Annotated in this window: 48 protein-coding genes and 4 pseudogenes (1 of these 52 running past the window's edge); 20 read left to right on the top strand and 32 right to left on the bottom strand. The window is 61.7% G+C overall.

Annotation, left to right across the window (positions count from 1 at the left end):
• On the top strand, window positions 1–388 hold the 3' portion of the coding sequence (locus I6F35_RS23420) for an HD domain-containing protein (protein ID WP_225120018.1). The gene continues 251 nt to the left of window position 1, outside the view; only the last 388 of its 639 coding nucleotides appear in the window; the start codon falls outside the window, past its left edge; its stop codon occupies window positions 386–388.
• A gap of 80 nt (window positions 389–468) precedes the next feature.
• Window positions 469–1,173 (top strand): glutathione S-transferase N-terminal domain-containing protein, encoded by a 705-nt coding sequence (locus I6F35_RS23415; protein WP_225120017.1) that lies wholly within the window; start codon window positions 469–471, stop codon window positions 1,171–1,173.
• Window positions 1,174–1,304: 131 nt separating this feature from the next.
• Here the strand turns inward: I6F35_RS23415 and I6F35_RS23410 are convergent, their stop codons facing one another.
• Window positions 1,305–2,498, bottom strand: a complete 1,194-nt coding sequence (locus tag I6F35_RS23410; RefSeq protein WP_225120016.1) for a serine hydrolase domain-containing protein — start codon at window positions 2,496–2,498, stop codon at window positions 1,305–1,307.
• Between the two features lie 296 nt (window positions 2,499–2,794).
• Here I6F35_RS23410 and I6F35_RS23405 point away from each other — a divergent pair.
• Window positions 2,795–3,114: pseudogene (locus I6F35_RS23405) on the top strand (hypothetical protein).
• Between the two features lie 215 nt (window positions 3,115–3,329).
• Window positions 3,330–4,826, top strand: a complete 1,497-nt coding sequence (locus tag I6F35_RS23400; protein ID WP_225120015.1) for an NAD-dependent succinate-semialdehyde dehydrogenase — start codon at window positions 3,330–3,332, stop codon at window positions 4,824–4,826.
• Window positions 4,827–4,909: 83 nt separating this feature from the next.
• On the opposite strand, the gene I6F35_RS23395 is transcribed toward I6F35_RS23400, so the two are convergent.
• Together I6F35_RS23395 and I6F35_RS23390 are read right to left on the bottom strand one after the other, a co-directional pair.
• Entirely contained in the window at window positions 4,910–5,824 is a 915-nt protein-coding gene (locus I6F35_RS23395; protein ID WP_225120014.1) for a phosphoribosylaminoimidazolesuccinocarboxamide synthase, read from the bottom strand.
• A gap of 57 nt (window positions 5,825–5,881) precedes the next feature.
• Window positions 5,882–6,799 (bottom strand): pirin family protein, encoded by a 918-nt coding sequence (locus tag I6F35_RS23390; RefSeq protein WP_225120013.1) that lies wholly within the window; start codon window positions 6,797–6,799, stop codon window positions 5,882–5,884.
• A 160-nt stretch (window positions 6,800–6,959) separates the two neighbouring features.
• Between I6F35_RS23390 and I6F35_RS23385 the strand changes: the two genes are divergently transcribed.
• The 3 genes from I6F35_RS23385 to I6F35_RS23375 are packed head-to-tail and all read left to right on the top strand — an operon-like array spanning window position 6,960 to window position 9,819.
• Window positions 6,960–8,321 (top strand): MBOAT family O-acyltransferase, encoded by a 1,362-nt coding sequence (locus tag I6F35_RS23385; protein WP_225120012.1) that lies wholly within the window; start codon window positions 6,960–6,962, stop codon window positions 8,319–8,321.
• Between the two features lie 4 nt (window positions 8,322–8,325).
• Complete coding sequence (locus I6F35_RS23380; RefSeq protein WP_225120011.1) at window positions 8,326–9,219, top strand: hypothetical protein; 894 nt, start codon at window positions 8,326–8,328, stop codon at window positions 9,217–9,219.
• 33 nt (window positions 9,220–9,252) lie between these two features.
• Window positions 9,253–9,819 (top strand): GNAT family N-acetyltransferase, encoded by a 567-nt coding sequence (locus tag I6F35_RS23375; protein ID WP_225120010.1) that lies wholly within the window; start codon window positions 9,253–9,255, stop codon window positions 9,817–9,819.
• Window positions 9,820–9,822: 3 nt separating this feature from the next.
• On the opposite strand, the gene I6F35_RS23370 is transcribed toward I6F35_RS23375, so the two are convergent.
• A complete protein-coding gene (locus I6F35_RS23370; protein WP_225120009.1) occupies window positions 9,823–11,193 on the bottom strand; it encodes an MmgE/PrpD family protein in 1,371 nt (456 codons plus the stop codon).
• Window positions 11,194–11,322: 129 nt separating this feature from the next.
• Here I6F35_RS23370 and I6F35_RS23365 point away from each other — a divergent pair, with 129 nt between their 5' ends.
• On the top strand, window positions 11,323–12,441 hold the full coding sequence (locus tag I6F35_RS23365; RefSeq protein WP_225120008.1) for an FUSC family protein: 1,119 nt from the start codon (window positions 11,323–11,325) through the stop codon (window positions 12,439–12,441).
• Window positions 12,442–12,719: 278 nt separating this feature from the next.
• Entirely contained in the window at window positions 12,720–14,114 is a 1,395-nt protein-coding gene (locus I6F35_RS23360) for an FAD/NAD(P)-binding protein (protein WP_225120007.1), read from the top strand.
• Window positions 14,115–14,499: 385 nt separating this feature from the next.
• On the opposite strand, the gene I6F35_RS23355 is transcribed toward I6F35_RS23360, so the two are convergent.
• The 6 genes and pseudogenes from I6F35_RS23355 to I6F35_RS23330 form a co-directional block, all read right to left on the bottom strand.
• Window positions 14,500–14,898, bottom strand: a complete 399-nt coding sequence (locus I6F35_RS23355; RefSeq protein ID WP_225120084.1) for an AraC family transcriptional regulator — start codon at window positions 14,896–14,898, stop codon at window positions 14,500–14,502.
• 114 nt (window positions 14,899–15,012) lie between these two features.
• Window positions 15,013–15,228 (bottom strand): annotated as a pseudogene (locus tag I6F35_RS40560) (AraC family ligand binding domain-containing protein); the annotation flags it as partial.
• A 214-nt stretch (window positions 15,229–15,442) separates the two neighbouring features.
• The gene (locus tag I6F35_RS23345; RefSeq protein WP_225120006.1) at window positions 15,443–15,901 is read right to left on the bottom strand and encodes a hypothetical protein; all 459 of its coding nucleotides are present in this window, start codon (window positions 15,899–15,901) and stop codon (window positions 15,443–15,445) included.
• Window positions 15,902–15,974: 73 nt separating this feature from the next.
• Window positions 15,975–16,658: a Fe2+-dependent dioxygenase gene (locus I6F35_RS23340; RefSeq protein ID WP_225120005.1), complete on the bottom strand. Its 684-nt coding sequence runs from the start codon at window positions 16,656–16,658 to the stop codon at window positions 15,975–15,977.
• A gap of 6 nt (window positions 16,659–16,664) precedes the next feature.
• On the bottom strand, window positions 16,665–19,061 hold the full coding sequence (locus I6F35_RS23335) for a TonB-dependent siderophore receptor (RefSeq protein WP_225120004.1): 2,397 nt from the start codon (window positions 19,059–19,061) through the stop codon (window positions 16,665–16,667).
• The gene (locus I6F35_RS23330; protein WP_225120003.1) at window positions 19,058–20,032 is read right to left on the bottom strand and encodes a tetratricopeptide repeat protein; all 975 of its coding nucleotides are present in this window, start codon (window positions 20,030–20,032) and stop codon (window positions 19,058–19,060) included. The genes I6F35_RS23335 and I6F35_RS23330 overlap by 4 nt, the downstream gene beginning before the upstream one ends.
• 409 nt (window positions 20,033–20,441) lie before the next feature.
• Here I6F35_RS23330 and I6F35_RS23325 point away from each other — a divergent pair, with 409 nt between their 5' ends.
• Window positions 20,442–20,867 (top strand): hypothetical protein, encoded by a 426-nt coding sequence (locus I6F35_RS23325; RefSeq protein ID WP_225120002.1) that lies wholly within the window; start codon window positions 20,442–20,444, stop codon window positions 20,865–20,867.
• Between the two features lie 159 nt (window positions 20,868–21,026).
• Here I6F35_RS23325 and I6F35_RS23320 read toward each other — a convergent pair whose 3' ends face one another.
• From I6F35_RS23320 to I6F35_RS23290, 7 genes are all read right to left on the bottom strand, one after another.
• A complete protein-coding gene (locus I6F35_RS23320) occupies window positions 21,027–22,526 on the bottom strand; it encodes an ATP-binding protein (protein WP_225120001.1) in 1,500 nt (499 codons plus the stop codon).
• Between the two features lie 143 nt (window positions 22,527–22,669).
• A complete protein-coding gene (locus I6F35_RS23315) occupies window positions 22,670–23,143 on the bottom strand; it encodes a DUF2867 domain-containing protein (RefSeq protein WP_225120000.1) in 474 nt (157 codons plus the stop codon).
• Complete coding sequence (locus I6F35_RS23310) at window positions 23,143–24,558, bottom strand: MATE family efflux transporter (RefSeq protein ID WP_225119999.1); 1,416 nt, start codon at window positions 24,556–24,558, stop codon at window positions 23,143–23,145. Before I6F35_RS23310 ends, I6F35_RS23315 begins: the two co-directional genes overlap by 1 nt.
• Before the next feature lie 171 nt (window positions 24,559–24,729).
• Window positions 24,730–25,080: a hypothetical protein gene (locus I6F35_RS23305; RefSeq protein ID WP_225119998.1), complete on the bottom strand. Its 351-nt coding sequence runs from the start codon at window positions 25,078–25,080 to the stop codon at window positions 24,730–24,732.
• Between the two features lie 60 nt (window positions 25,081–25,140).
• The gene (gene murA, locus I6F35_RS23300; RefSeq protein ID WP_225119997.1) at window positions 25,141–26,436 is read right to left on the bottom strand and encodes a UDP-N-acetylglucosamine 1-carboxyvinyltransferase; all 1,296 of its coding nucleotides are present in this window, start codon (window positions 26,434–26,436) and stop codon (window positions 25,141–25,143) included.
• Between the two features lie 136 nt (window positions 26,437–26,572).
• Entirely contained in the window at window positions 26,573–27,091 is a 519-nt protein-coding gene (locus I6F35_RS23295; RefSeq protein ID WP_225119996.1) for a cytochrome b/b6 domain-containing protein, read from the bottom strand.
• 126 nt (window positions 27,092–27,217) lie between these two features.
• Window positions 27,218–28,237: an aldo/keto reductase gene (locus I6F35_RS23290; protein ID WP_225119995.1), complete on the bottom strand. Its 1,020-nt coding sequence runs from the start codon at window positions 28,235–28,237 to the stop codon at window positions 27,218–27,220.
• Between the two features lie 273 nt (window positions 28,238–28,510).
• Here I6F35_RS23290 and I6F35_RS23285 point away from each other — a divergent pair, with 273 nt between their 5' ends.
• Window positions 28,511–29,443 carry a LysR family transcriptional regulator gene (locus I6F35_RS23285; protein ID WP_225119994.1) on the top strand — a complete coding sequence of 311 codons (933 nt, stop codon included), beginning with the start codon at window positions 28,511–28,513 and terminating at the stop codon, window positions 29,441–29,443.
• 351 nt (window positions 29,444–29,794) lie between these two features.
• Window positions 29,795–32,257: a YfhO family protein gene (locus tag I6F35_RS23280; protein ID WP_225119993.1), complete on the top strand. Its 2,463-nt coding sequence runs from the start codon at window positions 29,795–29,797 to the stop codon at window positions 32,255–32,257.
• 27 nt (window positions 32,258–32,284) lie between these two features.
• On the opposite strand, the gene I6F35_RS23275 is transcribed toward I6F35_RS23280, so the two are convergent.
• From I6F35_RS23275 to I6F35_RS23265, 3 genes are all read right to left on the bottom strand, one after another.
• Window positions 32,285–33,046: a slipin family protein gene (locus I6F35_RS23275; protein WP_225119992.1), complete on the bottom strand. Its 762-nt coding sequence runs from the start codon at window positions 33,044–33,046 to the stop codon at window positions 32,285–32,287.
• Complete coding sequence (locus I6F35_RS23270; protein WP_225119991.1) at window positions 33,043–34,434, bottom strand: nodulation protein NfeD; 1,392 nt, start codon at window positions 34,432–34,434, stop codon at window positions 33,043–33,045. The genes I6F35_RS23275 and I6F35_RS23270 overlap by 4 nt, the downstream gene beginning before the upstream one ends.
• Window positions 34,435–35,019: 585 nt before the next feature.
• Entirely contained in the window at window positions 35,020–37,305 is a 2,286-nt protein-coding gene (locus I6F35_RS23265) for a heavy metal translocating P-type ATPase (protein WP_225119990.1), read from the bottom strand.
• 399 nt (window positions 37,306–37,704) lie between these two features.
• Here I6F35_RS23265 and I6F35_RS23260 point away from each other — a divergent pair, with 399 nt between their 5' ends.
• The 3 genes from I6F35_RS23260 (at window position 37,705) to I6F35_RS23250 (ending at window position 41,112) form a co-directional block, all read left to right on the top strand.
• On the top strand, window positions 37,705–38,154 hold the full coding sequence (locus I6F35_RS23260; RefSeq protein WP_225119989.1) for a c-type cytochrome: 450 nt from the start codon (window positions 37,705–37,707) through the stop codon (window positions 38,152–38,154).
• Between the two features lie 500 nt (window positions 38,155–38,654).
• A complete protein-coding gene (locus I6F35_RS23255; protein ID WP_225119988.1) occupies window positions 38,655–39,476 on the top strand; it encodes a universal stress protein in 822 nt (273 codons plus the stop codon).
• Window positions 39,477–39,774: 298 nt separating this feature from the next.
• The gene (locus I6F35_RS23250; protein WP_225119987.1) at window positions 39,775–41,112 is read left to right on the top strand and encodes an OpgC domain-containing protein; all 1,338 of its coding nucleotides are present in this window, start codon (window positions 39,775–39,777) and stop codon (window positions 41,110–41,112) included.
• Window positions 41,113–41,390: 278 nt separating this feature from the next.
• Here the strand turns inward: I6F35_RS23250 and I6F35_RS23245 are convergent, their stop codons facing one another.
• Window positions 41,391–42,227: a universal stress protein gene (locus tag I6F35_RS23245; RefSeq protein WP_225119986.1), complete on the bottom strand. Its 837-nt coding sequence runs from the start codon at window positions 42,225–42,227 to the stop codon at window positions 41,391–41,393.
• 418 nt (window positions 42,228–42,645) lie between these two features.
• Here I6F35_RS23245 and I6F35_RS23240 point away from each other — a divergent pair, with 418 nt between their 5' ends.
• The gene (locus I6F35_RS23240; protein WP_225119985.1) at window positions 42,646–42,969 is read left to right on the top strand and encodes a c-type cytochrome; all 324 of its coding nucleotides are present in this window, start codon (window positions 42,646–42,648) and stop codon (window positions 42,967–42,969) included.
• Here I6F35_RS23240 and I6F35_RS23235 read toward each other — a convergent pair.
• The 3 genes and pseudogenes from I6F35_RS23235 to I6F35_RS23225 form a co-directional block, all read right to left on the bottom strand.
• Complete coding sequence (locus I6F35_RS23235; RefSeq protein ID WP_225119984.1) at window positions 42,966–43,289, bottom strand: cytochrome c; 324 nt, start codon at window positions 43,287–43,289, stop codon at window positions 42,966–42,968. The genes I6F35_RS23240 and I6F35_RS23235 overlap by 4 nt on opposite strands.
• Before the next feature lie 434 nt (window positions 43,290–43,723).
• A pseudogene (locus I6F35_RS23230) lies at window positions 43,724–44,308 on the bottom strand (TCP-1/cpn60 chaperonin family protein); the annotation flags it as partial.
• Window positions 44,309–44,351: 43 nt separating this feature from the next.
• The gene (locus tag I6F35_RS23225; protein ID WP_225119983.1) at window positions 44,352–44,507 is read right to left on the bottom strand and encodes a hypothetical protein; all 156 of its coding nucleotides are present in this window, start codon (window positions 44,505–44,507) and stop codon (window positions 44,352–44,354) included.
• A 158-nt stretch (window positions 44,508–44,665) separates the two neighbouring features.
• Here I6F35_RS23225 and I6F35_RS23220 point away from each other — a divergent pair, with 158 nt between their 5' ends.
• The gene (locus I6F35_RS23220) at window positions 44,666–45,118 is read left to right on the top strand and encodes a pyridoxamine 5'-phosphate oxidase family protein (RefSeq protein WP_225119982.1); all 453 of its coding nucleotides are present in this window, start codon (window positions 44,666–44,668) and stop codon (window positions 45,116–45,118) included.
• Between the two features lie 353 nt (window positions 45,119–45,471).
• Here I6F35_RS23220 and I6F35_RS23215 read toward each other — a convergent pair whose 3' ends face one another.
• The 3 genes from I6F35_RS23215 to I6F35_RS23205 all read right to left on the bottom strand — a co-directional run bounded on the left by I6F35_RS23215 (window position 45,472) and on the right by I6F35_RS23205 (window position 48,019).
• Window positions 45,472–46,161 carry a helix-turn-helix domain-containing protein gene (locus tag I6F35_RS23215; protein WP_225119981.1) on the bottom strand — a complete coding sequence of 230 codons (690 nt, stop codon included), beginning with the start codon at window positions 46,159–46,161 and terminating at the stop codon, window positions 45,472–45,474.
• A gap of 288 nt (window positions 46,162–46,449) precedes the next feature.
• A complete protein-coding gene (gene fixJ / locus I6F35_RS23210) occupies window positions 46,450–47,067 on the bottom strand; it encodes a response regulator FixJ (protein WP_225119980.1) in 618 nt (205 codons plus the stop codon).
• On the bottom strand, window positions 47,057–48,019 hold the full coding sequence (locus tag I6F35_RS23205) for a PAS domain S-box protein (protein WP_225119979.1): 963 nt from the start codon (window positions 48,017–48,019) through the stop codon (window positions 47,057–47,059). The genes fixJ and I6F35_RS23205 overlap by 11 nt, the downstream gene beginning before the upstream one ends.
• Before the next feature lie 194 nt (window positions 48,020–48,213).
• On the opposite strand from I6F35_RS23205, the gene I6F35_RS23200 reads away from it, so the two are divergent.
• Entirely contained in the window at window positions 48,214–48,645 is a 432-nt protein-coding gene (locus I6F35_RS23200; protein ID WP_225119978.1) for a CBS domain-containing protein, read from the top strand.
• 65 nt (window positions 48,646–48,710) lie between these two features.
• Entirely contained in the window at window positions 48,711–49,076 is a 366-nt protein-coding gene (locus tag I6F35_RS23195) for a hypothetical protein (RefSeq protein WP_225119977.1), read from the top strand.
• 209 nt (window positions 49,077–49,285) lie between these two features.
• Here the strand turns inward: I6F35_RS23195 and I6F35_RS23190 are convergent, their stop codons facing one another.
• Genes I6F35_RS23190 through I6F35_RS23175 form a run of 4 tightly spaced genes read right to left on the bottom strand, consistent with a single transcriptional unit; the run spans window position 49,286 to window position 53,815 of the window.
• On the bottom strand, window positions 49,286–49,957 hold the full coding sequence (locus tag I6F35_RS23190) for a 3'-5' exonuclease (protein ID WP_225119976.1): 672 nt from the start codon (window positions 49,955–49,957) through the stop codon (window positions 49,286–49,288).
• A 1-nt stretch (window position 49,958) separates the two neighbouring features.
• Entirely contained in the window at window positions 49,959–51,761 is a 1,803-nt protein-coding gene (locus I6F35_RS23185) for a putative nucleotidyltransferase substrate binding domain-containing protein (protein WP_225119975.1), read from the bottom strand.
• A gap of 60 nt (window positions 51,762–51,821) precedes the next feature.
• Window positions 51,822–53,513, bottom strand: coding sequence for a cation acetate symporter (locus I6F35_RS23180; protein WP_225119974.1), 1,692 nt, complete (start codon window positions 53,511–53,513; stop codon window positions 51,822–51,824).
• Window positions 53,510–53,815 (bottom strand): DUF485 domain-containing protein, encoded by a 306-nt coding sequence (locus I6F35_RS23175; RefSeq protein ID WP_346283194.1) that lies wholly within the window; start codon window positions 53,813–53,815, stop codon window positions 53,510–53,512. The genes I6F35_RS23180 and I6F35_RS23175 overlap by 4 nt, the downstream gene beginning before the upstream one ends.
• Window positions 53,816–54,478: 663 nt before the next feature.
• Here I6F35_RS23175 and acs point away from each other — a divergent pair.
• Complete coding sequence (acs, locus tag I6F35_RS23170) at window positions 54,479–56,458, top strand: acetate--CoA ligase (RefSeq protein ID WP_225119973.1); 1,980 nt, start codon at window positions 54,479–54,481, stop codon at window positions 56,456–56,458.
• Between the two features lie 388 nt (window positions 56,459–56,846).
• Here the strand turns inward: acs and I6F35_RS23165 are convergent.
• Window positions 56,847–56,978: pseudogene (locus tag I6F35_RS23165) on the bottom strand (YeeE/YedE family protein); the annotation flags it as partial.
• Window positions 56,979–57,395 lie beyond the last annotated feature (417 nt).

The raw sequence follows: 57,395 nt of genomic DNA, 5'->3' as shown, positions 1-57,395 counted from the left end.
GGCCGACGCAGCCCGCGAATTCCTCAAGAGCCATGGCATCCCTGATCCGAAAGCGGATCTGGTGTGGGAAGCAATCGCCTTACATACCACGCCAGGTATCCCTCAATACATGCGGCCAGAAATAGCGCTCACGAACGCGGGCGTTCTGGTGGACGTCGTCGGCATTGGATATGACGACTATACGCGAGAGCAGCGCGACCAGGTCATTGCCGCGTTTCCTCGTGGTGATTTCAAGAATGAGTTCATTCAGGTTCAGACGTGTTCGGCCTTGAAGAAGCCCCAGACCACGTTCGGCACAGTCAATGTCGATTACATCGAAGATCACGACCCCACATTTCGCAAGCCAAACGCGTGCGTTCGGATACGCAATACTCCGTGGCTCAGCTGAACCGTCATGCCCTGAATTCACTCCGCTGTGATGCTTACCACCTCTAAACATGTAATCGACCCGTAAGAGCGAGTTCAGAGATGCCAAAATTTGCTGATTTCCCGATCACACAGCGCTGGCCTGCGAAATACCCGGATCGCCTGCAACTCTATTCGCTGCCGACACCCAACGGCGTGAAGGTGTCGATTATGCTGGAGGAGATCGGACTATCTTACGAAGTGCATCTGGTCGACTTCAACAAGGGCGACCAGCACACGCCCGAATTTCTTTCGCTCAATCCCAACGGCAAGATTCCCGCGATTCTCGATCCAAACGGTCCGGATGGTCAGCCGCTGCCTTTGTTCGAATCCGGCGCCATCCTGCAATATTTGGCGGAGAAGACCGGCAAGCTTTTGCCGAGCAACGCAGCTCGCCGCTACACGACTATCCAGTGGGTGCATTTCCAGATTGGTGGGATCGGACCGATGTTTGGCCAGCTCGGCTTCTTCAACAAATTCGCAGGCCGTGAATACGAGGACAAGCGTCCACTTCAGCGGTACGTCGACGAATCCAAACGCCTGCTGGGCGTCATGGAAACGCATCTCGCCGGGCGCGAGTGGATCATGGACGATGAATATACCATCGCCGACATTTCGATGCTTGGCTGGGTGCGCAACCTGATCGGGTTCTATGAGGCGCGCGAACTCGTCGAGTTCGACAGTCTTCAAGAAGTGCCAGCCTGGCTCGAGCGCGGCCTCGCGCGGCACGCAGTGCAGCGTGGATTGAACATCCCGCAGAGGCCGTGAAAGGGCTGGTGGTCTTCTTAATCCGCCAGATCCGTGGTTCGGTTCAAGGCAGGGCAGATGTGGCGAGCGGGCGGATTACGCGTTTCGCCCTCGCGATCGGCGAAGGCGAAAAGCTAATCCGCCCTACGTCATCAGGCCGCCTTCTGGCCGCTGCCGACATCCAGCCCGGCATAGACGCCGCGCTCGAAGCCGGCGAAGGCCTCCAGGCATTTGCCGTCGCCGAACGGCAAGAGCTGCATCAGGATCACGCCGGTGACGTCGCGGGTCGGATCGATCCAGTAATAGGTGTTGGCGAGGCCCGCCCAGGCGAGGCTGTTCGCGCTGCGTCCCTCCGGCGTCTTCAAGGTGTTGATGAGGAAGCTCAGGCCCCACTTCTTGTCCATGTCGGGATAGAGATCGACGTCGTTGGACAACGTGAGATCGGCCGAAACCATCTTGGTGACGTTGAGATCGCCCATGTGGTTCTGGCCCATCAGCGCCACGGTCTCCGGCTTCAGCACCTGGTTGCCGTTGCCGCGGCCCTTGTTGAGGATCATCCGCGTGAACTTGATGTAGTCGCCCGCGGTCGAGTAGAGGCCGCCGCCGCCCATGTGGAATTCCGGCTCCTGTTCCAGTTCGAACGGGATCGGCGCGAGCGTGCCGTCGGGAGTCCGGGCATGCATGCCGACCAGGCGGCGGCGCATGGCATCGGTGATCTTGAAGCCGGTGTCACTCATGCCGAGCGGCGCGAACAGATGGTCGCGCAAATAGGCGTCGAGCCGTTTGCCGCTCGCCGCTTCAACGGCCTTGCCGATGAAATCGATGTTGATGCCATATTCCCAGCGTGTGCCGGGATCCGACATCAGCGGCGCCTTCAACGCGTCGTTCTTGCAGGTGGTGATGGCGGGCAGCCCGTGCTTCTCCAGGTATTTCACGGCATCGCTGTTCCATATGCCGTAGCAGAAGCCCGCGGTATGGGTCATCAGGTGGCGCAGCGTGATCGGCGTCCTCGCCGGCCGCAGCCTGGGCTCGCCAACGGCGTCGAAACCTTCGAGCACCTGCGGCGAAGCGAGATCAGGCAGCACCTTGCCGATCGGCTCATCCAGCGAGAGCTTGCCCTGCTCGACGAGCTGCATCGCGCCCGCGCTCGTCACCGCCTTGGTCATCGAGGCGATCCAGAACACGCTGTCCGTCGTCATGGCATCGTCTTTGCCGAGGTCGCGTTTGCCGAACGCGTTCTCGTAGATGACTTCGTTGCCGGTCGCGGCAATCGCGACCACGCCGGGAATTTCCTTCGCCTCGCATTTCTGACGCAGAATCTGATCGATCTGAGCTTTGCTCTGCATGGGGTCGCCTCCGTTTTATCGTTGGGGACCGCGATCTTCTTACCGCGCAGCGCGTCCTGCAAGCCGGTGGTTCGGGGATTTTGATTTCAAAATGCAGCAGCGGCGGCCTCGTAAATCTCGCGGCGGCTGGGGAGCGGTCTCGACGACGACCAGGAACCGTCCACGACAACGTGACTTGGTATTGATACCCGTCAATGATTTTGTGAATAACGCATTCAGATTCCAGCGCAAAAGTGCTTCTGGACTGAATGTTTTGAAGCAAATGGTTGCTTTCGGAGTGACTTAAGGGTGTGGCGATGATCTCGACCTGGAGTGAGTGGAAACGGTATCCCCGGCCCGGCCGCGGCGAGAACATCGAAGCGCCAATCAGCCCCGGCCTCTACGAGGTCCGCTACGCCGGCACCGGCGCGCTGCATTCCTTCGAAGCGGTCGACAATGTCGCACAGGCGCTGGCGCTGCTGCAGGTCGCGCCCAGGTCGTGGTTCGGTCGCCCTGACCCGGCCAAGTTGCCGGAGCTCGAATACCGCACCTGCGCAACGTCTTCGAAGGCCGATGCCAAGGGGCGGCGGAGCGCATGATCGGGCGTCGCGAAACCTATCTGCACGGCGCGGCCTAGAGCTTCGGTCTGATTAATCAGAACCGAAGCTCTAGATCCATGTTTGGACGCGTTTTCTTCACGCGAAACGGGGTCCACTTCGCTTGAAAACGCTCTAGCTGCTCCCGCACCCCCCACAAAATCGCTTGACGCGTCCGCTGTCAGGAGACGATGCATTGCGCCCGGTTTCGACCTATGTTTGGGCGATACGCCCAGAAAATTGCAGGAGTAACGCCATGAATCCGCCCGCTGCCGCACGCGCTTCAGAGCCCTCAGCGACGTCGCTTCGCGATCGCCTGAAAGACCCCTCGCTGCTGCGCGACCGCTGCTACATTGATGGCGCCTGGGTCGGTACCCCGGTTTTCTCGGTCAATAATCCGGCCACCGGCGCCGAACTGGTGAAGATCCCGCAGATGAGCGCCGATGACGCCACCAGGGCGGTCGAGGCTGCGGAACGCGCGTTCCCGGCCTGGGCCAAGCTGACGGCCAAGCAGCGTTCCAACATCCTGCGCAAATGGTTCGAGCTGATCATCGCCAACCGCGAGGATCTGGCGCTGATCCTGACCTCGGAACAGGGCAAGCCGCTGGCCGAGGCGCTCGGCGAGGTCGATATCGGCGGCGCCTATGTCGAGTTCTTTGCCGAGGAGGCCCGCCGGGTCTATGGCGAGACCATCCCGACCCAGCGGCCGGATGCGCGGCTGCTCGCGATCAAGCAGCCGATCGGTGTCTGCGGTGCGATCACGCCGTGGAACTTCCCGAACTCGATGATCACCCGCAAGGTTTCGCCGGCGCTCGCCGCGGGCTGCACCGTGGTGCTGAAGCCCGCCAACGAAACGCCGCTGTCGGCGCTGGCGCTGGCGGCGCTCGCCGAGAAGGCCGGCGTGCCGAAGGGCGTGTTCAACATCATCACCGGCGATGCGCCGCCGATCGGCAAGGTGCTGTGCGAGCACCCTGCGGTGCGCTTCGTCGGCTTCACCGGCTCGACCGAGGTCGGCAAGATCCTGTACCGGCAGGCGTCGGTCGGCGTGAAGAAGCTCGGGCTGGAACTCGGCGGCAACGCGCCCTTCGTCGTGTTCGACGATGCCGACATCGATGCCGCGGTCGAGGGCGCGATCGTCTCGAAATACCGCAACATGGGCCAGACCTGCGTCTGCGCCAACCGCCTCTATGCCCAGGACAAGATCTACGACGAGTTCGTGCAGAAGCTCTCCAAGAAGGTTGCGGCGATGAAGATCGGCGACGGCACCGAGCAGGGCGTGGTGCAGGGGCCGCTGATCAACATGGAAGCGATCGAGAAGGTCGAGCGGCACATCGCCGACGCGGTGAAGGGCGGCGCCAAGATCGTCACCGGCGGCAAGCGCTCTTCGCTCGGCCGCACCTTCTTCGAGCCGACGGTGCTGTCCGACGTCAAGGCGGATGCGCTTGTCTCGCAGGAGGAGACGTTCGGTCCGCTCGCGCCGGTGATCCGCTTCAAGGATGAAGCCGACGTGATCGCGATGTGCAACAAATCGCCGTTCGGCCTCGCGTCGTACTTCTATTCGCGCGACCTCGGGCGGGTGTGGCGAGTCGCGGAGGCGCTGGAATCAGGCATGGTCGGTGTCAACACCGGCCTGATCACGACCGAAGTCGCGCCGTTCGGCGGCGTCAAGGAGAGCGGCTTGGGGCGCGAAGGTTCGCATCACGGCATGGAAGAATATGTCGAGATCAAATACGTGATGATGGCGGGGGTGTAGTCCCTCATCACGGCCTGTGGTCGCGGATGGTGGGCAAAGCGTAGCGTGCCCACCACCGGCACTCCGCTCGAAATGACGGGAGGTTAGATCTTCAATTCGCTGCCGGTCACGCGCCGATAGGCCTCCAGGTAGCGCTTGCTGGTCGCCTCCACCACGCTTGCCGGCAATGGCGGCGCTGGAGCATCACCGTTCCAGCGGCCGGCGCGGCGCTCCGTTTCGAGATAATCGCGCAAGGGCTGCTTGTCGAAGCTCGGCTGCGGCTGGCCGGTCTTGTAGACATCGACCGCCCAGAAGCGCGACGAGTCCGGCGTCATCACCTCGTCGATCAGGATGATCCGTCCGTCCCGGTCGCGGCCGAATTCGAACTTGGTGTCGGCGATGATGATGCCGCGCTCGCGGCTCACCTCTTCGCCATAGGCATAGACCGCGCGCGCCATCCGTTCCAGCGTGTCGGCGACGTCGTGGCCGACGATCTCGCGCACGCGGGCCACCGTGATGTTCTCGTCATGCCCGGTCTCGGCCTTGGTCGCCGGGCTGAAGATCGCAGGCTCGAGCTTGGCGCTTTCGACCAGGCCGGCCGGCAGCTTTTCGCCGGCGAGCGTGCCGTGGGCGGCATATTCCTTCCAGGCCGAGCCCGAGATGTAGCCGCGGATCACGCATTCGATCGGGAACACGGTGGTGCGCCGGCACAGCATCGCGCGGCCTGCGATCTCGTCGCGATGGTCCTTCAGCGCGGGCACCTCGCGGATGATCTCGTCGGCATCGGCACTGATCATGTGATGCGGCACGGTGCTCTCGAGCTGGCGAAACCACCATGCGCTGATCTGGGTCAGCACCGCGCCCTTCATCGGGATGGTCTCGGCCATCACCACGTCGAACGCCGAGATGCGATCGGTGGTGAGGAGAAGCACGCGGTCGTCGCCGACGGCATAGACATCGCGGACCTTGCCGCGGCCGATCCGTGGCAAGGGCAGGTCGCTGGCGCGCATCGCATTCATCGGTCAGACCTTCAACTCAGTCGCCCGCGAGATTGCGAGCGGCGAAGGGGAGATAGCTCACTCCGGCAGCGGAATGAACTCATGTTCCTGTGGGACGGCTGCGAAACGTCCGGTTTTCCAGTCCTGTTTGGCCTGCTCGATCCGCTCCTTGCTGGAGGAGACGAAATTCCACCAGATGTGCCGCGGGCCTTCCAGCGCGTCGCCGCCCAGGAACATCATCCGCGTCGGCTGCAGCGCCTTCACGGTGATGCGGTCACCGGGCCGGAAGATCAGCAGGCGCGGGCCTTCATAGCGTTCGTTGGCGATCTCGACTTCGCCATCAACGAGATAGATCGCGCGCTCCTCGTGATCGGGGTCGAGCGGCACGCTGGTGCCGGCCTCCGCCGTGACCTCGGTGTAGAACCAGGGCGAGACCATCTCGACCGGCGAGGAGATGCCGAATGATGAGCCCGCGATGACGCGCGCGGTGAAGCCGCGCTCGGTGATCATCGGCAGGTCGCCGGCGGCATAATGCTGGAACGACGGGGCGATCTCCTCTCTGGCCTGAGGCAGCGCGATCCAGCTCTGCAGGCCCAGCATCTTCTGGCCGTCGCGGCGCTGCACGTCGGGCGTGCGCTCGGAATGGGCGATGCCGCGGCCCGCGGTCATCAGGTTCATCGCGCCGGGCTGGATCTCCTGGATGTTGCCCTCGCTGTCGCGGTGCATGATGCTGCCGTCGAACAGATAGGTGACGGTGGCAAGTCCGATATGCGGATGCGGCCGCACGTCCATGCCCTTGCCGGCGAGAAACTGCATCGGCCCGAAATGATCGAAGAAGATGAAAGGGCCGACCATCTGCCGCTTGCCATGCGGCAGCGCGCGCCGCACGGCAAAACCGTCGCCGAGATCGCGCGTGCGCGGCACGATGACGAGCTCCAGCGCGTCGCAGGTCTTGGGGTCGCCGAGGATCGGATCGTTGGAGGGAAGCCAGCTCATGATAGGACTCCTGATTTCGTGGCTTGATGATAGCAAAAATCCGCCGCTTGTATGTCCGCGGATGTGTCGCGGGCGAGGGCGCCGGCGTTTCGCGGCTTGACTTGAGAATTGCCGATGGGGCATGGCATGGGTTTCAAGGTTCCTGCGAGGCCCCCGGAACATGACTTTCACGTCGTGGCAATTCGGCTTGTTTGCCGCGATCGTATTCGTCGCCTACTACCTCCCGCCGCTCCGGCGGTTTCAGGTCCAGCTTCTGGTCGTTGCGAGCCTGTTCTTCTATGGATACGGCCAGCCCGAATTGCTGCCGCTGCTCGCGGTCGCGGTCGGCGGCACCTATCTGTTCCTGGCGCTCTCGCTCGATGACCGCCGCTGGCTGCCGGTCGGCATCGTCTTCAACCTCGCGCTGCTTGCCTTCTTCAAATACAAATTCCTGTTCCTCGATCCGAAGGCGCCGGCGCTGGTCGACAATGCGGCGATCGACTTCCTCCTGAAGCTGCCACTGCCGATCGGCATTTCCTTTTTCGTCTTCCATAATATCAGCCTCCTGGTCGACCTGACGCGCAGCAAGGCATTGCGGCCACCTCTTGCCGACGTCTTCCTCTACATCATCTTCTTTCCGCAGCTCGTCTCCGGGCCGATCACGCGCGCCGGCATGTTCATGCCGCAGATACAGCCGAAGCAGCTTGCGGACGTACCGTTCGTGGAAGCTGCGAAATGGATCATCGCGGGTTTCTTCTTCAAGCTCTACGTGGCCAACAATCTCAACGAGATGACGGCCTATATGGACTTCCCGCTCTACGAGACGCTGCAGACGCAGGACCGCTGGCTGCTCGTTTTCCTCTACAGCTACCAGATCTATGCCGACTTCTTCGGCTATTCGGCGATCGCGATCGGGCTGGCGCTGCTGTTCGGCTATCGCCTGCCGATCAATTTCGACCTGCCCTACACGTCCGTGTCGTTCTCGGAATTCTGGACGCGCTGGCACATCTCGCTGTCGACCTGGCTGCGCGCCTATCTCTACATTCCCTTAGGCGGAAACCGGTACGGACGTGTCAGGACCTATCTCAACCTGATGATCGTGATGGGGCTCGGCGGCCTCTGGCACGGTGCGGGCTTCAGCTATCTGGCGTGGGGCCTGCTGCACGGATTGTTTCTCGTGATCGAGCGGCCGTTCCTGCATCTGCTGCAGGCGATCGATTCGGTGCCGCTGCGGGTCCTGCGGATGGGGGTGGTGTTCTTCTGCGTCACCATGGCCTGGATCTTCTTCAAGCTGCCGAATTTCGAGCATGCGCTCGCCTATCTCACCGGCATGTTCTCGCCCACCACGAATCCGAATCCGCCCAAATTGTTCTACAATCTTGCGCTGCTCTACGCGCTGCCGGTCCTGCTGCAGCATATGCGCATCGCATCGCTGTTCGAGACCGCGCTGACGCGGTGGGAGCCCTATGTCTACGGTGCGCTGGTCGCGCTCGCCTATCTGGAGGCGGGGCCGGAGAGCGCCTTCATCTATTTCCAGTTCTGATCGCATGGACAAGCAGCCGACACCGACCGCCTGGTTGATCAAGAGCGCCGCCGCGGCAGCGCTGCTGCTGCTCGCCTGCGGCATCGCGACCGCGCGCTTCGGACACACGTTGCAATTGCCGGTGACGACAACACGCGATGGCGCGCTCGTCACCATGAACCGCTACGTCGACAATCCCGTTCCCGACATCGTGCTCGTGGGCAGTTCGATGACGGTCCGGCTTGGCGAGCAATATTTCAAGACACCGCGCGTGCGGAATCTGGCACTCGCCGGCGGCTCGCCCATCACGGCGCTCGACATCATCGCCAACCAGCGGCAGCTCCCCAGGCTGATCGTCGTCGAGACCAACATATTGTCTCGCGCGCCGGATGCGGAGCTGGTGAAACGCTTCTCCACGAGGGAAGGCCACGAGACGCTGTTCTTGCGTCCGATCCGGACCGCCATTGCGGCATACGAGAACCGGGTGCATGCCCCGGTCACTCACGCGGAGATCGAGGCCAGGCTGAAAAACCTGCTCGAGCAGCCGCCGAGCAATTTCGACAACCGCGTCTATCTGCAGCGCGCGATCGGGGAGATGGAGTCCGAGGACCCAGGCGTCGCCGCCAAGGCAAACGTCGAGACGCTCGGCCATCTGATCGACGCGCTGGAACAGCGCGGCACACGCGTGCTGCTGATGGAAATGCCCTATGCGCCGCCGATCGAAGCGTCACGCTATGTCAGGATCACGCGCGAGATCGTTCATCGCGCGTTTCCGGACCGGAGCCGCTGGCTGCCGATCGACGTCGACCGCAGCGAGCTGCGATGGGACGATGGCGTGCATCTGGACACCCGGTCGGCAGTATTGGTGAGCCGCTACCTGGACGAGCGCTTTTCCTCTAGATTGAGGGATATCCGATAATCGTCTCATTCCGGTCAATAGGGATGCAAAGCAATGGTCGCTTGGCTCGAGTCCGGTGCAGCGCAGGCGCAGCTTCGCGGTCCCACGATCGAGACGGCGCGGTTGATCCTGCGGCCGTGGAAGGCTTCCGACGTCGCGCCGAATACCGCCATGCTGGCCGATCCCGACACGGCGCGCTTCATCACGCCCGACCACAAGGCGGTGACCAATGAAACGAATGGCTGGCGCAATGCCGCCGTCATCGCCGGCCACTGGGCGCTGCATGGTTTCGGCATGTTTGCGGTCGAGGAAAGATCATCCGGCCGCTACGTGGGCCGTGTGGGTCCGTGGTACCCGGCGGGATGGCCGGGGTTCGAGATCGGCTGGGGCATCACCAAGGAATGTCGCGGCAAGGGCTATGCGGTCGAGGCGGCGCGCGCGGCCATCGACTGGACGTTCGCCAACCTTGCGGTCGACCGCATCATTCATTGCATCGATCCAGTCAACGCTGCCTCGCAGAGCGTGGCGCGCCGGCTTGGCGCGAAACGCGAGGGTCAGGTCGAGTTGAACGGCGATACCGCCGATATCTGGGTGACCGATCGCGAGCGATGGACGGCTTGAAAGCTACTGCCGGCCCAGTTGCGTTGCCTTTTCCACCCGGTCGAAACGTTCCAGCGACAGGATTGCATCGGCGAACTGATCGGCCCGGCCGTTCAGCACCGGGCGGGCGAGCGTCAGGAATTTCTGCTGCATCGCCAGCGGATCGGGGAACGAGGTCGGCTCGCCGGAGGGATCGGCATTGAGCCGCTCATGCACGCCGTCATCGGTGGTGATGCTGACGCGCGCGCCGAACGGATGGGTGCGGCCGATCTCCAGCCGGTCGTCCTGCACCACGTCGAACTTGTCGGCGAGCGCATCGATCGCGGCATCGCCGAGCCGGCCGTAATCGTCCCAGCCGAAGCGGCCCTGGTCGAGGGCAACAGCGCCGGTGAAGAACATCGAGAACTGGCCGCCGACGATCGAGGTCGGATGCCGCTTGGTGGCGGCGTCGCCGGTCAGCGTGATGCCGTTGCGGTGCAGGCCGATCTCGACCCGCTTCACCTGGTCGGGCGTCAGATTGTGCTCGCGCCGCATCGCGATCAGCGCGTCGATCGCGGCATGGGTGTAGCGGCAGCTTGGATAGGGTTTGACGCCGATCTTCATGGTCTCAAAGATGCTGCCGAGCCCGGCAATCGCCTTGTCTGGATGCGCATCGTCGCTGTAGCCGACCAGGAGGCCGTGCTTGCCTTCCACCGATTCGACCGAGCCGACGAAATCGTTGCGCGCCAGCGTTGCGGCGATGACGCCGTTCATCGCGGCGGCGCCGACCTGGTAGCGCTTGTTCCAGGCGCCATTGATGAGGAACTGCAGGGAGCCTGCGGCCTGGCTGCCGGAAACGCCGAAAGCGGCGACGATCCGCTCCTGCGACAACCCGAACAGCTTTGCAGCCGCCGCCGCTGCGCCATAGGTGCCGGCGGTGGCGGTCGGGTGGAAGCCGCGCGCATAATGCGAGGTCGGATCGAGCGCATTGCCGAGCCGGCAGCAGATCTCATAGCCGGCGACGATCGCCGTCAGCACGTCGCGGCCGGACGCGCCGACCATCTCGCCGACCGCAAACGCGGCCGGCACCACCGGCGCGCTCGGATGCAGCGAGGAATCCGCATGCGTGTCGTCGAAATCGAGCGAATGGCCGAGCGCGCCGTTGAGCAGCGCCGCGACCGCCGGCGTCCAGGTCTTGCCGTCGCCGAACACGGTGGCTTCGCCCTTGCCGTCCAGCGCCAGCGCTTCCAGCATCTTCAAGAGCGAAGGCGTGGATTCGGCTTCGCGCCGCGCCCGGATCGTGCTGCCGAGGAAGTCCAGCGTCAGCACCTTGGCGCGCTGCAATACTTCCGGTGGAATATCTGCGAATTTCAGGTTAGCGACATAGGCGGCGAGCGTTGCAGTTTCGTTGGCCATCGTGTTTCCTCGTTTTACCTCACAGGGTAGGCGGGCCGGTTTCACGTTTCAAGCCGCCTTCACGCCGCGGGCATCAGCCATGCCGAACGTCAGCTGTGGGATCATCGTGAGCACCAGAGAATCTGTCGCATGACGACCGTCGCGAAACGCGTGTTCGGCTGGATTCGCGCCCGCAAGGGACAATTGGCGCTGGCGGTCAGGGTTACGGTAGCGGCCGCCATCGCCTATGCGGTGGCCGTCGCGCTGAACCTCCTGCTGCCGCTCTGGGCCGTGCTGACCTCGCTGATCGTGACCCAGATGAGCGTCGGCCGGTCGCTGAAGGCGACCCGCGACTACATGCTCGGGACCATCGGCGGCGCGATCTATGGCGGCGCCATCGCGCTGCTGATTCCGTATTCCGGAGAGAGCGGCCTGCTGGCCCTGCTGGTGCTGGCGGTGGCGCCATTGGCCTTCATTGCGGCCATCAATCCCAGCCTCAGTGCAGCCACGGTGACGGCCGTGATCGTGCTGCTGGTGCCGACCATGCATCATGCCGATCCGCTGGTGTCCGCGATCGACCGCGTCAGCGAGGTCGCGGTCGGTGCGGTGACCGGGCTTCTGGTGTCGTTCCTGGTGCTGCCGTCGCGCGCGGTGAGCCAGATCCGCGTCAACGCGGCGCGGGTGCTGGAGCTGATCGCGGCCGCCTTCACCGAGCTGCTCGCCGGCCTGACCCGCGGCCGCGACAATGACGCCCTGCACCGGATCCAGGACGGCATCGGCGCCGCGCTGGTCGGCCTGGACGCGACCGGTGCGGAGGCCGAGCGCGAGCGCTCGGCGCACCTGTCATCCGGTCCCGACACCGGCCCGCTGCTGCGGACGATTCTGCGACTGCGCCACGACGTCGTGATGATCGGCCGCGCCACCGTGGTGCCGCTGCCCGCGAACCTGCAGGCCCGGCTCGTCGCGCCCTTGTCTGACGTGAGCAAGGCGATCACGCTCTATCTGCGCTCGGCGGCCGGAGCGTTGCGGATGGGCGCGGGCGCGCCGCCGATCGCGCCTGTTCATGCCGCCCTGCAGCGCTACGCAAACGAAGTCGCCGCCGTGCGCAGCGAGGGCCTGGTCCGCGGCCTGCCCGGCGACATGGCCGAGCGCTTCTTCGCGCTCGGCTTCTCGCTGGAGCAGATGCGGCAGAACCTGCTCGATCTCGATCGCGTCGTCGGGGAGTGGGCGGAGACGTCGGGCGCGGCGAGGGAGCCGGCCGAAGACTAGGGCGAGTACCCATAAAGGCGTCGACGCAGCTTCTGACGGCCAAGCTGAAATCTTGCGACCAGTCGGAGCATCAGCGCCCGGAACCGACATCCCGGCCCAAGGTGCACGCGATTTTCCGCGCACGCCCATTTCCAATCTCAGACGACTGCGACATAATTTCCGCTGCGGTTGGCAGCACAAGTGAAGACGACGCTCGTGGCCTTGCCTGGCTTCGTATTGCAGAGACGAGCAGCCAGATAGCGGCAATAACTGGGGGGATAGATGCCGGGAGAATAGCAATGTTGACGACCGATTATTTGATCATCGGCAGCGGTACCGCTGGGATGAGCTTCGCAGATCAATTGTTAACCGATACCAATGCAACCATCAGCATTGTCGACCGGCATCACATGCCGGGCGGCCACTGGAACGACGCCTATTCCTTTGTCCGGCTACATCAGCCGTCTGCGTTCTATGGCGTGGGATCGCGTCAACTCGGCAGCAACCGCATCGACGTATCCGGCCTCAATCGGGGTTACTATGAACTGGCCTCTGGCCCGGAGATCGTCAGCTATTTCGACAGGCTGATGCACGAGCGTTTTCTGCCTTCGGGTCGCGTCCAGTATTTTCCGATGTGTGACCATCTGGGAGACGGACGATTCGTTTCTCTCGTCTCGGGCACGATCCAGCAGGTCGCGTTTAGCAAGCGACTCGTGCACGCTACGTTCTTGAACACCCAGGTGCCCTCGACGCACACCCCGTCCTTTCGAGTCGCCGAAGGCGTCAAACTCGTAACGCCCAACCTGCTGCCGATTTCCGCGCCCGGGCACCAACGCTACGTTATCTTGGGCGGCGGCAAAACAGCGATGGATGTCGGAACCTGGCTGCTGCAGATGGGCGTTCGGCCGGAAAATATCCGATGGATCGTACCACGAGATTCCTGGGTGCAAAATCGCGACGCGACTCAGCCCGGCGACGCCTTTTTCGAGCGCACTGTCGGCGGAATGGCCGACAGGTTGGAGGCGGCGGCCGAAGCCACTTCGGTCGCGGATCTCTTCGAGCGGCTGGAACGTAGAGGTCAGATGTTGCGCATCGATCGGACTGTGCGGCCGACCGGGTTTCGCGGCGCCACGCTCTCGATCCTCGAAGTGGAAGCGCTTAGCACTATCAAGGACGTAGTCCGCAAAGGACGTGTTAGGCGGATCGAGCGCGATGCGATTGTCCTTGATAAAGGCACAGTCGATGCTGCGCCGGACGTCCTCTATGTGGATTGTACCGCTAAGGCATTCGGCAGATGCCCTCCAGTTCCGGTCTTCAATGGCGATCAGATCACGCTCCAGATGTTGCGTGTCGGGCGTTACAGCTTCAGCGCGGCCTTCATCGCACATGCCGAAGCGGTCTATGACGATGACGCGATCAAGAACGATCTTTGTGCGCCGATTTCGACGCCAGACGTCGCTGCGGATTGGCTTAGAAATATGCTTTCGGATTTGCGAAATGCAAAGCGATGGGCGGCCGAAAAAACGCTGCGTACATGGATCGCCGAGCACAGGCTATCAGGCGCCGGATTCCCAGATAACGGCGCGGCATCGAGTCCCGAAGGAATACGCGTTCTTGAGCGTCTGCGCGAAGCGCGTCCGCGGGCTGCAGCAAGCTTGGCACGGCTTGTCGCCGAACTCGATCGGCCCGTATAGGTTCGAAAAGGCCGATGCCGCATTTGTCTGCTTCTGTGGAGGCTTTCGGACGCCGGCCGCCGAATACGCCGCTCCGTCCCTCATGCGGCCGGCATCCGAAACCCTTCACATTTGGAGATGTCCTTGCGTCCAAGTCGAGCGATGAGAGGACCGATTTTGACCCTGAGCAGACATGCTCACCTGGCCGCAGGTTTAGAGCTAACAGCCCGGAGACCAACGGACGGAAATTGGCTCACGAGGGGTTCCCTCGCAGCGAACGCCGTAATCCTACGCTGCCGCCTTCAATGGTGTAAAAGCCGCTTTCGTCCAAGCCAGGATGGCGTCTCAGAAAACGTTCGACAATGACTGCCCCGAACGGGCCTAGGGCTTTTTGGACTTACACAGTTCAGCTGCTGATAAGAATTGTGCGATGTTCGGTCAGGTAGCGAACCGGAGGTTTGCCCAAGGTCTTCCTGAACATATTGACGAAACTGCTGGCGTTTTCGTATCCGAGCTCTAGGGCGACGGTCTTTACACTTTCACCACTCGCTATTCTTTGCACTGCGAGGATTACGTGAAGCTGGTGTCGCCAGCGTCCGAAACTCATCCCGATTTCTTGGAGAAGCAGGCGGCTTAAGGTGCGCTCGCTCATGCCAAGCGCACTTGCCCAATTCGCGAACGAGGTCTTCGCGCTCGGATCGGCTATCAGCATCTCCGCGAGACGCCGAAGTCGCGGCTTTCCTGGCATCGGCAGGTTCAGGCTGCTAATCGGTGCATCGGACAGCTCGTCCATCAAGGTCGTCACCAGCCGCTCCTCGCGACCTCCGAGCGGGTAGCATTCCGGAAGTTGAGCCAGCTTCAGGATCAACTCCCGGACCAGGGGTGATATCGAGATGGTGCAACACGCCTTCGGGAAGCTCTTGGCGGAGGTCGGTTCGATATAAAGACAGTGGCATTCTACGAGGCCAGCGCCGCGAGCCGAATGCGCCAGTTGAGCTGGGATCCATAACGCGCATCCGGGCGGTACAAGCCAAACTGTATTGGCCGTCTCGCAGCAGAGAATACCCCGTAGCGAGTACAGCAGCTGAGCCTTGCGATGCCGATGCCGACCATAGGTCCACTCATTCGATAGCATTCCGCTTCGCAGCGCAATTGTGCGGGGTACGCTATCGATGTCGGTCCCAACGGAAGGGGAGAGCATCTCGCCGCCTTTCAGACGTCTTGTGTCGGCGACCGGCCACCAAGTCATTCAAAATCGACCATCGCAAATCGACGAGAGAGCGGCCAGCCAGAACTGCGCCATTTTTGAACTAATCTAAACCAGCAGTGGCGGCTCGCTTCAGGGCCATCTAGGATGCCGACTCCTTTACAAGGTGGGTAGGCGCAGCTGGAAGTCGCAGTAATCGCCAAGATGCGCGAACGGCAAAAATCCCGGGCAGAGCTAGGGCAAGGACAGCTGTCGCTGCGATATGAAGGCCGTCGCGCACCCCGTCAAAGAGACCGCCTGCGACGCTGGTGACGACCAGAAAGCTGCCCAGGAGGGGCGAGGCCAGATTCGCAGCTCGCCCCGAAGTGATGAGGGGAAATAGAGGGGGCACGATCCATAGCGAGCATGCGACACCGAAGTACCAAAGGGCCATCGCATCGAATACCGTCGGCGCAGTACCGGAGCTATCCATTTGGTGGTTCACAAATGTGAGGATTTGGATGGCTGCGTAGATCGTGTTTCCGAGTCCACAGAGCGTCCACAGCAACGCCGCCTTTTGACGTGCAAGTTGAGCGCCGAGTTCAGCTGTCATATCAGTCATTGCGATAACCCAGTTGGAAGTGGACAGTTTTGGACTTTCGAACCAAGTTCGTGTGAGAGCGCCAGAGTCGCTCTCACAAATCCGCCCATCGCCTCAGAAGATTGTGATAGACGCCTGTAAGCATAAGGATGCCTTGTGCATCGCCGGCGACGGATCTGCGCAGTTCAATAATGCCCCGGTCGAGATCATAGAGCGTTGTACGAAGCCCCTCGTCCTTGATCATCGATTGAGTCCAGAAGAACGATGACCAGCGCGCGCCTCGGGTGATTTCGCTCACACGATGCAGGCTCCCCGCTGGATACAGGACCATGCTGCCGGCGGCCAACTTTATTGCGTGAACGCCGTAACTGTCTTCGATGATCAGTTCGCCACCGTCATAATCATCAGGTGAGGTGAGGAAGAGGGTTGAAGACAGGTCGGCGCGCATGCGAGTGCCGAGTCCAGGTACGGATCGCACTGCGCCGTCGACATGGGCATCGAAGAACATCCCGGTCTCGTATCGATTGAAGAGTGGCGGAAGAACCCGCAAGGGCAGCGCGGCACTGTTGAACAGTGCATTCCGGCCGAGAGCTCGCAGGATGATGTCGCCGGCCTGGCGCGCCTGAGGCGAGTCCTCTGGGAGCTGAACATTGCGTTTGGCGAGCGACGCCAGCTCGCCCGCAGTTGCCCGTCCGTCGATCCAGTCAGCGGCTTCGATGATACTGCGTACGGACTTGACTTCGTCGGCGGATAGCAGGTCTGGGATTTCGATGAGCATTTGTTTTCAGAACCTGACCGCTGCGGTGAGGGTGAAACTGCGGCCAGCAACGGGAGTCGCGTAGCCGTTTCCGAAAGCAGAGCTGTAGGTCAGCTTGTTCGTGAGATTCGTGACCTTGAGCGCAAGATGGTACCACTCGTTGGGATCGTAGGAGACCATCGTATCAATCGTGGTCGCTGCCGGGATCACCAACGAATTGAGGTTGTTGAGGTAATAGTCCGAACGATAATTGAGTCCGCCGCCGACGAGCAGGTGACCCGGCACGTTTGGCAGCAGGGGAGCGATGTCATAGGTGGTCCAGATCGCCAGGCCATGTTCAGACACATACGGAACCCGGTTGCCTGCGGCCGAGACTGGAGTGAATGCGTTGATTGTCGAGGCGATGATCTTGCTGTCCATATACGAATAGGAGGCCTGAACGTCCCAGTTTTCCGTGAGCTTGCCAGTCAATCCGAGCTCGACTCCCTGGACTCGCACCTTGTCGTCGGTCGTCGTCTGTATCCCCGATGCCTGGTCGGTATAGGACGCGTTGTTCTTATCGACGCGGAACAACGCTGCGGTCACGCCGAGCCGATCTTCGAGCAGGCCCCATTTTGCGCCGACCTCGTAGGTCGTATCCGCTTCCGGCTCAAGGTTTGCAGCGCTTAGTGGCGCCTGAGACAGACCTAGGGACGTGCTCAGCGACGTGATGTTGTTGCCCGGCGGAGTGAACGAACGTGCATAGCTGAAATAGTAAGTTTGATGCGCCGTCGGCTCGAAGATCAGGGATGCTTTTGGGCTGGCGAACTCCGCCGTGGTCGCGAGGGGTGACCCGCTAACCCGGCCGTCGACCCGGTAGTGGTCCCATCGGACACCCGCCAGGATCGACAGCATGGGCGTCAACCACATGCGGTCGCTGATGAAGGGACCAACATCCCAGCTCGTGGCCGACAATTGATTGCCGGACGTCGCTGTCACGGCAAAGCCGGGTGAGTTCGCAAAAATAGGATCGAGAAGAGTCCCTACCGGCTCCGGACCTGAAGGAAGGTAGAAGCCGGTCGCCGCATGTTGAGAATAGGCGTCAATGCCAACAATGAGCTTGTGCCGGAACGGTCCGGTGTCGAAACGCATCGTGGCGGTCGTTATGTTTTCGGCGCCGTGACTGACCTGCTTCGTCCCGCCGACGGACCAGATTGTGTAGGGCGTCGCCAGATTGCCGGCCAGAACGTCGGTTGCGCAACTGCTTGGAAACGGGAAGCCGGGAGAGGCGCACAGCGCGGGCGTAAACTTCAGATCACGTGTGTAGTAACCGACACGCGTGTCGTTCGTTAATGTGAGCCAATCGCCGAATTCGCCCTTGTAGAGAGCGGTTGCAACGTCGGCCGTCGCGTGGTCGCGATCACTTTCCCGGCCGAAATAGTTTAAGCGGGGAACTCCGTACTCCGTCACGGGCTTCCCGACGACGCCCGGTGCGCTGACGATCGGAACGCCGAAATCGGGGCGTTGAACGCTGTCCTGATGCAGATAGTTGAAGATCAGGGATTGCTCGGTGCCGAGGCCAAGTCCAAGCGAGCCGAGGACACCGCCGCGGTTGGAATAGACGTGGTCGCGATCGACAACATCCTGCCCGTTCCCCATGGCGATGAACCTCAGCGCCGTCGTGTCGTTGATCTGCTTGTTGATGTCCAGGATGCCGCGTCCGTAGGGACCCGTCCCAGCCGAGGCTTCGAACGATGATTGGTCGCCGAGATGGGCCTTCTTGCTCTCAATCTCAATGACGCCGCCCGTCGTGCCATTGCCGAAGCTCTGTGACGAGGGTCCCTTCAGCACCAATACGTTTTCGGTTGCAAAACTATCGCGCACATAGGAACCAAAATCGCGTAAGCCGTCGACATACACATCGCCAGAAGCGTCAAAACCCCGGATGCGGAACTGATCTCCGTTGATGCCACCGCCGCCTTCTCCGGTGGAGACGGTAATGCCCGGCACATATTGGAGCACCTGATTGATGGTGGCTGCTTGCTGCTGCTCGATCACAACGCGCGGTATGACAGTGACGGTTTGCGGCGTGCTTTGTAGAGAATCAGAAAGACGGCTGAGGCCAGTGGTCCGCTGCAGCGAATTCCCGGGCGAAATAGCCGAGGACGCAGCCTGCGGACGCGGTTCGGCCGGTTTGCTCGGATGGTTGGTCGAGACAGGTCTCGAGGCCGGCTTCGAGCCGGCGTTCGACGCTCGTCGCCGCTTGGTAACAGGAGCGTCCACCTCGACCGGTGGAAGCGCTGTAGCCTTGTCCGCAGGCGCCGACGTTGGTTGATTGTTCTGGCCTTCCGCGTTGGCGGCGGTAACGAACAGAAAGCCGTTTGCAAGGCTCGCTGCTGCCCCAAGTCCGGAAAGTGCTGGTCGCAAGGTTTCGATGATGGTCACAGAGCCCCCTTCGAGCAGGATGATGTTAAGTTGGATAATCTTGCGATGCGGCGTGACATCGCTGCGATACGGCCGCCGAGATAGCCAACAAGGCCTCGGCCGATCGACGCCTGAGGACAACTCCGCGAATCCGGACGTCCATCGGTTGTCGGTAGCTCAGACAGCCTCCTGGCGTCTTCAAGGTCAGAGGGTGTAGCTGCAGCGTCGTTGAGTGCGGAGGCATACGCCTGCACATCGGCGGCACTGCCGGAAGCTGCTATGCGCCTAAGTGCCTCGAGGCCATGCCGGCGTAGCGCAAGTTCGCCGCGCGCCAGCAACAGCGGCGCAATGCGCCGGCGAAAGCCGTCATCGCTACCGGAGACCGCCCGTTCCAGCCAAACATCAGCACCGGCGAGGTCTCCGCCAGCATGCAGGATCGTGGCCAGATTGTACTGGGCCCAGTGATCGCCAAGCGCCGCTGCGCGGCTATACCAATACAGGGCGCCTCTCGGATTGGCCGGTACGGCCCAGCCTTCTTCAAGGAATCGAGCGAGAGAATTCATTGCCTTCAGGTTTGCCTTGGAGGTGCCACCTTCCGCTGCTGCCCGAAAGAGCTCGAAGCTCCGCGGCCGATCCGCCGGATTTCCGCCGCGCATCAGCATCTGCGCCAGATTGACTTGGCCCCAGACGTGGCCGGCTGCTGCGGCCAGCTCGAAAAATTTCGTCGCGAGCTTCGGATCTGGCTCGACACCCCAGCCTTGTTCGTAGCACCGGCCAACCATGTTTTGTCCGTCCAGGTCCCCGGATTGGGCGGCACGTTCGAACCAGACGAAGGCAGCCGCCGGATCACGCGCTACCCGCGTCCCATCGAGCAGCAACTGGCCCCACACGATCTGCGCGGGAATGATATCGGCCTCGGCTGCTGCCTTGATCCACTGCGTCGCATCGTGGGGATTGCTGACGAGCAAGTCACGCAGGTGCGCCTTGGTCAAACGCTGCGCGCGAATTTGTAGGAGTGGTTGGGGCAGAGCCGTTGAGGCGAAGGGATTTGGAGGCCTCTTGGACAGGCGCTCGGTAACAGCTCTGGGCTGTGGGTGGATTGGCATCGTGCTTCGCTTCGCGCAGGCCGTGGTTTAACGGAATGGCTACAGCAGCCCGGTGCGGCGCTGCATGGTGCAATCCGGCCAGACCATTGCTCAATTCGGCCAGCGGCCAAGAATTCGTCCAAAATGCCGCCAAGGCGCTGGCAACGCAGCATCTGGTTGCCGGTCGCAGTGATTGTCTGTTTTGGGTAATGCTTTGGCGCCTTGGATGAATGAGTTGAGGCATCATCCAAACTATCGTCACTAGTCATGCGCACGCGAATTGAACCACGCTGCGCAAACCTGACCGATAGGGGTGATGATGCTGTTGAATACCGCGACTTTTCCGATTGTAAGGCTATCTTACGATCAGGGCCTGGCAGGAACGGCCGACGAGGCCTTCGCTGCCTTCGAAGCCCTCCTCGATCGTGGCACGCCGTTCGTTATCATAGGACAGGGGGCAAACGCCGACATCGACGAACACGAGCACGATCCGGGTGAGCAGAGAAGGCTTGCGCTCTGGTCAAAGAAGCACAAACCGCGATTGCGCGAATTTGTGAAGGCCCTGATCTATGTTGAGCCTTCACGGGCGAAGCGGCTCGGCATGAGAGCCTTCCAGATCGTGTCAGAGAAGTTTTGGGGATACCCGATGCTGGTCGCCGCTTCAGAGGCGGAGGCGCTTGAGATGGCGAATGGGCTGCTGAAGTCCCCATCCCCAAGCAGGCAAATAGGGGAGGCAGGCTGAAGATCTGTTCAGACGAGATCTCGTCAGCGAAAGAGTATGCGCTCTCAACTGTCTTTCCTCCAGCGGTTGTTGTGACCCAAAGCTGCCTAACCAACGAGTTGGCTGTCCGAGCTAGTTTGGACAGCCAATCTTTGGCGGATAGTCATCACCGCACAGGGATCAGGTAGCGCTCACGACAGCTGGTTGCTTGGCGATGTCTGGGCCGGCGGGAAGGCTGAACTCAAAAATCGCGCCGCGAGGCACATTGGCCTTCGCCGACAATCGGCCCCCATGCGCTTCGATGATCGAGCGACAAATCGACAGCCCCAATCCAAGACCGCCAGGCTTGGTCGTGTAGAAGGCGTCGAAAAGGTGATCGAGAGTCTCCAGTGTCAGTCCTGGTCCCGAATCTCGCACCGCGACGAGAATCACGTCGGATTCCGTTTTCCGGGTACTGATAAGCAACTCTCTCGCGCCCTCGCCAGTAGTGTTCATAGCTTCGACTGCATTCATCACGAGATTCAGCATCACTTGTTGGAGTTGCACCCGATCGCCTACCAACGGTTGTGCGCCTTCTTCCATATCCGTGTGCACCGAAATGCCGTTCTTCATCGTTTCGCCGCGGGCGAGCTCAATGACCTCGCGGATTGCATCGTTGATGTTCAGGATTTCCTTCCTCGGTTGCGCTTTTTTGATCATGTCCCGGATTCGTTCGACGACATCGCCGGCCCGCATGCCGTCGCTAACGATATAACCGAATGTCTGTCGGGCTTTTTCCAGATTTGGCGGCTGAGCGCCCAGCCAGCTCAGTCCGGCCTGCGCGTTGGTCACCATCGCAGCGACCGGCTGCTTCACTTCATGGGCGATCGAAGCTGCGAGTTGGCCCATGGTGGCGACGCGATTGGCGTGCGCAAGCGCCAGCGTGCGTTGCTTCTCGATTTCGAGCAGGCGCACGTTTTCGATCGCGATCGCCGCCTGATCGGCGAATGTCTCGAGCAGCGCGATCTGGTTGTCGGAGAATGGCCGGACCTCCCATCGCCGGAACAGAATTCCTCCAATGGGGGTTCGCTCGCGCAGCAACGGTGTCCCGAGCGTGGTGCGATGGCCCTGGCGTTTTGCGTCACTGCTGCCCGACGGGTACTCGCTATCTTCTGCGGCGAGATCGTGGACGTGAACCGACCGCCGATCACATACAGCTCGTCCTATCACCCTGTCGCGATTTAAGGGGAATCCCTCACGGGCTTGAATATGCACCGGAAGCTCCCCGTATGAAGCCACCAAGCGAAGTAGGTTGTTCTCCAGGCGGTAGATCTCCGCATTGTTCGAGTCGCAGAGGCGTGCGGCATGTTCGGCCACCGTTTCCAGCACCGACTGAAGCGGCGAATCCGAGATGATGCGCAGCATCTCGGAGGTGGCAGTTTGCTGCTTCGTAGCCTCGATCAAGCGCTCTCGCGCGTTAGCGATCTCCCGTTTGCATGCTTTAAGCTGCCGTTCGAGATCGGCGCGGCTTTTGATAGCTCGACCAACGCGCGCCTTCGCGCCGGTCGAATGAAGCTTGCGATCTCGCGTTCGGCTCTTCGCCCGGTTGCGAGCCAAGGTCACCTCCATTGCCAGACCGTCCAATGCTGGTCGCAGGGCCCGCGGTGAGAATATCAGATAGCGCAGAGCGCGCATCAGCATATATGACTGCCCTCGAGGTCTGCTCATGGCCAACTCCGAACCTCCAGTGAGGTTCGCTATCAGCGGTACAGCGGACTTCTGCGCGCTCTGATCACCGGCCCGGGGTCATAAGTACTCGCCCCGGTGCGCGATGCGGTTTGAACCTAAAGCACGACCTGCCGCAGCATTGCGGCGACGACCAGGCGGTGAAAGGGCAGGATGATCGCGAGATAGGTCCGGCCGAGCCAGTTGTGCGTTCTTACCAGCGTGGTGGTGGTGACCTCCTGGCCGCCGGCATGCGCGATGACATCGACCACGACGCGGAAATCAAGATGGCTGTCGTCGAATCCCGCTACCAGCCGCTCCGGTGTCTCGCTGAGAACCGGAAAGATTCCGACCATGCCATGGGGTGCCTTGTCGCCTTCGCCCGATGTCTTCAGGCCAAGCGGTGCAACGATCAAATTGCGCAATCGCAACAGCGCTTCGATCCAGGGCTGGCGTCGCGCAAACATCTTTTCAGCGGCCTTGCGCGCATCGAGCGTGGTGCCGTCGACGGCGATACGAAAGGCGTCGATGAACTCTGCGCCGGCGAGCAGCGGGCCAGGATCGATATCGGGCGTGACTTCGCGCGCTTTCATCACACCGCCAATCTGTCGGTCAGCAGGCGGAAGCGCAGGATCAGCAGAACGGCATAGGCCGCGGTTCCGGCCGACAGTCCGATCCAGATGCCGACGGCGCCGAGCGTGGTCATGAATCCGAGCAGGCATGCGGAGGTGAACCCGATCAGCCAGTAGCTGATCGTGGCGAACAGCAGCGGCAGGCGGGTGTCGTTCATGCCGCGCAGCGCGCCGGCCGCGACCGTCTGCACGCCGTCGGCGATGAAGAAGGTCGAGCCGACCAGGAGCAGCGAGGCCGTCAATTGCGCAGTCGCTTCGGCGGCTTCGCCGAGGAAGATTTCGGCGATCGCGTATCGTCCGAGAATGACGCAGAGCGTCATGGCCGACATGAAGGCGATGCCGAGCCCGGTTGCAACGAGCCCCGCGCGTTTGACCGCGGACGCATCGGCGCGCCCGACCGCGTGGCCGACCCGCACGGTCGCCGCCATGCCGATGCCGAACGGCACCATGAACAGGATGGCCGCGATCTGCAGCGCGATCTGATGCGCGGCCAGCGCGGCCGTCGAGATCAGACCCATCAACAGCCCGGCGGCGCCGAACAGGCCGTATTCCAGCAGGAAGGACATCGAGATCGGCGCCCCGACAATGACGAGTTGCCGCATCAGCGGCCAGTCGACGCGCCAGACGCGGCCGAGCACCTGATATTTCCGGAACGGCGGGCGGCGGTAGGCGAACCACAGGCCGGCGAGGAAGGTGCCGAGGTTGACGATCGAGGTGGCAACGCCGGCCCCAAACAGCCCGAGCGACGGCAATTCCCAGGCACCATATGAAGCGCCATAGAGCAGGAGATAAACCAGCAGCGCATTGGCCGGTATCGCCGCGAGCGTGATCCACAGCACCGGCTCGGGCCGGTTGACCGCGCTCATGAAGCCGCGGATCGCAATGAACCACAGCGCCGGCAGCATGCCCCAGGCGAGGCCGAAGAGATATTGCTGCGCAAGCTGCGCGGCGGTGGCGGACTGGCCGAGTGCGAGCAGGATCTGCTCGCCGCAGAACGGCAACACCATCAGCGGCAAGGTGATCAACAGTGCAGCCCATAGCCCGACGCGAAGCGAACGCCGGACCATGCGCGGATCGCGCGCGCCGAAGGCTTGTGCCGCCAGCGGAGCGACGGCGGACATCAGCCCCATGCCGAAGGTGAAGCTGACGAAGTAGACCGTTCCCGCCAATGCCGCGGCGGCGACCGCCTCGTCGCCGAGCCGGCCGATGAAGGCGAGGTCGGTCGTCATCATCGCGATCTGGCCGAGCTGCGTCAGCGCCAGTGGCAGCGCGAGACGCAGGGTCTCGGCGAGCTCGTCGAGCAAATGGTGGCGAGGCGCACGCACAGCGACACGCTGCGCCACCGAAGCGCGTTCGATGTTCTCGGTTGAGGTCATGGAACCAGAATAGCACGGCAGCGAGCCGAAAAGGTGGCAGAAAGGCCGCTATTCGGTCGCGGCGCCGTAGCCCGGGGTGAAGCGCCAGCGTGCCGGGGCCGGTCGCAATTGCTGATGCAGCTATCCGGGTTGCGCTTCGCTCCACCCGGGCTACGGGCTCGCCCATATGCCCTAATTGCCTGGCCGCAGCGGCAGGCCCTTGGCGTCGGTGGGAACCGCGCCGGTTTCGAAATTGCCGACAGATTGCCTCATGGCGCTGATTTCACGCTCCTGAGACTCGATGAAGCCATCGGAGATGCGCCCGACCTTGGGATCGCGGACATGTGCCCGCTCGCTGGTCAGAAGCACCACCGAATGGTGCGGGATCACGACCGGGATGCCGGCGACGTCGCCCGGGCTCTGGTTGCCATGCGCGAGCCAGAGCGAAATCGTTAGTGCCAGGACTGCTGCTGCGGCAAGGGTGAGATTGGCGGCGTCGCTGCCGCCGGTGATCTGAAGAAATCTTGGCAGACGAACGCGCATGGCCACACCTGCCTGTGGGAGAGTGGCGGTGCAACGGATAGGTCGCCCGATTGTTCCAATTTACCGCACGCGCTCGGGCACGCGCTTGATCCGGGCGCCGAGCGCGTTCAGCCGCTCTTCAATCCGCTCGTAGCCGCGCTCGATCTGGTCGGCATTGTTGATGGTGGACGTGCCCTCGGCGCAGACCGCCGCGAGCAGCATCGCCATGCCGGCGCGGATATCGGGAGAGGTCATCGGCGCGCCGCGCAGCCGGCTCGGGCCGGCGACGATGGCGCGATGCGGATCGCAGAGCACGATGCGCCCGCCCATCGCGATCAGTTTGTCGACGAAGAACATCCGCGATTCGAACATTTTCTCGAACATCAGGATGACGCCGTCGCACTGGGTCGCGGTGACGATCGCGATCGACATCAAATCGGCCGGGAAGGCCGGCCACGGCTGGTCCTCCAGCTTCGGCACATGGCCGCCGAAATCGTCGTGGATCTTCATGGTCTGGCCCGAGGGCACGACGAGGTCGTCGCCTTCGACGCCGCAGACGATGCCGAGCCGCTCGAAACCCATCCGGATCGAGCGCAGATGCTCGACGCCGGCGCGCGCGATGCGGAGCGGTGAGCGCGTCACCGCCGCAAGCCCGATCAGCGAGCCGACCTCGATGTGGTCGGGTTGGATGGCGTAGCTGGTGCCGCCGAGCGTGGCCGGGCCGTGCACGATGATGGTGTTGGTGCCGATGCCCTCGATCTTGGCGCCGAGCGCGACCAGGAAATGCGCGAGATCCTGCACATGCGGTTCGGAGGCGGCGTTGCGCAGATAGGTGGTGCCGCGCGCGGCCACCGCTGCGACCAGCGCGTTCTCGGTCGCCGTGACGCTGGGCTCGTCGAGGAACACGTCGGCGCCCTTCAGGCGGGAGGCGCGGAACTCAAGGCGGTGGGTCGCGGTGACGCTGGCCCCTAATTGCTCGAAAGCGAGGAAATGCGTGTCGAGGCGGCGGCGGCCGATCACGTCACCGCCGGGCGGCGGCAAGGCGACCTCGCCGCAGCGGGCGAGCAGGGGACCTGCGAGCAGGATCGAGGCGCGGATCCGCGCGCACAGTTCCGGATCGAGATCGGCGGCGCGAATCTCCTTGGCATGAATTGCGAGCGTGTTGCGCTCGGTCCACTCGGCCGAGGCGCCGACAGAGCGGGCCAGCTCGACCAGCGTCTCGGTGTCGCGGATCCGCGGCACATTCGTCAGCGTCACCGGATGCTCGGTCAGCAGCGCCGCCGCGATGATCGGCAGCGCCGCATTCTTGTTGCCGGACGGCTCGATCGTGCCGGAGAGCCGATGACCGCCCTCGACGATGTATTGGATGGGCGCCACGGAGCCTGTCCCTCTAGGCAAGAGCCAGATTCCGTCGGGAATTCCGCAGCGGAATCAATGTTGACCGCAGCGACATAACACAGAAAGCCGGCGACAGAAAGCTGGCCCGGCCCGTGCAATTCGCTGGTTGAGGGAATCAGGTCGCCCGCCCGGCACCAGGCCGCAGCATCCTGACGAGGACGTCGGTCTTGGCAACGAAGTGCTGCCACAGCGCGCCGGACGCATGCAGGACCACGGCGGCGATGATGACCGATTTGGCAAGCTCATGCATCTTGCCGATCGCGCCAATGCCGAGATACCACGCGAGCGCGCCGGTCACCGGCATCAGGAAGATCGTTGCGTAGAGAATGAAATGGGTTGCGGCGGCGATCCATTTCTGGACGGCGCTCTCGCCCGCCGGCGCGGGCGGGGCCCCGAGCATCAGACGGATCGCAAGTCGCGCCATGGCCAGGACCAGAATCGTGAATCCGACATAGATGTGAACGTCGGCTCTGAGGATATCGGATGGTAAAGCCTCGGTGCCACGGCGCACCGCCCTGTATGCCGGAACAATGTCCTCGCCGAAGATGAGCTGGAACACGACCAATACGGCGATCACCCAGTGCAGGAGAATCTGCGCAGCCGTATAGCCGCGCGGCGGATTCCGCGCCGTCATTGCTGCGCTCCATTGCGAACCTGGATACACAGCTACCGCTCGACCCACCTGCTCGGCATTGACGCAGGTCAAATGCCGAGTTTGATCGCAGGCAGCGGCGCAGTATCGTCGCCATTGCCCCGGCTGTCAGGCCGGGGTTGCGGCTGCCTGTTCGATGAGCCCGCTTTCCTTCAACTCCTGCCAGAACTCCGCAGGGATCCTGGCCTGCATCGAGTTGTAGTCCTCGAGGATCTGCCGGTGGCTGCTCGCGCCCACGACCAGGGCGACGACAACGTCAGGGGCTGATGAGAACTGCAGCGCCGCCGTGCGCAGATCGACGCCGTGGCGGGCGGCGGCGGCGCGGAGGCGGTCACGCTTCTCGATATGGGCCGGGGAGATCTTGTAGTTGTTCGGCCCGTAATTGTAGCGCGGACTGCCGGAGATGAAGCCTGCGTTCAGCGCCGAGCCGATCACCAGCGACACATTCTTCTTCCGCACCGCGGGGAACACCTGATTGACGGCATTGGCATGGTCGATCAGCGAGTACTGCGAAGCGCATAGACAGACGTCGGGATCGGCAACGTCGATCACGCGCAGGATCGGTTCGGGGCAATTCACGCCGATGCCCCAGGCCTTGATGATGCCTTCCTCGCGCATGCGCGACAGCGCAGGAAACGCGCCGCGCTCGGCGATCGCGAACTGCTCCTGCCATGAGGTCGGGAAGTATGGAAAATCCGGCGAGATGTCGTGGACGAATGCCACGTCGAGGCTATCGACGCCGAGCCGCTGCAGGCTGTCCTCGATCGAACGGCGAACACCGTCGGCGGTGTAGTCGTAGGTGACGTCGTTGGGCGAGTCCGACAGTGGAAAGATGTCCGCATGCCGGTTGTTCTTCGAGGCCTTGAACAGCTTGCCGACCTTGGACGACAGCACGTAATCGCCGCGCGGCTTGTTGTGCAGGAAATGGCCGAAGCGGCGCTCGGACAGTCCGAAGCCATACCAGGGCGCCACGTCGAAATAACGCACGCCGGCGCTCCATGCGGCCTCGAGCGTCGCCTCGGCATCGTCGTCCGTGACCTTGTTGAACTCGTTGCCAAGCGGGACGCCGCCGAGCCCGAAGCGGAATTGCGGCTTGAAAAGTTGTGTGGCCCGATTTGTCTGTGCCATGCGATTGTCTCCTTTGCTATTGGCGGCGGCTGTAACCAAGGATGGTGCCGCAAGCGCCCCGACCGCTGCCGCAGCGACGGTGAGGAAATCCCTGCGACTGCCAGTTCGTTTCGTCATCACGTGTCTCCTTCGGTTGAGATGCCCGACGAGATCAGGCCGGATTGCACCCGCGTCCGACGCCGGACTTCGCTGAGCTTGAGTATGGGTCGTAAAACGGCGGTCACCAGGGTAGGTTCGTTGAGTACAGCTCAACGACGCCTTGAGGGGCCGTTCATGAAACCGCTCGACCGGAACATGCTGGCGGACTTGAACGTGTTCCTGACGATCGTCCGCCGTGGCAGCCTCGCCAAAGCGGGCATCGAGCTCGGCGTGAGTGCGTCCGCCTTGAGTCATCGGCTGCGCAAGCTGGAGTCCGATCTGGGCGTGAGGCTGCTGCATCGCTCCAGCCGCTCCATCCGGCCGACCGACGCCGGCGCCGCGCTCGCCGCCGAATTGGAGACCGGATTTCGCACCATCCGCGATGGCTTGAGCGCGCTGGAGAACCATCGGCGTGTCCCGGTGGGGCGGCTTCGTCTCAACGTTCTTCGCGACGCCGCGCGCCTCGTTCTCGGTCCGGTGCTGCCGCGCTACTGCAAGGAGTTTCCAGGCATGCACCTCGACGTGATCGTCGAGGACCGCCTGGTCGAGATCATCGCGGAAGGTTTTGACGCCGGCATCCGCTACGGTGATCGCGTGCCGCTGGACATGGTGGGAATCGCCCTGACGAAACCGCTGAAGTGGGTCGTGGTCGGCTCGCCCGAACTGATCGCGCGGGCTGGCCGTCCGGATGCTCCCGGCGATCTGCTGCAGCTTCCGTGCGTCGAGATGCGTGTCGGCGACAACCGCAACTTCCCGTGGGAACTGGGCAATGGCGATTCCATGATCCGGCTCGATGTCCGAGGGCCCGTATGCGCCAACGAGACCGAGCATGCGGTCGACATGGCGTTACGCGGTGTCGGATTTGTCTATTGTTTGGAACGGCGGGTCGAAGCCGAAGTCGCATCCGGTGCGCTGGAAATCCTGCTGCCGGAATGGGCCTCGGACGGCCCGCCCTTCACGATCTACTATCCGAGCCGCCGGCAACCGCCGCCCGGCCTGCGCCAGCTCATCGACCTCACGCGCAGATGCGAAAACCTGCCGCCATTGGCGACGGCCGAGGCCGGCTGAGACAGGCTGCTCCGGCAGCGAGAGCGGTGTGGCGCTGGCGCCGCGCACATAAATGGTCGTCGTTCCGGCGATATCGTCGCCACAGAAATTCCGTATATCCAGTCTTTACAGTGAGTGCCCTCTGCTGATGGTCCTGTCGGGGCATTCTCACGAGATCAAGTACACTCTCCGTGACGGGGTGCAGCAGCAAGTTTGAGCGCAATCGCGGTTGACGTGGTGCCTGCAGCGAGCTCTTCGCGCGAAAGGCGAAGCCGGCACGCGGATGGCAAGCGGAACGCCGGCGATTGCCGCAGCCCGGATGCGATCCAGTCCAGGACCAGGCCCACGCCTCCGTCAAACAAAAGGCCGTAGATGGGAACCGACCTTGGCGACGGATCGCTCGGGCGACCGAAGCGCAAAGCACGATCGCTGTCGTGGATCGACGATCCCTCGGCCACATCGTCCTTGCCCTCGCAGGCGGCGCCGTGGCTCAGCGGTACCGAGCCGGCAGTTTCGGCGGGCAAATTTCCGCTCGGTCTCACCGTCGCGCTGTTCGCGCTCGCCTTTCTGATACCGGCGTGGCCGTGGTTGTCCGGGCATGTCACAATTCCCTGGGACGCCAAGTCGCAGTTCCTGCCGCCGGTGCAATTTCTCGCCACCTCGCTGGCGAACGGCCAGTCGCCATTCTGGACGCCCAACGTGTTCGCGGGCTGGCCGCTCATCTCCGATCCGCAGTCGCTGATCTTCTCGCCGCTGCATTTCCTGCTTGCCTATTTTGATCCGAAGCCAGGCTTCCGCGCGGTCGACGGCCTGACCTTCGTCTACCTGCTGCTTGGTGGCGTCGCCATCATTCTGTATTTCCGGGATCGCGGCTGGCACGCGGCCGGTGCGCTTGTCGCCGCGCTCGCCTTTGCCTTTGGCGGCGCGGCGAATTCACGGCTACAGCATACCGGCCAGATCATCAGCCTGGCCTATCTGCCGTTGACACTCTGGATGCTGTCGCGCGCGCTCGAGCGCTCGTCATGGCGCGCCGGCCTCGCGGCAGGTGTGTTCGGCGGCCTGCTCGCCCTGGGGCGGGACCAGGTTGCGCTGATCTCGCTTTATGTCCTGGTCGGCCTGGTCGTGCACCACTGGATCGAGGGTGACGACTGGCGCAAGCGCATGCGCGCGAGCCTCAAGCCGCTTGCGGCCTGCGGCCTGGTCGGCATCCTCATCGCCGCCGTTCCTGTCACGCTGACGGCGCTGCTCGCCGAGCGCTCGAACCGGCCCGAGATCGGCTGGATGCTCGCGGGTCAGGGATCGCTGCATCCCGCGCATCTCCTGACGCTTGCTTTCGCGGATCTCTACGGTGCGATGGATCCGGTGATCGACTACTGGGGGCCGGCGACGTCGTACTGGAAGACGACGCTTGGTGGCGCCGATCTCTCGCTCGCGCAGAACATGGGCCTGATCTACGCGGGCGCGCTGCTGCTCGTCGTCATCGTCTCGTTCGGCATCGTGCGCCGCCTCGCCTGGTCGCGCGACATCCGCTTCTTCTCGATCGCTGCCGGCGGCGTCCTGCTCTACGCGCTCGGCTGGTACACGCCGGTGTTCCATGCGATGTATGAATGGTTGCCGGGCGTGATGCTGTACCGGCGTCCCGCAGATGCGACGTTTGTCATCGGGGCCTTGCTCGCCATCATGGCCGGCTATCTCGTGCACCGCTGGCTCGAAGGCACGGTGCCGCAACCCACGAAGAGGCAGCGGGCAATCGAGCTGGCTGTGCCTGTTGTGCTCGTTGCGATGGCGTTGTGGCTCGCCCACACGGTCGTTTCCATCGCACTAGTGATCGTACCTGTCGTCACCGCGCTCGCCCTTACCGCCGGCGCGGTCGCGGCCCTGATCTTCGCGCGGCGGCTGAACGGTGTCTCGCCGCTCGCCGCGATGCTGCTGCTCACCTCGTTCTCGGTCGTCGACCTCGCCTGGAACAATGCGCCGCATATTTCAACCGCGATGGCGCCTTCGACATTCGATGCGCTGCGCCCCGACACCAGGAATCCGACGCTGGCGCTGCTGAAATCGAAGCTTGCGGCCGATTCAGCGCCCGACCGGCGCGATCGCGTCGAACTGATCGGCATCGCCTATCATTGGCCGAACCTGTGCATGATCCACGGCTGCGACCACGTGTTCGGACACAATCCGCTGCGCCTCAAATGGTTCTACGACGCCACCCGCGTGGGCGATACGGTTGTGGACTACGACCAGCGCCGGTTCTCGCCGCTGTTTCCGTCCTATCGCTCGGCCTTCGCCGATCTGTTCGGCTTGCGCTTCGTCGCCGTCGGCGTGCCGATCGAGAAGGTTGATCCATCGCTTGCCCCCGGCGACCTCACGCTCGTCGCGCGTACCCCGGACGCCTATGTCTACGAGAATTCCCGGGCGCTGCCGCGCGTGATGGTGGTCACCGACTGGCGCATCGCGGATTTCGATCAGCTTCTCGCCAAGGGCTGGCCGGCGGACGTCGATCCGCGCCGCACCGTCCTGCTCAAACGCGCACCCGCGCTGCCGCGCGCAAGCGCAGCCGGCGCGGCGCCGGGCACGGCACGCTTGACCCGCTATGAGAACACGGAAATCGACATCGATGTCGACGCGCCGTCGGGCGGCCTGCTGCTGCTCAACGACGTCTGGCATCCCTGGTGGCGCGCAACGGTGGATGGCAAGCCGCGCGAGATATTGCGGGCCAACGCTGTCTTTCGTGCCGTCGCGCTTCCGCCGGGACACCACACCGTACGCTTCACGTTCCATCCATTCGCAGGAGCCTTCGCCGAACTCGTTGACCGGTTCCGCCACACGCGTTGACGGGCTCATGCGGGCCAGCCGGCAAAGTCAGGTCGAGCCGCTCCGCAGGCCAAGGTGGTCGAGCAGATTCGTCGGGAGCGGAAAGACCACGGTGGAAGACCGCTCGCCCGCGACGTCATGCAGCGCTGCAAAATAACGTAGCTGCATCGCCTGCGGCTCCTGGGCGAGGATGCGGCCAGCCTCGACGAGCTTTTCGGCTGCTTGCTGCTCGCCTACGGCATTGATCACTTTGGCGCGTCGCAGGCGTTCCGCCTCGGCCTGCTTGGCGATCGCGCGCACCATGGTTTCGTTGAGGTCGACGTCCTTGATTTCGATCGCGGTGACCTTGATGCCCCAGACATCGGTCTGTTTGTCGAGGCTCTCCTGGATATCGACGTTCAACCTGTCACGTTCCGCAAGCATCTCGTCGAGTTCGTGCTTGCCGAGCACCGAGCGCAGAGTCGTCTGTGCGAGCTGGCTGGTGGCGGCCATGTAGTCGCCGACCTTGATGATGGCGCGCTCGGGATCGATGATGCGAAAGTAAAGAACGGCGTTGACCTTGACCGAGACGTTGTCGCGCGAAATCACGTCCTGTGGCGGCACGACCTGCACCATCACCCTGAGATCGACCTTCACGAGTTGCTGCACGACCGGAATGAGGAAGATGAGGCCTGGGCCCTTCACTCCGGTGAAACGGCCTAGCGTGAAGACGATGCCGCGCTCGTATTCCCGCAGAATGCGGATCGCCTGGGACAGAAATATGATGACGAGCAGCGCAATCGCTGCATAGGTCAGATATTCGAGCATCATGATGTACCTTCCTCGGCCCTGGCGGCCGTGCGTCGTACCACCAGCGTCAGATCGACGATGTTGGCAACTTCAACCACCTCCCCCGGTTTGAAGGTTTCCGTGCCCCGCGCTTGCCAGCGCTCACCGTGCGCAAAGACGTGACCTTCCCTCTCGTTCCAGTCGAGGACTTCGGCAGGCAGGCCCCGCATGGCTTGCGCACCGACCAGTACCGGGCCTTTGCGCGCGCGTCGAAGCGAGCCGAGCACGACGAAAACAAAGCCGGTGAACACCGTTGCTACGATGGCGATGAGCGACCACGACAGCCGATAACCGGGCACTTCGACCCTGAAGAGCATGATCGCTCCCAGTACAAAGGCGATAACCCCTCCGAGGCCGATCACGACTGTCGGGTTGAAGGCCTCGACGGCGAGAAGCGCGATGCCGACCAACATCAACGTGAAGCCTGCGTAGTTGATCGGCAGCAAATTGAGTGCGTAGAGGCCGAGCAGCAGGCAGATGGTGCCGACAACGCCTGGAGCGATCGCCCCGGGGGACATGAATTCGAAGAGCAGGCCGTAGATGCCAACCATCAGGAGAATAAATGCAACGTTGGGATTGGTGACGACCGCCAGGAATCGCGAGACCCATCCGGGATCGATGGGCTCGAGGACGGCTTCCTTGGTTGCCAGGTGTTGTGTCTTGCCGCCGGCAACCTCCACCACGCGCCCATCGACCTGACTGAGCAATTCGGCCGGGTCGCGCGCGACGAGGTCGATGACATTTGCCTGCAGCGCGGCGTTGGCAGATAGAGTGGCGGCCTCGCGGACCGCCTTCTCGGCCCAGTCGGCATTGCGGCCACGCAGTTCGGCCAGGCTGCGGATGAAGGCCACCGCATCATTCGTCGCCTTTGCCGTCATGGCGTCCTTCTCGGGCTGGCGGTCGCTATCCTTCTTGTCCTTGCCGTCCTTGTCCGGGGCGCCGCCCGGCAGACCCGGCAGCGGACCGCCGATCTGCACTGGCGTCGCCGCACCGATGTTGGTGCCAGGCGCCATCGCCGCGATATGGGTCGCGTAAAGTATATATGTGCCGGCGCTCGCCGCGTGCGCGCCGGAAGGAGCGACGTAACCGATGACAGGAACGGGTGAAGCGAGCACATCCGCGATGATTTCGCGCATGCTGGTGTTGAGGCCGCCCGGTGTATTCAGACGCAGAATGACAATCTGGGCGCGTCGTTCGCCGGCCTTGGCCAAGCCGTCCTTCACGTAGCTCGCCGACGCAGGCCCGATCGCTCCGTCGATCGAAATAGTCAGTGCAACGTTGCTGCTCCCCTCGGCTAAACCGGGGAGGAGAGAGACAACCACAGCGACGACTGCCGTCGCCGCGACGAGGGCCGCCTTCACGGTCTGCACGGCAAGGACTCCCTTGCCGAAGATATGGGGTTCCGCTCCGGAGCCTCAATGTCCCGCGGATCTGGATTCGGGACGATGCAGGCCGTTGTGCAGTGCGATGGCCCGCGTCGGCTGAATACCCGCTGCGACATCTTGGAGGCTTTTTCGGCCGCCCGACCGGTCGGTCATGCCCGTGAATAATATAGCTGGTCGGGCTGATCGAGGAAATGGAGCGCGCCCGCAACAGAACCGCTGTCGTGAATCGCGCAACAGCTCCCGCGCGTCGGCTATCCGGTCCGGGTCGGCACCGTCCGCTTGCTTTCATCCAATACGTGTCGATGGTCAACCCGTCGCAGCGCGCGCTTCGGCTGCCTCAAGCTGCTTGATCGCCGCTATCGCGCGTTGGCCGAGCCGTGGATGGTGCGACCACAGCTTGATTGCCTCGATGTCGTCAGCCGAGCCGTAGCGGCTTTCAACGTTCGCATTTCCCAAAGGCTCCTGCGTTGACCTAGCTCAGCGAGCGAGAATCGCTGCATCCACGAATGATGATTGCGCTTTCATGGTGGCGGTTCCGATTTCCACCGTGAGCCCCCTGCAACGGTCCACCTAGGCCGCCACAGCTTCGTAAATATCCTCCTCTTGGGCGGTATGCATCCGCACCAGCGTCTCGATCGCCTCGATTACCCGCTGGGCATCTCGAATCAGATAGCGATCGACCCTCTCCAGAGGCAGGTCCTCTGCAATCCGGGCGAGCAGCCGTGCAAGATGCAGGATCTCGCGATGGGCGCGGCTCATCGCCGAGAGGCCGTAGCGTTCGCGCAGCACGTCGGCAAGCTGAGGATAGACGCTGCCCTCATCCTCGCGCTCATGCGTCACCACGCTTCCCTGAACCAGACGATGAGCTTCATCGATCAAAGCCGCAGCGGTTTCGGGTGTCGCATCGTCCAGCGTGTCGACGATCTTACGCAACCGATCGAGGTCCTTGAACAGGATCTGATGGTCATGATGCAGTGCCAGCCCTTGCTCTGCGGTTATGCGCGGGCCACCCCTGCCATGGGCCGGAGTCAGCGCCCGCAATGCGTTCAGGATTACGGCAACATCGATCACTTCCTGGAGGATCGCTGCAGGCACAGGATCGAGCCAGCCAGCGGTGGCAGCCACCATGGCGGCCAACGACAATCCCATGCCAACGACAATACTTTGGAGCGCGATACGCCGTGCCCGCTGCGCAATTATGATCGCTTCGCCGACACGATCGAGCCGGTCGGTCAGGATGACCACGTCCGCCGCCTCGGACGAGGCGCTGGCGCCGCGCGCGCCGAGTGCGACCCCGATATCCGCCGCGGCCAGTGCCGGAGCGTCATTGATGCCATCGCCGACCATGATGGTCGGATGCAGTCGCTGTTCGCTGCGCACCGCCTCGACCTTGTCGGAAGGAACGCGGTCGGCCAGCACAGCATCGAGATCAAGCGCCGCACCGATGGCCTGCGCTGCCGCGGCGCGATCGCCCGTGACCATTACCATTCGAGCGATTCCCGCATCGCGCAGCAGCCGGATCGCCCGCGGCGTATCGGCCCGCAGTTCGTCGGCCAACAGCAGCGCACCGATTGGACGCTCCTCTACTGCGATAAAGACAATCAGCGCCGAACGCCACGAAGCCCGCCGGATCGCCCGCAGCTCCCATGGCGATCGTTCGCCGTCCGACAGAAGCATCTGCCGCGAGCCCGCGGTTATCTGACGACCGTCGATGACACCGCAGAGCCCGGCACCCATGGTCTCTCTGACCTGCTCGGGCGCCTTGAGCCTGAGACCGCGATCGATGGCCGCGGTGACAACGGCTTTGGCAAGCACGTGATGCGAGGCCTGCTCGAGCGACGCCCCAAGCGTCAGGATCTCCTCAGGGTCCTCTCCCGGCGCAACCTCAACCGAAAGCAACGGCGCGCCTCCCACCGTCAGGGTGCCGGTCTTGTCAAACAACACGGTATGCGCACGAGCCAGCGCCTCCAGCGCCCCTCCGCCCTTGGCCAGGATGCCACGGCGTGCCGCTTGGGCCACGCCGGCAATGAAGGCGACAGGCGCGGCCAGAATCAGCGGACAAGGCGTCGCCGCCACCAGCACGGCGAGGCTGCGGGTCAGATCGCCGGAGATCAGCCACGCCACGAAGGCGATGACGAGCGTCACCGGCAGAAAGATCAGCGCGTAGCGGTCGGCCAGCCGCACAAAGGGGGCCTTCGCCGTTTGTGCCGCCGTAACCATGTGCACGATGCCAGCGTAGGTGCTCTCGCCGGCGGGCGCAGTCACGGTCAACTCAAAGGTCTCGCCCGCATTTAGCGAGCCGGAAAGAACAGCACTGCCACGTGTCTTCTCGATCGGGATCGGCTCGCCCGTAACCGCAGACTCGTCGATGGTTGCCAAAGCGGAGTGAACGACACCGTCGACCGGTACGATCTCGCCGGCCCGCACCAGGAGCTCATCGCCGACCGAGACTGCCTCGACCGGAACCTGCTCAATCCGATCGCCGGTCTTGCGATCTGCATGGCGCGGTGCGCGATCAACCAGAGACTGCAGGTCGTGCTCCGCCCGTGCGATCGCGATATCCTCCAGCACATTGCCGCCGGCATACATCAGCGCGACCACGGCTCCGGCAAGCGGCTGGCCAAGCACCAGCGCCGCGCTCATCGACAGGAGCGCAATCGCGTCCACTCCTACGCGGCCGGCCAGCAAGTCCCTGATGATCGAGACGGCAAGTCCCCCAATGACCGGCGCCGTGCCGAGCGTCCATGCCAGATCGGCCAGATCAGGCCGACCGGTGACTCGTGCGCTAATACCCGTGGCCAATCCCGCAATTGCAATCGCAACCAAGGTCCATCGCAGGATCCGCTCGAACGACATTGCTTGTCTCCGCAGCTAGACAAATATGATTTTCTTCCGAAACCGGCTTCATCGTTTGAGCAGAATCAACGGAAAGGTGGGAACGCTAGTGCCAAGGTGAAGTGGCCGCTTGTCCTTGTATTTCTCGGCCGGCAAATCGAAGTCGTAAGCCGTGAGGCTGAGAGGCATTCCGGCGAACGTCTCGACCAGCTACGTTGAGCATCAAAGCCTCACGCTCCGCATGAGCCAGAAGCGGTTTGCCTGCCTCACCAATGGCTTCTCAAAGAAGCTAGATCACCACGCCGCTGCCGTCAGCCTGCCACCTGCAGCATTCAAAGATTGTATTGACCTGGATCAAACTGAACCAAACCCCGGGAAGCCTAGTAAGACTTATCCGAAAACTGTGGGCAGGGGGATGATATGATCACCAGTTGCCTGAAGTGGTTGATGATTGCCGGCCTTACTGCTGAGATTGCTGGTGCGGCTCAGGCTGGAGACTTCGACATCGGTAAGTCAGAATTTGAATCTTCGTGCGCGAGCTGTCATGGCACGGATGGAAAAGGCAAAGGACCTGTCAGCGAGCAGCTCAAGGTACCGCCTTCCGATTTGACGATGTTGGCCAAGAACAACAACGGGGTTTTTCCCACGGACGCTGTTTATGAAACCATATATGGATCGAAAACAATTCCCGCTCACGGCACTCGTGAAATGCCGATTTGGGGGGATCGATTCAACCCCATCATCAACTTGCCTCACTATGTTGATCCGTCTTATTGGAAAATGGCCGGGCCGGAGCAAAGCCCGGAGGTCGTCGTGCGAACACGCATCCTCGCTGTTGTCGATTACCTGAGTCGCATTCAGCAAAAGTAGCAACCGACGAGCATCAGATTACTTGCCCCGGTCGGGGGACTCGTTCGCTCGACAACAGTGATTTGCGAGCGCTGAAAGTCAAACTCAGAAGCGAATGCCTCATGGTCTATGGGGCACTCTACCTCCCAAGCAGGAATCACCGTTCGCTCGGCTCCTCAAGCCCTTTTCGACAGCACCGGCCCCTAGACGTGCCGATCCAGCCACTGTGCGTTTCGCGCGAGAAGCTGCCCTGCACGTGAGGTCGCGTCTTACTTTCTGCCGCAGAAGGTTCACGTGTTCGCCTTGAGACAGGCTCGAGGATCCCGGCGGCGCTTTCTAGTGGAGGTTACCGCCTGAAGAATGTTTGCGCGCGCGATGATACCAACCGGCGACGATACCAACCGGCGACTTGCCGTTCAGATTTTATACCCTTCTCCATGTGTCATCTTGATCTGGGTCAACCATGGCCACGCGTCGATGCGCGAGAGGTTGTGTCACTCCCAGATCAATGGAGCATGGTTATGAGCCTTGCCAATGTCATGGTGTATGTAGATCCCCAGCAGCAGGAAGAAGGGCAGATCCGAGTCGCAGAAGGCATCGCGACCAAGTTCGGGGCGTCCATCATTGGCGTTTCCGCTTTCGCCGTCGAGCCTCCCTTTGCTGCCGAGGGTGTGATGATTGAGGAGACCACCGAAGAGGACCTCAAGCGGATGCAGGCGGGTCTGGCCGCCAAAGAGGATTGGTTCAGGAGCGTCGTCGGCCTGCCAGGAGACAAGGTTGAATGGCGCTGGGCGTACGAATTTCCGACCACCTTCCTGGTCGATCAGGCGAGAGCAGCCGACCTCGTGGTCATCAAGCGCAAGCAGTTGAAGGAGAACTACTACCATTATATCGATGCCGCCGAGGCGATGCTCCGGATGGGCCGACCGATGCTTTCGGTGCCCGAGCGCGTGACGGAGCTGTCGGCCGACCGTGTCGTGGTCGGTTGGAAGGACACCCGGGAGGCCCGGCTTGCGGTGCGCGACGCGCTGCCGTTCCTAACCAGGGCTTCGCGGGTGACCGTCATCGAACTCTGCACATCGGACCAGCAGGACGCGGCACGACTCCGGGTGCGCGACGTCGCAAAATATCTCGGGCGTCACGGCGCAAGCTGTCAATACGAGGTTCGCGTGCACACGGCCGAGCCGGACGCACGCTACCTGATCCGGCTGGCAAGGGATGAAGGCGCGGATTTGATCGTGACGGGAGGCTATGGGCACAGCCGGTTGGGTGAATGGATATTCGGAGGCATGACCATCGGCCTTCTACGGGAGGCACCGATTTGCCTGATGATGTCACACTAGCTTGGGCACGCATGCGCATAGATGGAGCGAGTTCAACATCTGCTATGCCCCGATAACGCCACGAAAGCGAGCATTGCCGGAGGTCCGGATCGGGCAGCTACCCGAAATTGCTGGAGCGAGCGGACCTTACAAACGGACGTTTCCCCGGAGCGCTAGGCGGCGCGTGGGTCCGCCGACCTCCTGCAGATCCAATCTGCCGCTTTTTCCCATCCTTGATATGGCTCAACAAGCTCATCGGCATCGCTCGTAACGTTTGTCTTTCTTAACGATCGTCGCAGGCTCCGACACTGAAATAGGCATGCGGGCGGTCAACCGGACGCTCTGTGTGAGCCTTGACATGCCGGTTGTCCCATTCGGATTGAACCCGATGAGAGCAAAGCTTGCTCTTCCACCAGGCACGCGAGATCTCCGCCTCGATCTATTTCGAGGCCTCGCCAACTGGGCGATGTTCCTCGGCCATATTCCAAGCTCGATGCTCGCCTGGCTGACCTTCCGGAATTACGGCTTCAGCGACGGCGCCGATCTGTTCCTATTCATTTCCGGGTACACGTCAGCCACCGTGTACACACGAAGGATGGACGACGGAGGATTTATTTTCGGAACGACAAGGCTTTTTAGGCGGGTCTGGCAAATCTACGTCGCCCACGTGCTCCTGTTCGTGTTCTACCTGGCGTCGATTCATTTTCTGTCCCAGGGCTTTGACCTGCCTGATCTCATCGATCGATATAACGCAGCCCCTCTCATCCATGCTCCGGTGGAAACCTTGACTCAGGAGCTGACGCTGAAATTCAAGCCCGTCAATCTGGACGTACTGCCGCTCTACGTCCTCTTGATGGGCGTCTTTCCACTGGTGCTTTGGCTGATGCTTAGAAGTCCAGACGGGGTAATGCTTGGATCGGTGTTGCTTTATTTTGCGGCCCGGCAATTTGGGTGGAACCTGCCCTCCTATCCGTCAGGCGTCTGGTACTTCAACCCGTTCGCATGGCAGCTTCTGTTTGTCGTGGGCGCGTGGCTGGCATTGGGCGGATCCGAAACGCTGCACTTCCTGGTGCGCTCGCGGCTCATCGTTCTGCTTGGTGCGATCTATCTTGCCTTTGCGCTGGTGCTGACGCTGTCGGCGCATCTGCCTGAGCTCGAGAGAATGCTTCCGCGCGCCTTGTTCGAGGCCTTCAACCCGAATGACAAAACCAATCTGGCACCCTACCGCTTCCTGCATCTGGCTGTTTTGATCACGTTGGCGGCGCGGTTCATCCCAATCGACGCCCAAGGACTCCAGGCGGCCATATGGCAACCTCTGGTCAAATGCGGCCAGCAGTCTCTCGAAGTGTTCTGCGTGGGAATCTACCTTTCATTCATCGGGTACTTTGTCTTGCGAACGACTTCGGACGGCGTTTTTGCTCAACTCATCGTCGGTAGCGGCGGTCTCGCCATCATGACGGCCGTTGCTTATTATCGATCGTGGTCCAAGCGGGTCGAAAAGACCAGTTTCGCCCACTTGAATCGTCCCACTGCAGAACAAACCCGCGCGCCCATTGGCGAGTCGGTCCAGCCAATCAGCGCCGACGGGCTCCGTCTGATCCTGTGCCAGCCAGACGAAAAGTCGAGGATGAGCGCGGATTCGGCCGGATCGAAATAGTCGGCGGTGGAATCGAAAGAGTCGCAGCGGATGCGCGGTGATGAGGACGAAGAAGCGTTCGATCTGGTTGATGTGGGCGCCTCATCCTCGATTGTGCTGGCCTGCCAGTCCGCATCTTGTCGTAGAGCCTCTCGCGGATCGAGACGAGCAGGTTGATCTACCTCGAGGGGTAGGAACTCCGCCTACAGGGCCGCTCGCATTTCATTGCCGGGCGCCGCAAAGTGGCGTGCGATGGTCGTCGCAATTCAGCGATAGGTCGGCATTCCGATTCGGAAGTATCAGTGCGACATCAGCGTCGGTACCGTCATGCACCGAAGCATTTCACGGGTGACGCCGCCGAGGATCCTTTCCTGCAAACGCGAATGTCCGTAGCCGCCCATCACCAATAGGTCCAGGCTTTGATCCGCCGCAACGGAAAGAATGGCCGGCTGGATTTCAGAATGTCCTGCCGGGAAAGACACGATCCTGGCGGGCAATCCAACGCGCGCCAGATGCCGGACAAGACGCTCGGGGGTGGCCTCGGCCGGAATCGAGCTGGAATTCGTGATGGTGATAATCGTGAGTGCATCTGCCTTGCGGAGCAGCGGCATCGCGTCCCGCAGCGCGCGGCTCGCGAGACGGCCTCCGTCCCAGCAGACTCCGACACGGCGCGCCGAAAATGCGCCGCGGAATGTGTATGGCATGAACAGGACTGGGCCGCCTGCCTGGAACAGGATTTCCATGGAAAGGTCGTTGTCGAACGTGTGGCGCTCAAACTCCGGCTGCAAAGCGACGATCAATTCATGAAGTCGCGCAGCTGCACCGGCGATCGAGAGTGCTTCGGCCGGAATTGCGCTGATCGCGCGGCAGTTGCAGGAAATTCCACCGTTTTTTGCTTCGACCTCGAAGACGCTCATTGCTGTTTGTGCGCGCTCGAGAGCGCGGAGCCGGTTTTCCTCAAACATCATTCCGGTCGCCGGGCCGGCTATTGCGGCCATCGGAATATTGGTGGACTCGTAGCCGATCGCCAATGCATTGACATGGGCGTGGCAGGCCATAGCCAGCGCGACTGAACCGTCGATAACTGGCCGAACCGGACGCTCGGAAGGGACGAGTGCCAGGATGCTCTTGAACATGTCGTTCTTCCCTGGATTTTGCGACCATTCGTACGTAAGTGCAGAGAATTACCGACATATTGATCTAGATCAGAGTGCACTTGGCTTGTCGGCCCAAAGCATTTTTTCCGCTCGAACAAGTTCGGCCTCAGAAGTAATGCTTGCCGTGCGAGTGCGTTGCCGAGACTGTGCCGCCAACTGACGTTTGTTCGACCCTGCGATCGAGCGCTTGCAGCCTTGTTCGATGGGGCTTCTGCACCGTTCTGCCCACTTCGACGGGCGTTACACGCCCAAGGCGAAGCAATCGTTGGTGTAGCAAGCCCGGGGCAGCCGCATGGACGGGCACTTCTCTTAGGATTGATCAATGCTGGACTCGACGTTTCTCGCTCGAATAGGGTCCGAAGGGGGCGCTCCGGCAAGCGACGGAGAGGAGGGAGCGATGCAGCATGAGAATGGAGGGTTCGCAGGCCTTGGCCTCGCTATCCTCTGCCTGTTGATCTCGACAGGTAACCCGGCGACCGCCGACAGCGCCAACGGCCATCGGCTTGCCGAGCGCTGGTGCGCCGAATGCCATGTGATTGCGCCCGGGCAGCAACGAGCCTCCGACACTGTCCCAACCTTCGCTGAGATCGGCGGACGTTTCGACGAGACGGCGCTCGCAACTTTCCTGGCCAGCCCGCATCACTCGCGCATGCCGAACCTCTCGCTCTCGCGCGCCGAGATTGCCGATTTGGTAGCCTACATCAAGGGCTTGGTGCGCTAGTCCCGCAGGCTCAGAATATAGGCCGATACGTCACGAACCTGCTGCGAAGAGAGAATTAGAAGCGGCATGGTGGGATGTGCGTGGGCGGTAAGCCAGAAGTTAAGAGCTGCTGCGGTCATCCCCGGCGTGTTGGCGATTTTTTCGAAGCTCGGTGCTGTCGCGAGGGGCGACTGAGGCTGGCCGGCGCGGACAGCGTGACATGAGGCGCAGACACCAAGTGCAAGCTGACGTCCTTGCCGAATATCACCGATGTGCTGTGCCTGAACTGCGGTACCCGCAGCAAGAGCGCCGAACAAGGATGAGATGATGAACACACGCATTATAGCTGCTGTTTAATCAAGTGTGAGTACGGCAAGTAGGAGCCGAAATATTTCCCATCCCGCCGCCACCAGTAGCGTTCCAATGATGAGAAGCCGGCCATACCAGGAGACGGTAGGGCCACTTCGACGACGTTGCCGCGGCGAGAACGTCCCCGGCGTCGTATGATCGTGAGGGGTGCCGTTCCGCTGCTGGCTCTGGCAGAGCCTGCATCAGCCGATCTCGGATCTGCCCGTAGCCGTAGGCGATTCATCTCCTCGTCGTCCCGCTAAGCCGTCTCGTGAACCATAAGAAACTTCGCATTCGAGAGCGCGCGTGGTTTTGACAAGGATCAAGCTGCCGGCCATGGAACGAGGCAGCGCGCATGGGCACCCTTGAGGGGGGGGAGGGGCCAACGGCCTCGACGACCGAGCCTCGCGGGGATCGCCGGCAAGAATCAGATCGCAAGCTCCGGCTCTGTCGCCCGCTCTCTCTTGGCCTCGGGTATTTCGGTCATGATAGCCTCAGTAAGCAGCAATACGCTCGCGACCGAAACCGCGTTCTCCAGCGCCGTTCGAACCACCTTTACAGGGTCGATGATGCCGGCCTCGACAAGGTCGACATACTCCTTGCGCGCGGCGTCGAAGCCAAAGTTGCCTTGGCCGGCCATCATCTTCGCCACTACCATGCCCCAATCGACCGCGGAATTCTCTGCAATCTGACGCGCGGGCGTCTCGAGTGCTCGCTTCAGAATACTGACGCCGGTCTTTTCGTCACCATGGCAGGCATCCTCCTCAATACCGATCGCCCCGATGCACTTCAGAAGCGCAAGGCTGCCACCAGGCACAATGCCTTCGGCCACTGCTGCCTGAGTGGAACTGATGGCTTCATCCAGCGCCTCCTTCTTGGACTTCATCCCGGCTTGGGTGGGAGCGCCCACGCGGATGACGGCAACGCCGCCGGACAATTTGGCAAGCCGCTCCTCAAGTTTCTCGCGGTCATAATCGCTCGACGTCTTCCCGATCTCACGACGGATCTGCTGAAGCCGCGAGCAGAAGGAGCGCGCCCGGAACGACGAGCCCATCCTAGAACACGGCAATTACGGTCACTGCCTGGGCGAAAAGCTTCAGGTCGCGCACTTGCCGCGAACGCATATCAGAGACGAAGACGCCGACGAGGCCGGCCGACATGAGCATGAGGCCGAGCAGATGGGCAAAGCGCAGTAGCAGGTAGGCGTCCATTGCACACTTCGTCACCGAGCACGCCTTACGCGAACGTTTGACTTACGCGCGCGAGTTTCAAAATGTCTCATTGCAGCCGAGGAAACGTTGAGATTCCTCAAAGACGCCTGTTCCGTCGCCGCTAGGGTTTCGACAATTTTGCGACGTGGAGGCGATCGATGGATGAGTCATTCCGACGGAAAATCCTTGCGCTGCTCGATCAACACCGCACCATGAGAATTGCAACGCTCCGGCCGGACGGGTGGCCGCAGGTGACCACCGTGGGATATGCGAACGATGGCTTTGCGATCTACTTCCTGTGCGGCCCGGACAGTCAAAAAGCGTCGAATCTGGCGCGCGACGACCGCGTGTCACTGGCGATCGATGACGATCCCGCCCAGGTGATGGACATCACCGGCCTATCCATGGCGGCGCGGGCAAACGTCGTGATCGACCCTGCCGAAGCCGAAAAGGCCATGTCGCTCCTGATGTCGCGGTACCCGGACCAGAAGGGCGTCGGCCTACCGATACCGAAACCTTCCGAGGTCCGCATCTTCCGCCTGATCCCGACGGTCATCTCTGTGCTCGACTACTCCAAGGGATGTGGGCACACCGACCTCGTCGCTTGCTGAAGACACTCCGGGGTGTCGCTGATCGAGCCGAGTGCGCACGCGATCGATCTCGCCAAGCGAAAGTTTTGCGAGATGCGCGGGGTTCATGACTGGACCTTGCATGCCGACCGGCTTGAGGTGAAGCCCGCCGACTTTCCATCGTAGAAGATGGGAGTTCCGCCGCATCCCTTGTCGAACTGCGCGATAGTTTGATGGGCCGGTCCTACCTGGGGGGCGAGCTATGAGCAGCAGAAACACGAGCGCATCTTGTGAGCATAGTACAGGAGGTCCGTCGGCATTGATCGCGACGAGTTGAGATCGCTTCTTGGCACCAATGGCGCGAGAAATGAGCCGCCCTTGATGGCTGGTGCCGGTCAGATATCCATATTGCGCAGGCGCTGGCGGTTGCGCAGGACGATCTGCCGGGCGCCGGAAAAGCCGAGTACGCCTTCGTCGTTCAACTGCGATAGCGCGCGGGAGACGGTCTCCAGTGTCAGTCCGAGATAGTCGCCGATGTCGCGGCGGCACATCGGCAGCGCCATCATGCCGGCGACCGCAAGGCGGCGATCCATTTCCAGGAGGAAGGTCGCGACCCGCTCCATCGCACTCTTGCGCCCGAGCAGCAGCATGTGCTCTTCGGCATGCTTGAGGTCATCAGTGGTCATGGTCCAAAGCTTGTGGGCAACCTGGACGTCGGTGCCGGCGGCCTGTTCGAGGCTGCGGCGCTTCACCAGGCGCACGGTGGTGTCGATGACGGCTTCGGCCGCCAGGCGGTGCTTCGTGCCGGATTCCAGCCCGAACACGTCGCCGGGCAAATGGAACGCGCCGATCTGGCGACGGCCGTCGGACAGCAGCTTGTAGGTGCGTACGGCGCCGCGGACGATCTGGTAGATATATTCTGCCGGCTCGTCCTCGCCATAGATCTCCCCGTCCTTGCGGTAGGTGAACTCGGTGGCGATCAGGCCGGCAAGGCCCGCGAGGCCACTGAACGGTTTAGAGGGGACAAATGCGCCGGGAGTAGGCCTGTTGATGCTGACGGAAAGGGAGGTCGATTGGGTGAGCATGTGAGCCATCTCCTCTGCAGCGGATGGCCCGTTGGTAAACGGAAGAACGGAGCCCGACAATTTCGCTAGATGCCTTAGGGGCAAGCCACTACGTAGAATCCCGGAGGCGAGTGATTATAGCGTGGCCCCGCGTAAGTCGCGGTTGACCGCATGCCTGATATGGACAGAAAGGCTACCTCGACATGCCACTTGACCAGCACATCGCGGATGTCGGCAGCAGCTGCCCTCTTCGGGATCGACGCGTCCAGGCAGCGAATAAAGCCTTCCGACGCGGGCAACTTGATCAGGTCAATCTTTCAGGGCGCCGGCCTGCATGGCGAGACGGACCAGTTCCGATAGGCTGGAAGCCTGCATCTTGGTCATCACATTGGCCCGGTAAACCTCGATGGTGCGGGGGCTAATATTGTAGTCGCGCGCGATCATCTTGTTGGAAAGCCCGGCCACCAGGCCGTCCATCACCTGGCGCTCTCGGGGACTGAGCGAAGCGATGCGGGCTGCGACGTCCTGCATCATCGCCTCATCGCGGGCGCCGGCCTCGGCCTGCAGCAGCGCGGCGTCGATCATCGCGACCAGGCGGTCGTCCTCGAATGGCTTTTCCAGGAAATCGATCGCGCCGAGCTTCATGGCTTCAACGGCCAAGGGAATGTCGCCATGGCCGGTCATGATGATGACGGGAAGCGTGGCGCGGTTCGCCTTGATGCGCTTCAGCAGCTCTATGCCGTCGATGCCGGGCATGCGGATGTCCGCGACCACGCAACCGAACTCGATTGTGGAAAGTTGATCCAAAAATGTTTGCGCCGAATCGAACAGGCTGACCTCGAAGTCCGCGGCATCGAGTAAGAATTGCAGCGAATCTCGCATCGCCTCGTCGTCGTCGATGACGTAGGCCTTTCCTCTAGGTGCCATCTGTCAAACTCTCGTCATGGACAGCCGGCAGCGTGAAGCGAAACGTCGCGCCGCGGGCCTCGTTAGACTCGGCCCACATCCGCCCGCCATGGGCCTCGATGATGGAGCGGCTGATCGATAGGCCTACTCCCATGCCGGTCTCCTTGGTTGTGAAGAAGGTCTTGAACAGGTTCTTCCCCACATCAGCAGGGAATCCGTGCCCGGTGTCGAACACCGAGACTTCAACCATGCCATAGTCGACCGGCCGGTTCGATGCGATCAGCTCCGGCATCAGCATGCTGACATTCCGGCCGATCGCCTCTTGCTCGTGATAGCCGAACTGCCGTTCCGTCGCGCTCGAGAAGAACTGCATGATGGCTCGGCCGTCGATCACGATCATCGCGTCGGGGATCGTCTCCAGGATCGATTGTAGATGCCCCTCGCGCGTAAGCAGGTCCTCCTCAAGCCGCTTCTCGCCATCGATGTCGAGCACGACGCCCGCGAGACGCAAGGGCGTGCCGTCCTTATCCCGGATGAGGCTGCCGCGGGCGCGGACCCAGTGACTACGGCCGTCTTCCCGTTTCAGCCGACAAGCGAGGTCAAAAGAAGCGCCAGGCTCGACCGAACCGGAGATCGTCTGTTTGGCCCGCTCGCGGTCGTCAGGCTCAAGGAGCGACAGGAACAGGTCATGCGTGACTGGGGCGCTATCAGATACGCCAAACAGCTTTCGCGCGGTATTCGACCAGAACAACTCCCGGGTGGACAGATCTGGATCCCAGCCGCCGATGCCGGCGCCCTCTGCCCCCCGCCGAAAGCACTGATCGTGGGTGGCGGCGTCGGCTGGTGAGGAAGCCAAACTGGTCAAGGGTTTATCCACTTCGGTAGCGCTGGGTCGGCGGTTCCCAATTATGATCCGATGACCTGTTCTGCTCAAGGGAAGAGGCGCCGTCCTTATGGCGCTGCGTTGCAGCATTGGCGGCTGTCAGGCCCGAGTTCTTGAGCCCGCTCCTGTCCGAGGTCGCCGCATGCAACGCCAAGCTGGCGACGCAATGCAGCTCCCTGTCTCACCCAAGGCCGCAGTCCCGCTGAGCGCTGCCGTTGATCTCCCTCAACATCTTTCCGCGCGGCATTGCTTTAATCGATCGCTAACGAGCGCGAGGATCCACCTTGTACAAATTCCTCCAGCAGATCGTTGCCGACTATATGACGCGCGCGCCGAGCACGGTCACGCGTGACATGACAATGCGCGAGCTAGGCGAGCTCTTTGAGGAGGAAGACTTCAACGCCTATCCCGTCACCGATGGCGGTCAGGTTCTCGGCATCGTCTCGAAGTTCGACTACCTATCCTGCTTCGTCTTCACGCCGACGCGTATGATTCCGCGTTATCGCGATCTAATGCAGCGCAGGGTGGCTGACGTGATGACGTCGGAATTCATCTACGTTGTGCCGGAAACCAGACTGACGCGGGTGCTCGAGCTGATGGTCAAATACCGCCTGCGCAGCATGCCCGTGCTTAACGCGAACCAGCGGCTTGCCGGCATCATTTCCCGGAAAGATGTCATGCGCGCCCTGCAGGAGTCTGTCGCTGTGCAATCCTGATCAAGTTGAATGTGATCGGGTGCCGGATACGCCTAGAGAAACCATGATTACCGGAGGGCTTGCTTATGACTGAACAGTCTGAACGGGATGCCGCGGCTAAGCCACTCGCGACCGATGCCATTTCGGGATTTACGAAGGCGAACAAGTATGCGTTTTCTCTGTTAGAGGGCACCGGGAATGCATTATTCGACGAGATGCTGTTTGTTGGGAACGAGATCGTCGATCGTGCGGTCGCGGAGACGGCAATCTTCAACGAATTTCTTTCCAAACTGGCGGAGGCGCACTCGGTTAGGGATCTTGGAGCGATGTACCAGGAGTGCACCAGGCATCAACTCGATTTCATCCGGCGGGATACAGAACGTCTCCTCAAACATAGCCAACGCGTGATCGACAACACTGCAAAGCTAGTCGAAACGTGGCAGCAAAACTGAGTCGACCGGTGTGCGGACATGAGCCCGGCCCAAGCACTCGGCAGCCCAGCACCACGGAAAGGATCGCCGACTCCCTCGAAGCGTTTTGAATTTGCCTTCGGAATCGGTCAGCGAGTTGCTCACCGCTACAGCCAGAGTTAATGCACAAGCGGCAAACGAGCCAAAGCCTCGTTGGCCCAGTTGAGTTTTCGCGCGGATATCGTAGATCCTTATGCGCCGGTCGGATCAAAAACAGCATGCGTGCGCAGGCGCGGGATGCGTATTCCTCTCTCCTTCATGTCACGCAACAAGACATACATCATCGCAGTCATCAACGCGTCGTTGAAGGCGTCGTGTTGAGCGAGAGGTGGGATGTTAAGATCCTTGAGAAGTGCAGCAAACGACAGATCGATCGATGTATTAGGCGGCGCATCGCCGTATTTGCGTTCGTAGTAGAGCTTGGAGACCTCGATGCGCGAATTCGGCAGTTCGATCCCGATAAAGGGAAGGACATACTTGTCCAGCATGGCGATATCAAAATCGAGGTAATACCCGACGAGTGGCCGCCCGCGGACGAAATGCAGGAAGCTCGGCAGCGCCTTCCAAATCAGCGGCCCCTGCGCAACGTCGGCCTGACGCAGGCGATGCACCTTGATCGCCTCGGCCCGCATACCGGCTTCGGGGCGCACGGTCGCCTCGAAGTGTTCGCTGGTCAGTATACGGTTGCCTCGTATCTTGATCGCGGCGATGGTTATGATGTCGTCGGTCCGCACATTTAGCCCTGTGGTCTCGCAATCGATCGCGACAACTTCATCTGCGGAGCCGCGCTCGAACATGAACCGGTACGACTGATCCCCGATTGACGCTTGATGGAACAGGCGTTTGATCGCGCGGGGGATCACGTCAAAACACGTCGAGCTTGAAGTGACGGTGAATGAACTCGCGAAACTGTTTCACGACATGAAATGCATCGCGCAGGAGGTCACGCTCCATGCTGGACAACGACGACGGCCGCACAAGGGTACCTGAGGTGCCGGCTGACGCTGCCAGTTGCCCATCGAGCCTCAGCATCAGCATGAACTGGAAGGCCTGGCTCAGCTCGCGAGCGAAGTCTGCATGCAGCACACCGATGTCGCGCAGGCGCACAATTCGCTTGTCGGTGGCGGTCTCCATCAATCCATGCTCGAGGGCAAGGCTGCGAACGCCGTGCACAATCGGGAAGATGCCGCCCTTCTTAAGGTCCAGCGCGTCGCCATTGCCTGCAGATGTGACCAGGCTCTTGAAGAGACCGATTGGTATGGCGAAAGCATCGATCGCGTGCGCGAAATGGGCCAGAAAGGCCTGCTCTCCGCGGACCACCTCGATTAGTGTGGCCTTGGCCTTGGTCAGCAGCTCTGCGTCGCCGGCGACGGCCCGGGCATCATAGAGGATGGCGACGTTCAAGTGGGAGGTGTTGTCGGGCAGCACCATCCAGTTGCGAAAATCCGCGAGAAATTCGGAGAGTGGCTTCGACCATGCCGGATTGCTCACCATCACGTTCCCCGGGCAGGGTGGAAAACCAAAGCTCGACAGCGCGCCGGAAAAATCAGCTCGAAACGCGTCCAGTTTCGTCTCATCGACCGGTTCGGACAGGATAAGACCGTTATCCTGGTCGGTGCGAACGGTCTGCTCGCCGCGGCCCTCGCTGCCCATGACGATAAGGCAACCGCTGGTACGAAACTCGGCTGGCGCCACCATCTCGAACAATCTGGAAAAGAGGCGGTGATTTAGATCGGAGATGATCTCGCCAATCAGCTCAACACCGACGCCTTGGCGGCGCAGCGTGCGCACTTGCGCCGCTGTTTCGCGCGCCGCGACCGCTAGATCATCCTGGGTCGAAGCACGCTCAATGCGGCCCGCGACGACCTGGGCGCTGCCGGCAAGGAAGCCCAGCACGTCGATATCATCGAGGATGCCGACAAGGCGCGCGCCGTCGTGAACAGCGACCCGTCGCTTGTTGAGCTTGGTCATGAGCACAAGCGCCGAGGAGACGAAATCATCCGATCGCAGCGTTACCAGGTCGAAGTGCGCGAGTTCGCGCACGGGCGTTTGGATCGATTGGCGACGCAACACCACCGCCTTGGACAGGTTCATGCCTGTGATGATGCCGATTCGTTCGCCGTCGCGAACGAACAATGCGTTGCTATCGATCTCGTGCATCATGTGGCCTGCGGCCTCGATGGTATCGCCTGCATCAATGAAGACGGCGGGATGCAGGAACAGCTCCGAGATCCGCGAACGCATCAACGAACCGTAACGCAGCTCCTCCTCGTCGCGGACGAATTCGTCCAGCTTGCGCGATATGTCGCGGTAGAAAAACGAAGCAAATCGCGGATTGCTCTGGATCAGGCCGAGTATCGCGGCTTTCGGAGCGGCGTAGCAGAGGGTCTCCTCGCGAGCGAGAAAGGCGTGTCCGCTCTTGCCATGGACGAGGGCGCGGCTATCGAAGCTGTCTTTGGGGCCGAGCAGCGCCAGCAGGTCGCCGCCGTCCCGCTCCTCGATCGTGCCCTTGATGACGACGTAGAGAGTATCGGAAGGTGTGTCTTGGCTGATAATCGTCTCGCCCGGGCGGAAATAGGCGATATCGAGCGTCGCACGAAGCGTCTCGACCTCTTGCGGCGTCAGACGATCAAAAGGCGGGTTTGCAGCATCGAAAGCCTTGGGCATTGCGCGCTCGAGCCCCCCGGCTTGGAGTATTGCGTAGGCCAGCCTCTCAAGGTCCGGGTCTCAGTGCGCGGTCGCTCCTGCTGCGCCAATTCCGGTCTGGCTACGCACAAACTGTGCGTCGAAGCCATCTCGGTCGACTTTCGCCCGCGCGCTGCGGTCCAGGATCGAGAACAGCCATATGCCGACGAACGCAAGGGTCATCGAGAAAATGGCAGGGTTGTCCAGCCTGACTGGCGCCGATCCCTTGGCAAAACCCAGGGTCACTTCCCACACGGCGGGCGACAGTATAACGCCGATCACGGCACTTGTCAGACCAAGGAAGCCCCCAATCAAAGCGCCCCGCGTGGTGAGACCCTTCCAGAAGATCGACATCACCAGCACCGGAAAGTTGCACGATGCGGCGATGGCGAAGGCGAGGCCAACCATGAAGGCGACATTCTGGTTCTCGAAGATGATGCCAAGAATGATCGCCAGTACGCCGAGAAACAGCGTCGCAATCTTGGAGACGCGAACCTCGTCCTGTTCGTCGGCGTTTCCACCTTTGATCACCATGGCGTAAATATCATGGCTGATAGACGAGGCTCCAGCGAGCGCCAAGCCTGAGACCACTGCGAGAATGGTGGCAAAGGCGACCGCCGAAATGAAGCCGAGGAACAGGTTGCCGCCAACCGCGTCGGCCAAATGGATAGCGGCCATGTTGGAGCCGCCCTTGATGGCGGCGATCCCGCTCTTGGTCTTCTCCAGGATTCCCGCATCGAGGAATGCCAGATCGGTCGAGACGAGCGTGATAGCGCCGAACCCGATAATGAAGGTCAGGATGTAGAAGTAACCAATGAAGCCGGTTGCATAGAACACCGACTTGCGTGCCGCCTGGGCGTCCTTCACCGTAAAGAAGCGCATCAGGATATGCGGCAAGCCAGCGGTACCGAACATCAGCGCCAAGCCCAGCGAAATCGCCGACAATGGGTTGGAAATCAAGCTGCCGGGTTCCATGATCGCGATCTTCTTGGGGTGCACCTCTGTTGCCTTGGCAAATAGCGCTTCGGGGCTGAACCCGAATTCATAAAGTACCGCCCCGGCCATGAACGTTGCGCCGAAAAGCAGCAGCACGGCCTTGATGATCTGCACCCAGGTCGTGGCTTTCATACCGCCAAAGGTCACGTAGATCATCATGAGGCCGCCGACCAGGATCACGGCCATCCAGTATTCGAGGCCAAAGAGCAGTTGGATCAACTTGCCGGCGCCGACCATCTGCGCGATCAGATAGAAGGCGACGGTCACCAGCGAGCCGCACGCGGCCAGGACGCGAATCCGTGTCTGCCCGAGCCGGAAAGAGGCAACGTCGGCAAATGTGAACTTGCCCAGATTGCGCAGTTGTTCGGCAATCAGGAACGTGACGACCGGCCAACCAACGAGCCAGCCGACCGAGTAGATCAGACCGTCGTAGCCGGAGGTGTAGACAAGGCCCGAGATGCCTAGGAACGAGGCCGCCGACATGTAATCGCCGGCGATCGCGAGGCCGTTTTGACCGGCGGTGATTCCGCCGCCCGCGGAGTAGAAATCCGCAGCCGATACCGTCCGCTTTGACGCCCAATAAGTTATGGCAAGGGTCAATAAGACAAAACCGATGAACATGCCAATGGCAGCCCAGTTGACCGCCTGCTTGCTGCCGCCATCGATGGTTCCGGCTGCAAGCGCAAAGGTGGGAAAGCAAACAAGCGATGTCACCAGCAGACAGGAGAGCTTTCTCATGACTGGTTCGCTCCAACAATCTTGCGGATCAGTGGATCATAATTGGAATTGGCCTTGCTGACGTAGATGCCGGTGAGCAAGAACGCCGACACAATGACAAGCAGTCCGATCGGAATGCCGATGGTTATCACGCCTGTCCCGATTGGCGTGCCGAGGAGCTTTGGCGCATAGGCCACAAGGAGGATGAAGCCGAAATAGATGATCAGCATGATCAGCGACAACGTCCAGCCAAGCGACGAGCGGCGGCGAACCAACTCCTGATAATTGGGGTCTTGCTCGATCTTTTCGTAGCTGCTCAACATCCATGGTCCCTTCAGAGTTCGTGGAAGAACTTCGGACCCGCGCAATCTGAGCTGCCACACGGTGTCCATTCGCATATTTCGAAGTCGGGCACATGTAAGCGTGAGCCACGAGTGCTCACGACAAAGCGACACTACGTATGTACGAGCAAGCAGCGAGCGCCTTGACCCAGATCAATATGCCGGCCAGTGCAGGTTCTCGCTTCCCAAGCATCACGTCATCCGGCGAGATCGTCGCGTGTTGAGATCTTTGTCGCGAGCTTTGGCGGGCTGCGTATGAACAGGGCGATAGTCGGGGGCCGAGTGCGGGTGGTTCATGTGAATCGACCAGAAGTTCGCGAAATTGCCGACGTCAAGAAGTCGAATGCATCATTGGCCGTGAGGTCGAGCGGGTCTGCGCAGTATTATCGCGCGGGAAGAGGGGCCTTGCTCGAAGCAAACCCTTTAGCTTTCGCGCTTGACAAAGATCAAGCCAGCCTCCGTCGCGTAGCCGTATAGGAATGCGAGAGCAGAGGTCTGATAGCGTAAGGCCGCTTGCCGGTCGTTCGCCGTGGAAGGCTGAAGTGCCTTTAGGAATCCGACAAAAGAGCGCGGACTGAAACCGTGCCCGCAGGATGAAGAGATTATCCGCCAGTCAACTAGTTAGCGGTCATGGGAGGATTTCTGATGAACACGAAAGGCGCGAACCTCGTTGTACAGGAGAAGACTTACGAGGTATCCGCCGATTGGGCCAAGCGCGCCTATGTTGACGACGCCAGGTACCGGGAGATGTACGGGCGCTCGGTTTCCGACCCCAACGGCTTCTGGGCCGAGCACGGCAAGCGCATCGACTGGATCAAGCCCTACAGCAAGGTCGAGAACGTCTCCTTCGCGCCCGGCAACATTTCGATCAAATGGTTCGAGGACGGCGTGCTCAACGTCGCCTGGAACTGCATCGACCGCCATCTCGAGACCCGCGGCGACCAGACCGCGATCATCTGGGAGGGCGACGATCCCTCGAAGTCCAAGCACATCACCTATCGCGAGCTGCACGACGAAGTCTGCCGGATGGCCAACATCCTGCGCAACCGCAACGTCGAGAAGGGCGACCGCGTCACCATCTATCTGCCGATGATCCCCGAGGCCGCCTATGCGATGCTGGCCTGCGCGCGGATCGGCGCCATCCATTCGGTGGTGTTCGCGGGCTTCTCGCCCGACAGCCTCGCCCAGCGCATCAACGACTGCAAATCCAAGGTGGTCATCACCGCCGACGAAGGATTGCGCGGCGGACGGAAGGTGCCGCTGAAGGCCAATGTCGATGCGGCGCTTTCCCGGACCGAGGGCGTCGACTGGGTCGTCGTGGTCAAGCACACCGGGGCTGCCGTCGACATGAATCCGACCCGCGATTTCTGGTACCACGAGGCGGCGGAGATGGTGACGACGGACTGCCCGTGCGAACCGATGCACGCGGAAGATCCGCTGTTCATCCTCTATACGTCAGGCTCGACCGGCCAGCCCAAGGGCGTGCTGCACACCTCCGGCGGCTATCTCGTGTTCGCGTCGATGACGCATCAATACGTGTTCGACTATCACGATGGCGACGTCTACTGGTGCACCGCCGACGTCGGCTGGGTGACGGGTCACAGCTACATTCTCTATGGGCCGCTGGCGAACGGCGCGACCACGCTGATGTTCGAGGGCGTGCCGAACTATCCGGACAATTCCCGGTTCTGGAATGTCATCGACAAGCACAAGGTCAACATCTTCTACACCGCGCCGACCGCGATCCGCGCCTTGATGCAGGGCGGCGACGAGCCGGTGAAGAAGACGTCGCGCAACAGCCTGAGGCTGCTCGGCTCGGTCGGTGAGCCGATCAATCCGGAAGCCTGGGAATGGTATTACCGCGTGGTCGGCGACAGCCGCTGCCCGATCGTCGACACCTGGTGGCAGACCGAGACCGGCGGCATCCTGATCACCCCGCTGCCCGGCGCCACCAAGCTCAAGCCCGGCTCGGCGACGCGGCCGTTCTTCGGCGTGGTGCCGGAGATCGTCGATGCCGAGGGCAAGGTGCTGGACGGCGAGGCGACCGGCAATCTCTGCCTGGTCAAATCCTGGCCCGGCCAGATGCGCACCGTCTATGGCGATCACGCCCGTTTCGAGCAGACCTATTTCTCGACCTACAAGGGCAAGTATTTCACCGGCGACGGCTGCCGGCGCGACGCCGACGGCTATTACTGGATCACCGGCCGTGTCGACGACGTCATCAACGTCTCCGGCCACCGCATGGGCACTGCCGAGGTCGAGAGCTCGCTGGTGGCGCATGCGGCGGTCTCCGAAGCCGCCGTGGTCGGCTATCCCCACGACATCAAGGGCCAGGGCATCTACGCCTATGTCACGCTGATGGCGGGCACGCAGCCGAGCGAGGAGTTGCGCAAGGAGCTGGTCGCCTGGGTCCGCAAGGACATCGGTCCGATCGCCTCCCCCGACCTGATCCAGTTCGCGCCGGGCCTGCCCAAGACCCGCTCCGGCAAGATCATGCGCCGCATCCTGCGCAAGATCGCCGAGGATGAACCGTCAAGCCTCGGCGACACCTCGACGCTGGCCGATCCCGCCGTGGTCGATGATCTCGTCAAGAACCGGCAGAACAAGAAGGGTGCGTCGGTGTAGTTGTGTGGCCAAGCAGTATCAAGCCGAAGATCAGAAACCCGCAACGGAGATGATGCAATGAGCATTGTTCTTTTGGCGCCGCCTGGATCTAGGTCGCATTCTCAATCGAGCCAAAGAAGCAAGGACGAACGGCCACGCTGTGAGAGCAGACGACACGAAAGACGCATTGAAGGTTCGTCTGGAAGAATACCGTAGGCAAACTGAGCCGCTCATCGATTACTATCGCACGAATGGCATTCTCAAGAGCATTGATGGCTTACAACCAATAAATAGCGTGGCGACTTCACTCTTCGAAGCTCTCAACGTGGGTACTTAAGGCGGGTCCCGTTGTTCTCCCGGCTTCGCTCACTTCACTTGCGTGATCATCCTGTTTGGCCGCGCGTTCTTTCTGATTAGTTCCCTCGGGTAACCGCAATGACAACGGCTCGATCAAGAGCACGCGGAGCATCCCCGTCACGCCGCGCATGGTCGGCCGCGCCGCGAGGCTGAGTATGAGAAAGACGACAATGGCGCGCAGGTCGCTGTTCGACGCCAAACGCCAGCCTGCTCCAGTTTAGGGTGATGGTCGGGCCTTGCCATTCCGGCTGGAGCGATGTCGTCATCGTTTAGAGTTTCTGCGCAACGTCAATGGGAAATCGCGTCTTCGTTCGTCACGCTATCCCGCCGGCCTTTGACATCGCTCAATGCGGCACTTGGGCAACGTTATAAAGTTCCACCAACTACCCCAAAGAGGGTGCCGGCTCCCTTGTCGCGAGCGGTTCAGGGAGTAGGAGCCCCCGGGGTGTGTGTTTCTGAGGAGGCTCAAATGTATACCCACGTTCTGGGAGTTACGATATCTGCGCTCATTCTGGCGTATGGTGCTGGCGATGCGATTGCACAGGATCGAATGGCGCCCGAGTCAGGCCAGCAAACGCATTCCCATATCACGGGCGAAGGA

This window comes from Bradyrhizobium sp. BRP22, assembly GCF_020194175.1.
Taxonomy (GTDB): Bacteria; Pseudomonadota; Alphaproteobacteria; order Rhizobiales; family Xanthobacteraceae; genus Bradyrhizobium.
This window is presented reverse-complemented; position numbering and strand designations above follow the sequence as displayed.

Excerpts from the sequence above, each read along its gene's own strand:
- I6F35_RS23225 (WP_225119983.1), bottom strand. The coding sequence starts at position 44,507 with ATGGACGCCTACCTGCTACTGCGCTTTGCCCATCTGCTCGGCCTCATG.
- fixJ (WP_225119980.1), bottom strand. The coding sequence starts at position 47,067 with ATGGCACCTAGAGGAAAGGCCTACGTCATCGACGACGACGAGGCGATG.
- I6F35_RS23320 (WP_225120001.1), bottom strand. The coding sequence starts at position 22,526 with ATGCTGATGCGCGCTCTGCGCTATCTGATATTCTCACCGCGGGCCCTG.
- I6F35_RS23360 (WP_225120007.1), top strand. The coding sequence starts at position 12,720 with ATGTTGACGACCGATTATTTGATCATCGGCAGCGGTACCGCTGGGATG.
- I6F35_RS23400 (WP_225120015.1), top strand. The coding sequence starts at position 3,330 with ATGAATCCGCCCGCTGCCGCACGCGCTTCAGAGCCCTCAGCGACGTCG.
- I6F35_RS23185 (WP_225119975.1), bottom strand. The coding sequence starts at position 51,761 with ATGCCCAAGGCTTTCGATGCTGCAAACCCGCCTTTTGATCGTCTGACG.
- I6F35_RS23415 (WP_225120017.1), top strand. The coding sequence starts at position 469 with ATGCCAAAATTTGCTGATTTCCCGATCACACAGCGCTGGCCTGCGAAA.
- I6F35_RS23260 (WP_225119989.1), top strand. The coding sequence starts at position 37,705 with ATGATCACCAGTTGCCTGAAGTGGTTGATGATTGCCGGCCTTACTGCT.
- I6F35_RS23250 (WP_225119987.1), top strand. The coding sequence starts at position 39,775 with ATGCGGGCGGTCAACCGGACGCTCTGTGTGAGCCTTGACATGCCGGTT.
- I6F35_RS23375 (WP_225120010.1), top strand. The coding sequence starts at position 9,253 with ATGGTCGCTTGGCTCGAGTCCGGTGCAGCGCAGGCGCAGCTTCGCGGT.
- I6F35_RS23265 (WP_225119990.1), bottom strand. The coding sequence starts at position 37,305 with ATGTCGTTCGAGCGGATCCTGCGATGGACCTTGGTTGCGATTGCAATT.
- I6F35_RS23390 (WP_225120013.1), bottom strand. The coding sequence starts at position 6,799 with ATGAGCTGGCTTCCCTCCAACGATCCGATCCTCGGCGACCCCAAGACC.
- I6F35_RS23365 (WP_225120008.1), top strand. The coding sequence starts at position 11,323 with ATGACGACCGTCGCGAAACGCGTGTTCGGCTGGATTCGCGCCCGCAAG.
- I6F35_RS23295 (WP_225119996.1), bottom strand. The coding sequence starts at position 27,091 with ATGACGGCGCGGAATCCGCCGCGCGGCTATACGGCTGCGCAGATTCTC.
- I6F35_RS23275 (WP_225119992.1), bottom strand. The coding sequence starts at position 33,046 with ATGATGCTCGAATATCTGACCTATGCAGCGATTGCGCTGCTCGTCATC.
- I6F35_RS23315 (WP_225120000.1), bottom strand. The coding sequence starts at position 23,143 with ATGAAAGCGCGCGAAGTCACGCCCGATATCGATCCTGGCCCGCTGCTC.
- I6F35_RS23380 (WP_225120011.1), top strand. The coding sequence starts at position 8,326 with ATGGACAAGCAGCCGACACCGACCGCCTGGTTGATCAAGAGCGCCGCC.
- I6F35_RS23215 (WP_225119981.1), bottom strand. The coding sequence starts at position 46,161 with ATGCTCACCCAATCGACCTCCCTTTCCGTCAGCATCAACAGGCCTACT.
- I6F35_RS23205 (WP_225119979.1), bottom strand. The coding sequence starts at position 48,019 with ATGCTGCAACGCAGCGCCATAAGGACGGCGCCTCTTCCCTTGAGCAGA.
- I6F35_RS23340 (WP_225120005.1), bottom strand. The coding sequence starts at position 16,658 with ATGCTCATCGAAATCCCAGACCTGCTATCCGCCGACGAAGTCAAGTCC.
- I6F35_RS23255 (WP_225119988.1), top strand. The coding sequence starts at position 38,655 with ATGAGCCTTGCCAATGTCATGGTGTATGTAGATCCCCAGCAGCAGGAA.
- I6F35_RS23345 (WP_225120006.1), bottom strand. The coding sequence starts at position 15,901 with ATGACTGATATGACAGCTGAACTCGGCGCTCAACTTGCACGTCAAAAG.
- I6F35_RS23175 (WP_346283194.1), bottom strand. The coding sequence starts at position 53,815 with ATGTTGAGCAGCTACGAAAAGATCGAGCAAGACCCCAATTATCAGGAG.
- I6F35_RS23310 (WP_225119999.1), bottom strand. The coding sequence starts at position 24,558 with ATGACCTCAACCGAGAACATCGAACGCGCTTCGGTGGCGCAGCGTGTC.
- I6F35_RS23195 (WP_225119977.1), top strand. The coding sequence starts at position 48,711 with ATGACTGAACAGTCTGAACGGGATGCCGCGGCTAAGCCACTCGCGACC.
- I6F35_RS23305 (WP_225119998.1), bottom strand. The coding sequence starts at position 25,080 with ATGCGCGTTCGTCTGCCAAGATTTCTTCAGATCACCGGCGGCAGCGAC.
- I6F35_RS23280 (WP_225119993.1), top strand. The coding sequence starts at position 29,795 with ATGGGAACCGACCTTGGCGACGGATCGCTCGGGCGACCGAAGCGCAAA.
- I6F35_RS23220 (WP_225119982.1), top strand. The coding sequence starts at position 44,666 with ATGGATGAGTCATTCCGACGGAAAATCCTTGCGCTGCTCGATCAACAC.
- I6F35_RS23240 (WP_225119985.1), top strand. The coding sequence starts at position 42,646 with ATGCAGCATGAGAATGGAGGGTTCGCAGGCCTTGGCCTCGCTATCCTC.
- I6F35_RS23235 (WP_225119984.1), bottom strand. The coding sequence starts at position 43,289 with ATGCGTGTGTTCATCATCTCATCCTTGTTCGGCGCTCTTGCTGCGGGT.
- I6F35_RS23395 (WP_225120014.1), bottom strand. The coding sequence starts at position 5,824 with ATGAATGCGATGCGCGCCAGCGACCTGCCCTTGCCACGGATCGGCCGC.
- I6F35_RS23370 (WP_225120009.1), bottom strand. The coding sequence starts at position 11,193 with ATGGCCAACGAAACTGCAACGCTCGCCGCCTATGTCGCTAACCTGAAA.
- I6F35_RS23410 (WP_225120016.1), bottom strand. The coding sequence starts at position 2,498 with ATGCAGAGCAAAGCTCAGATCGATCAGATTCTGCGTCAGAAATGCGAG.
- I6F35_RS23285 (WP_225119994.1), top strand. The coding sequence starts at position 28,511 with ATGAAACCGCTCGACCGGAACATGCTGGCGGACTTGAACGTGTTCCTG.
- acs (WP_225119973.1), top strand. The coding sequence starts at position 54,479 with ATGAACACGAAAGGCGCGAACCTCGTTGTACAGGAGAAGACTTACGAG.
- I6F35_RS23325 (WP_225120002.1), top strand. The coding sequence starts at position 20,442 with ATGATGCTGTTGAATACCGCGACTTTTCCGATTGTAAGGCTATCTTAC.
- I6F35_RS23290 (WP_225119995.1), bottom strand. The coding sequence starts at position 28,237 with ATGGCACAGACAAATCGGGCCACACAACTTTTCAAGCCGCAATTCCGC.
- I6F35_RS23180 (WP_225119974.1), bottom strand. The coding sequence starts at position 53,513 with ATGAGAAAGCTCTCCTGTCTGCTGGTGACATCGCTTGTTTGCTTTCCC.
- I6F35_RS23245 (WP_225119986.1), bottom strand. The coding sequence starts at position 42,227 with ATGTTCAAGAGCATCCTGGCACTCGTCCCTTCCGAGCGTCCGGTTCGG.
- I6F35_RS23385 (WP_225120012.1), top strand. The coding sequence starts at position 6,960 with ATGACTTTCACGTCGTGGCAATTCGGCTTGTTTGCCGCGATCGTATTC.